The sequence below is a fragment of the Bacillus sp. GW823-FHT06B01 genome (genome assembly GCF_058952315.1).
On record NZ_JBXAHR010000002.1, the window covers coordinates 148,399 to 204,012 of the forward strand.

General features: G+C 38.3%; 62 protein-coding genes and 4 pseudogenes. 48 read left to right on the top strand and 18 right to left on the bottom strand.

Going from position 1 to position 55,614, the window contains the following annotated elements:
• Positions 1 to 502 (bottom strand): annotated as a pseudogene (locus tag AC1Q8N_RS07720) (spore germination protein); the annotation flags it as partial.
• Positions 503 to 654: 152 nt separating this feature from the next.
• Between AC1Q8N_RS07720 and AC1Q8N_RS07725 the strand changes: the two are divergent.
• Positions 655 to 1,779 carry a homoserine O-acetyltransferase family protein gene (locus AC1Q8N_RS07725; RefSeq protein WP_098080053.1) on the top strand — a complete coding sequence of 375 codons (1,125 nt, stop codon included), beginning with the start codon at positions 655 to 657 and terminating at the stop codon, positions 1,777 to 1,779.
• Between the two features lie 49 nt (positions 1,780 to 1,828).
• On the opposite strand, the gene AC1Q8N_RS07730 is transcribed toward AC1Q8N_RS07725, so the two are convergent.
• Positions 1,829 to 2,011: a hypothetical protein gene (locus tag AC1Q8N_RS07730; protein WP_000171896.1), complete on the bottom strand. Its 183-nt coding sequence runs from the start codon at positions 2,009 to 2,011 to the stop codon at positions 1,829 to 1,831.
• Between the two features lie 199 nt (positions 2,012 to 2,210).
• Here AC1Q8N_RS07730 and AC1Q8N_RS07735 point away from each other — a divergent pair, with 199 nt between their 5' ends.
• The 6 genes and pseudogenes from AC1Q8N_RS07735 (at position 2,211) to AC1Q8N_RS07760 (ending at position 9,386) form a co-directional block, all read left to right on the top strand.
• Positions 2,211 to 2,516: a rhodanese-like domain-containing protein gene (locus AC1Q8N_RS07735; protein ID WP_000141210.1), complete on the top strand. Its 306-nt coding sequence runs from the start codon at positions 2,211 to 2,213 to the stop codon at positions 2,514 to 2,516.
• Positions 2,517 to 2,593: 77 nt separating this feature from the next.
• On the top strand, positions 2,594 to 2,818 hold the full coding sequence (locus AC1Q8N_RS07740) for a spore germination protein (RefSeq protein WP_000512462.1): 225 nt from the start codon (positions 2,594 to 2,596) through the stop codon (positions 2,816 to 2,818).
• A 20-nt stretch (positions 2,819 to 2,838) separates the two neighbouring features.
• Positions 2,839 to 3,162 carry a hypothetical protein gene (locus AC1Q8N_RS07745; protein WP_001110863.1) on the top strand — a complete coding sequence of 108 codons (324 nt, stop codon included), beginning with the start codon at positions 2,839 to 2,841 and terminating at the stop codon, positions 3,160 to 3,162.
• A gap of 121 nt (positions 3,163 to 3,283) precedes the next feature.
• Positions 3,284 to 7,110 (top strand): annotated as a pseudogene (locus AC1Q8N_RS07750) (BclA-related collagen-like exosporium protein).
• 232 nt (positions 7,111 to 7,342) lie between these two features.
• Complete coding sequence (gene moaA, locus AC1Q8N_RS07755) at positions 7,343 to 8,356, top strand: GTP 3',8-cyclase MoaA (RefSeq protein ID WP_087984854.1); 1,014 nt, start codon at positions 7,343 to 7,345, stop codon at positions 8,354 to 8,356.
• A 16-nt stretch (positions 8,357 to 8,372) separates the two neighbouring features.
• The gene (locus AC1Q8N_RS07760; protein WP_048540776.1) at positions 8,373 to 9,386 is read left to right on the top strand and encodes a molybdopterin-synthase adenylyltransferase MoeB; all 1,014 of its coding nucleotides are present in this window, start codon (positions 8,373 to 8,375) and stop codon (positions 9,384 to 9,386) included.
• Between the two features lie 37 nt (positions 9,387 to 9,423).
• Here the strand turns inward: AC1Q8N_RS07760 and moaC are convergent, their stop codons facing one another.
• Positions 9,424 to 9,909: a cyclic pyranopterin monophosphate synthase MoaC gene (gene moaC, locus AC1Q8N_RS07765; RefSeq protein WP_048540774.1), complete on the bottom strand. Its 486-nt coding sequence runs from the start codon at positions 9,907 to 9,909 to the stop codon at positions 9,424 to 9,426.
• 83 nt (positions 9,910 to 9,992) lie between these two features.
• Here moaC and moeA point away from each other — a divergent pair, with 83 nt between their 5' ends.
• The 7 genes from moeA (at position 9,993) to AC1Q8N_RS07800 (ending at position 14,669) form a co-directional block, all read left to right on the top strand.
• Positions 9,993 to 11,282: a molybdopterin molybdotransferase MoeA gene (gene moeA / locus AC1Q8N_RS07770; protein ID WP_098080047.1), complete on the top strand. Its 1,290-nt coding sequence runs from the start codon at positions 9,993 to 9,995 to the stop codon at positions 11,280 to 11,282.
• On the top strand, positions 11,252 to 11,767 hold the full coding sequence (mobB, locus tag AC1Q8N_RS07775) for a molybdopterin-guanine dinucleotide biosynthesis protein B (protein ID WP_098077520.1): 516 nt from the start codon (positions 11,252 to 11,254) through the stop codon (positions 11,765 to 11,767). The genes moeA and mobB overlap by 31 nt, the downstream gene beginning before the upstream one ends.
• Positions 11,764 to 12,228 (top strand): molybdopterin synthase catalytic subunit MoaE, encoded by a 465-nt coding sequence (gene moaE / locus AC1Q8N_RS07780; protein ID WP_000185929.1) that lies wholly within the window; start codon positions 11,764 to 11,766, stop codon positions 12,226 to 12,228. The genes mobB and moaE overlap by 4 nt, the downstream gene beginning before the upstream one ends.
• A 2-nt stretch (positions 12,229 to 12,230) precedes the next feature.
• A complete protein-coding gene (gene moaD, locus AC1Q8N_RS07785; protein WP_493521156.1) occupies positions 12,231 to 12,464 on the top strand; it encodes a molybdopterin converting factor subunit 1 in 234 nt (77 codons plus the stop codon).
• A 92-nt stretch (positions 12,465 to 12,556) separates the two neighbouring features.
• Positions 12,557 to 12,976 (top strand): DUF3888 domain-containing protein, encoded by a 420-nt coding sequence (locus AC1Q8N_RS07790; RefSeq protein WP_098080045.1) that lies wholly within the window; start codon positions 12,557 to 12,559, stop codon positions 12,974 to 12,976.
• Positions 12,977 to 13,012: 36 nt separating this feature from the next.
• Positions 13,013 to 13,870 carry a glucose uptake protein GlcU gene (gene glcU / locus AC1Q8N_RS07795; RefSeq protein WP_048540762.1) on the top strand — a complete coding sequence of 286 codons (858 nt, stop codon included), beginning with the start codon at positions 13,013 to 13,015 and terminating at the stop codon, positions 13,868 to 13,870.
• A 13-nt stretch (positions 13,871 to 13,883) separates the two neighbouring features.
• Positions 13,884 to 14,669, top strand: coding sequence for a glucose 1-dehydrogenase (locus AC1Q8N_RS07800; protein WP_000286669.1), 786 nt, complete (start codon positions 13,884 to 13,886; stop codon positions 14,667 to 14,669).
• Positions 14,670 to 14,741: 72 nt separating this feature from the next.
• Here the strand turns inward: AC1Q8N_RS07800 and AC1Q8N_RS07805 are convergent, their stop codons facing one another.
• On the bottom strand, positions 14,742 to 15,236 hold the full coding sequence (locus AC1Q8N_RS07805) for a CarD family transcriptional regulator (protein ID WP_000451450.1): 495 nt from the start codon (positions 15,234 to 15,236) through the stop codon (positions 14,742 to 14,744).
• A gap of 253 nt (positions 15,237 to 15,489) precedes the next feature.
• On the opposite strand from AC1Q8N_RS07805, the gene AC1Q8N_RS07810 reads away from it, so the two are divergent.
• Both AC1Q8N_RS07810 and AC1Q8N_RS07815 read left to right on the top strand, forming a co-directional pair.
• Positions 15,490 to 15,726 carry a DUF2553 family protein gene (locus tag AC1Q8N_RS07810; protein ID WP_000533808.1) on the top strand — a complete coding sequence of 79 codons (237 nt, stop codon included), beginning with the start codon at positions 15,490 to 15,492 and terminating at the stop codon, positions 15,724 to 15,726.
• A 1-nt stretch (position 15,727) separates the two neighbouring features.
• Positions 15,728 to 15,910 (top strand): sporulation protein Cse60, encoded by a 183-nt coding sequence (locus AC1Q8N_RS07815; RefSeq protein ID WP_000621751.1) that lies wholly within the window; start codon positions 15,728 to 15,730, stop codon positions 15,908 to 15,910.
• Between the two features lie 34 nt (positions 15,911 to 15,944).
• Here the strand turns inward: AC1Q8N_RS07815 and AC1Q8N_RS07820 are convergent, their stop codons facing one another.
• Entirely contained in the window at positions 15,945 to 16,172 is a 228-nt protein-coding gene (locus AC1Q8N_RS07820) for a DUF3973 domain-containing protein (RefSeq protein WP_141520065.1), read from the bottom strand.
• A gap of 424 nt (positions 16,173 to 16,596) precedes the next feature.
• On the opposite strand from AC1Q8N_RS07820, the gene AC1Q8N_RS07825 reads away from it, so the two are divergent.
• Together AC1Q8N_RS07825 and AC1Q8N_RS07830 are read left to right on the top strand one after the other, a co-directional pair.
• On the top strand, positions 16,597 to 17,028 hold the full coding sequence (locus AC1Q8N_RS07825; protein ID WP_098080041.1) for an SRPBCC family protein: 432 nt from the start codon (positions 16,597 to 16,599) through the stop codon (positions 17,026 to 17,028).
• Complete coding sequence (locus AC1Q8N_RS07830) at positions 17,029 to 17,352, top strand: ArsR/SmtB family transcription factor (protein WP_000098837.1); 324 nt, start codon at positions 17,029 to 17,031, stop codon at positions 17,350 to 17,352.
• A gap of 32 nt (positions 17,353 to 17,384) precedes the next feature.
• Here the strand turns inward: AC1Q8N_RS07830 and AC1Q8N_RS07835 are convergent, their stop codons facing one another.
• Both AC1Q8N_RS07835 and AC1Q8N_RS07840 read right to left on the bottom strand, forming a co-directional pair.
• Entirely contained in the window at positions 17,385 to 18,824 is a 1,440-nt protein-coding gene (locus AC1Q8N_RS07835; protein ID WP_075311134.1) for an MDR family MFS transporter, read from the bottom strand.
• A gap of 202 nt (positions 18,825 to 19,026) precedes the next feature.
• Positions 19,027 to 20,298 carry a BaiN/RdsA family NAD(P)/FAD-dependent oxidoreductase gene (locus AC1Q8N_RS07840; RefSeq protein ID WP_098080039.1) on the bottom strand — a complete coding sequence of 424 codons (1,272 nt, stop codon included), beginning with the start codon at positions 20,296 to 20,298 and terminating at the stop codon, positions 19,027 to 19,029.
• 254 nt (positions 20,299 to 20,552) lie between these two features.
• Between AC1Q8N_RS07840 and AC1Q8N_RS07845 the strand changes: the two genes are divergently transcribed.
• Together AC1Q8N_RS07845 and AC1Q8N_RS07850 are read left to right on the top strand one after the other, a co-directional pair.
• On the top strand, positions 20,553 to 22,205 hold the full coding sequence (locus tag AC1Q8N_RS07845) for a putative polysaccharide biosynthesis protein (RefSeq protein WP_001284033.1): 1,653 nt from the start codon (positions 20,553 to 20,555) through the stop codon (positions 22,203 to 22,205).
• A gap of 41 nt (positions 22,206 to 22,246) precedes the next feature.
• Positions 22,247 to 22,975, top strand: coding sequence for a pseudouridine synthase (locus AC1Q8N_RS07850; RefSeq protein WP_048540752.1), 729 nt, complete (start codon positions 22,247 to 22,249; stop codon positions 22,973 to 22,975).
• 80 nt (positions 22,976 to 23,055) lie between these two features.
• Here AC1Q8N_RS07850 and AC1Q8N_RS07855 read toward each other — a convergent pair whose 3' ends face one another.
• Complete coding sequence (locus tag AC1Q8N_RS07855; RefSeq protein ID WP_000805512.1) at positions 23,056 to 23,277, bottom strand: DeoR family transcriptional regulator; 222 nt, start codon at positions 23,275 to 23,277, stop codon at positions 23,056 to 23,058.
• A 357-nt stretch (positions 23,278 to 23,634) separates the two neighbouring features.
• On the opposite strand from AC1Q8N_RS07855, the gene pepV reads away from it, so the two are divergent.
• The 4 genes from pepV (at position 23,635) to AC1Q8N_RS07875 (ending at position 29,431) form a co-directional block, all read left to right on the top strand.
• Positions 23,635 to 25,041, top strand: a complete 1,407-nt coding sequence (pepV, locus tag AC1Q8N_RS07860) for a dipeptidase PepV (RefSeq protein ID WP_493521157.1) — start codon at positions 23,635 to 23,637, stop codon at positions 25,039 to 25,041.
• 389 nt (positions 25,042 to 25,430) lie between these two features.
• Complete coding sequence (thpR, locus tag AC1Q8N_RS07865; protein ID WP_048540749.1) at positions 25,431 to 25,976, top strand: RNA 2',3'-cyclic phosphodiesterase; 546 nt, start codon at positions 25,431 to 25,433, stop codon at positions 25,974 to 25,976.
• Between the two features lie 288 nt (positions 25,977 to 26,264).
• Entirely contained in the window at positions 26,265 to 28,406 is a 2,142-nt protein-coding gene (pulA, locus tag AC1Q8N_RS07870) for a type I pullulanase (RefSeq protein ID WP_098847307.1), read from the top strand.
• 227 nt (positions 28,407 to 28,633) lie between these two features.
• A complete protein-coding gene (locus AC1Q8N_RS07875) occupies positions 28,634 to 29,431 on the top strand; it encodes a phosphotransferase family protein (protein ID WP_002096266.1) in 798 nt (265 codons plus the stop codon).
• 3 nt (positions 29,432 to 29,434) lie between these two features.
• Here the strand turns inward: AC1Q8N_RS07875 and AC1Q8N_RS07880 are convergent, their stop codons facing one another.
• Positions 29,435 to 29,713, bottom strand: coding sequence for a YtzH-like family protein (locus tag AC1Q8N_RS07880; protein WP_001122236.1), 279 nt, complete (start codon positions 29,711 to 29,713; stop codon positions 29,435 to 29,437).
• Between the two features lie 228 nt (positions 29,714 to 29,941).
• On the opposite strand from AC1Q8N_RS07880, the gene trmB reads away from it, so the two are divergent.
• Both trmB and AC1Q8N_RS07890 read left to right on the top strand, forming a co-directional pair.
• Positions 29,942 to 30,595, top strand: coding sequence for a tRNA (guanosine(46)-N7)-methyltransferase TrmB (gene trmB / locus AC1Q8N_RS07885; RefSeq protein ID WP_001239384.1), 654 nt, complete (start codon positions 29,942 to 29,944; stop codon positions 30,593 to 30,595).
• A 71-nt stretch (positions 30,596 to 30,666) separates the two neighbouring features.
• Complete coding sequence (locus tag AC1Q8N_RS07890) at positions 30,667 to 31,521, top strand: YtnP family quorum-quenching lactonase (RefSeq protein WP_048540746.1); 855 nt, start codon at positions 30,667 to 30,669, stop codon at positions 31,519 to 31,521.
• 40 nt (positions 31,522 to 31,561) lie between these two features.
• Here AC1Q8N_RS07890 and AC1Q8N_RS07895 read toward each other — a convergent pair whose 3' ends face one another.
• Both AC1Q8N_RS07895 and AC1Q8N_RS07900 read right to left on the bottom strand, forming a co-directional pair.
• Positions 31,562 to 32,071: a GNAT family N-acetyltransferase gene (locus AC1Q8N_RS07895; protein ID WP_098077504.1), complete on the bottom strand. Its 510-nt coding sequence runs from the start codon at positions 32,069 to 32,071 to the stop codon at positions 31,562 to 31,564.
• Between the two features lie 72 nt (positions 32,072 to 32,143).
• The gene (locus tag AC1Q8N_RS07900; protein ID WP_048540743.1) at positions 32,144 to 32,455 is read right to left on the bottom strand and encodes a PepSY domain-containing protein; all 312 of its coding nucleotides are present in this window, start codon (positions 32,453 to 32,455) and stop codon (positions 32,144 to 32,146) included.
• A 148-nt stretch (positions 32,456 to 32,603) separates the two neighbouring features.
• On the opposite strand from AC1Q8N_RS07900, the gene AC1Q8N_RS07905 reads away from it, so the two are divergent.
• The 11 genes and pseudogenes from AC1Q8N_RS07905 (at position 32,604) to murC (ending at position 44,676) form a co-directional block, all read left to right on the top strand.
• Positions 32,604 to 33,677, top strand: coding sequence for a M42 family metallopeptidase (locus AC1Q8N_RS07905; protein ID WP_001031515.1), 1,074 nt, complete (start codon positions 32,604 to 32,606; stop codon positions 33,675 to 33,677).
• Between the two features lie 132 nt (positions 33,678 to 33,809).
• Entirely contained in the window at positions 33,810 to 34,319 is a 510-nt protein-coding gene (locus AC1Q8N_RS07910) for a DUF84 family protein (protein WP_098077501.1), read from the top strand.
• Positions 34,320 to 34,402: 83 nt separating this feature from the next.
• Positions 34,403 to 34,717: a thioredoxin family protein gene (locus AC1Q8N_RS07915; protein WP_000838193.1), complete on the top strand. Its 315-nt coding sequence runs from the start codon at positions 34,403 to 34,405 to the stop codon at positions 34,715 to 34,717.
• A gap of 78 nt (positions 34,718 to 34,795) precedes the next feature.
• Complete coding sequence (locus AC1Q8N_RS07920) at positions 34,796 to 35,608, top strand: DUF1444 domain-containing protein (protein WP_493521158.1); 813 nt, start codon at positions 34,796 to 34,798, stop codon at positions 35,606 to 35,608.
• Positions 35,605 to 36,219: a YtpR family tRNA-binding protein gene (gene ytpR, locus AC1Q8N_RS07925; RefSeq protein ID WP_048540736.1), complete on the top strand. Its 615-nt coding sequence runs from the start codon at positions 35,605 to 35,607 to the stop codon at positions 36,217 to 36,219. The genes AC1Q8N_RS07920 and ytpR overlap by 4 nt, the downstream gene beginning before the upstream one ends.
• 194 nt (positions 36,220 to 36,413) lie before the next feature.
• Positions 36,414 to 36,758, top strand: a complete 345-nt coding sequence (locus AC1Q8N_RS07930) for a thiamine transporter (RefSeq protein WP_098048123.1) — start codon at positions 36,414 to 36,416, stop codon at positions 36,756 to 36,758.
• Between the two features lie 38 nt (positions 36,759 to 36,796).
• On the top strand, positions 36,797 to 37,741 hold the full coding sequence (locus AC1Q8N_RS07935; RefSeq protein WP_493521159.1) for an N-acetylmuramoyl-L-alanine amidase: 945 nt from the start codon (positions 36,797 to 36,799) through the stop codon (positions 37,739 to 37,741).
• A gap of 155 nt (positions 37,742 to 37,896) precedes the next feature.
• Positions 37,897 to 39,745, top strand: a pseudogene (locus tag AC1Q8N_RS07940) (DNA translocase FtsK); the annotation flags it as partial.
• Between the two features lie 315 nt (positions 39,746 to 40,060).
• Complete coding sequence (locus tag AC1Q8N_RS07945; protein WP_493521199.1) at positions 40,061 to 41,932, top strand: DNA translocase FtsK; 1,872 nt, start codon at positions 40,061 to 40,063, stop codon at positions 41,930 to 41,932.
• Positions 41,933 to 41,993: 61 nt separating this feature from the next.
• Complete coding sequence (locus tag AC1Q8N_RS07950; RefSeq protein ID WP_000658380.1) at positions 41,994 to 43,112, top strand: nicotinate phosphoribosyltransferase; 1,119 nt, start codon at positions 41,994 to 41,996, stop codon at positions 43,110 to 43,112.
• 253 nt (positions 43,113 to 43,365) lie between these two features.
• Positions 43,366 to 44,676, top strand: coding sequence for a UDP-N-acetylmuramate--L-alanine ligase (gene murC, locus AC1Q8N_RS07955; protein WP_098068777.1), 1,311 nt, complete (start codon positions 43,366 to 43,368; stop codon positions 44,674 to 44,676).
• A gap of 54 nt (positions 44,677 to 44,730) precedes the next feature.
• Here the strand turns inward: murC and AC1Q8N_RS07960 are convergent, their stop codons facing one another.
• Together AC1Q8N_RS07960 and AC1Q8N_RS07965 are read right to left on the bottom strand one after the other, a co-directional pair.
• Positions 44,731 to 45,393 carry a hypothetical protein gene (locus tag AC1Q8N_RS07960; RefSeq protein WP_098048120.1) on the bottom strand — a complete coding sequence of 221 codons (663 nt, stop codon included), beginning with the start codon at positions 45,391 to 45,393 and terminating at the stop codon, positions 44,731 to 44,733.
• Positions 45,390 to 45,734 carry a PadR family transcriptional regulator gene (locus AC1Q8N_RS07965; RefSeq protein ID WP_048544504.1) on the bottom strand — a complete coding sequence of 115 codons (345 nt, stop codon included), beginning with the start codon at positions 45,732 to 45,734 and terminating at the stop codon, positions 45,390 to 45,392. The genes AC1Q8N_RS07960 and AC1Q8N_RS07965 overlap by 4 nt, the downstream gene beginning before the upstream one ends.
• Before the next feature lie 143 nt (positions 45,735 to 45,877).
• Here AC1Q8N_RS07965 and AC1Q8N_RS07970 point away from each other — a divergent pair, with 143 nt between their 5' ends.
• The 5 genes from AC1Q8N_RS07970 (at position 45,878) to AC1Q8N_RS07990 (ending at position 48,025) form a co-directional block, all read left to right on the top strand.
• Entirely contained in the window at positions 45,878 to 46,426 is a 549-nt protein-coding gene (locus tag AC1Q8N_RS07970; RefSeq protein ID WP_048544503.1) for a GNAT family N-acetyltransferase, read from the top strand.
• The gene (locus AC1Q8N_RS07975) at positions 46,423 to 46,914 is read left to right on the top strand and encodes a GNAT family N-acetyltransferase (protein WP_493521160.1); all 492 of its coding nucleotides are present in this window, start codon (positions 46,423 to 46,425) and stop codon (positions 46,912 to 46,914) included. Before AC1Q8N_RS07970 ends, AC1Q8N_RS07975 begins: the two co-directional genes overlap by 4 nt.
• Before the next feature lie 77 nt (positions 46,915 to 46,991).
• A complete protein-coding gene (locus tag AC1Q8N_RS07980) occupies positions 46,992 to 47,396 on the top strand; it encodes a PH domain-containing protein (RefSeq protein ID WP_493521161.1) in 405 nt (134 codons plus the stop codon).
• The gene (locus AC1Q8N_RS07985) at positions 47,393 to 47,575 is read left to right on the top strand and encodes a hypothetical protein (protein ID WP_048544498.1); all 183 of its coding nucleotides are present in this window, start codon (positions 47,393 to 47,395) and stop codon (positions 47,573 to 47,575) included. Before AC1Q8N_RS07980 ends, AC1Q8N_RS07985 begins: the two co-directional genes overlap by 4 nt.
• Before the next feature lie 15 nt (positions 47,576 to 47,590).
• Positions 47,591 to 48,025, top strand: coding sequence for a hypothetical protein (locus AC1Q8N_RS07990; protein WP_098642619.1), 435 nt, complete (start codon positions 47,591 to 47,593; stop codon positions 48,023 to 48,025).
• 35 nt (positions 48,026 to 48,060) lie between these two features.
• Here the strand turns inward: AC1Q8N_RS07990 and AC1Q8N_RS07995 are convergent, their stop codons facing one another.
• Positions 48,061 to 49,176, bottom strand: a complete 1,116-nt coding sequence (locus AC1Q8N_RS07995; RefSeq protein WP_048544494.1) for an aminopeptidase — start codon at positions 49,174 to 49,176, stop codon at positions 48,061 to 48,063.
• Positions 49,177 to 49,363: 187 nt separating this feature from the next.
• On the opposite strand from AC1Q8N_RS07995, the gene AC1Q8N_RS08000 reads away from it, so the two are divergent.
• The 5 genes and pseudogenes from AC1Q8N_RS08000 to ccpA all read left to right on the top strand — a co-directional run bounded on the left by AC1Q8N_RS08000 (position 49,364) and on the right by ccpA (position 52,882).
• Entirely contained in the window at positions 49,364 to 49,876 is a 513-nt protein-coding gene (locus AC1Q8N_RS08000) for a DUF948 domain-containing protein (protein ID WP_098642620.1), read from the top strand.
• Positions 49,876 to 50,202: a bacillithiol system redox-active protein YtxJ gene (ytxJ, locus tag AC1Q8N_RS08005; protein ID WP_001057490.1), complete on the top strand. Its 327-nt coding sequence runs from the start codon at positions 49,876 to 49,878 to the stop codon at positions 50,200 to 50,202. The genes AC1Q8N_RS08000 and ytxJ overlap by 1 nt, the downstream gene beginning before the upstream one ends.
• A gap of 117 nt (positions 50,203 to 50,319) precedes the next feature.
• Complete coding sequence (locus tag AC1Q8N_RS08010) at positions 50,320 to 51,336, top strand: CamS family sex pheromone protein (RefSeq protein ID WP_098642621.1); 1,017 nt, start codon at positions 50,320 to 50,322, stop codon at positions 51,334 to 51,336.
• 54 nt (positions 51,337 to 51,390) lie between these two features.
• Positions 51,391 to 51,490 (top strand): annotated as a pseudogene (locus tag AC1Q8N_RS08015) (hypothetical protein); the annotation flags it as partial.
• 393 nt (positions 51,491 to 51,883) lie between these two features.
• The gene (gene ccpA / locus AC1Q8N_RS08020) at positions 51,884 to 52,882 is read left to right on the top strand and encodes a catabolite control protein A (protein ID WP_001103309.1); all 999 of its coding nucleotides are present in this window, start codon (positions 51,884 to 51,886) and stop codon (positions 52,880 to 52,882) included.
• Between the two features lie 34 nt (positions 52,883 to 52,916).
• Here the strand turns inward: ccpA and AC1Q8N_RS08025 are convergent, their stop codons facing one another.
• Together AC1Q8N_RS08025 and AC1Q8N_RS08030 are read right to left on the bottom strand one after the other, a co-directional pair.
• Positions 52,917 to 53,279 (bottom strand): DUF4288 domain-containing protein, encoded by a 363-nt coding sequence (locus tag AC1Q8N_RS08025; protein ID WP_142330298.1) that lies wholly within the window; start codon positions 53,277 to 53,279, stop codon positions 52,917 to 52,919.
• A 1-nt stretch (position 53,280) separates the two neighbouring features.
• A complete protein-coding gene (locus AC1Q8N_RS08030) occupies positions 53,281 to 53,517 on the bottom strand; it encodes a DUF3949 domain-containing protein (RefSeq protein ID WP_046956179.1) in 237 nt (78 codons plus the stop codon).
• Between the two features lie 199 nt (positions 53,518 to 53,716).
• Here AC1Q8N_RS08030 and AC1Q8N_RS08035 point away from each other — a divergent pair, with 199 nt between their 5' ends.
• On the top strand, positions 53,717 to 53,989 hold the full coding sequence (locus tag AC1Q8N_RS08035; protein ID WP_098642623.1) for a DUF3917 domain-containing protein: 273 nt from the start codon (positions 53,717 to 53,719) through the stop codon (positions 53,987 to 53,989).
• A 48-nt stretch (positions 53,990 to 54,037) separates the two neighbouring features.
• On the opposite strand, the gene mscL is transcribed toward AC1Q8N_RS08035, so the two are convergent.
• A complete protein-coding gene (gene mscL / locus AC1Q8N_RS08040) occupies positions 54,038 to 54,439 on the bottom strand; it encodes a large conductance mechanosensitive channel protein MscL (protein ID WP_000267007.1) in 402 nt (133 codons plus the stop codon).
• Between the two features lie 128 nt (positions 54,440 to 54,567).
• Positions 54,568 to 55,494: a Gfo/Idh/MocA family protein gene (locus AC1Q8N_RS08045; protein ID WP_098847244.1), complete on the bottom strand. Its 927-nt coding sequence runs from the start codon at positions 55,492 to 55,494 to the stop codon at positions 54,568 to 54,570.
• Positions 55,495 to 55,614 lie beyond the last annotated feature (120 nt).

Genomic DNA, 55,614 nt, shown 5'->3' on the forward strand with positions numbered 1-55,614 from the left:
GTTGATTCTGATTCGAGTCGTCTTGTTTAGAATTTTGTTGTTGATTCTGATCCGAGCCGTTTTGCTTAGAGTGTTGTTGCTGATTCTGATCGGAGTCGTTTTGTTTAGAGTGTTGCTGATTCTGATCGGAGTCGTTTTGTTTAGAGTGTTGTTGATTCTGATTCGAGTCGTCTTGTTTAGAATTTTGTTGTTGATTCTGATCCGAGCCGTTTTGCTTAGAGTGTTGTTGTTGATTCTGATCCGGGTCGTTTTGCTTAGAGTGTTGTTGTTGATTCTGATCTGAGTCGTCTTGTTTAGAATTTTGTTGTTGCTGCGGATCCTGAGAAGGCTCTTTGTGTTCCTCTTTTTTTTGTTCGCTATTGCTATCTTTATTATGTTTCATACTTCTAGTCTGTTCTTTGTTATCATCCTCTTGATTGTTAGGCTGTTGCTCCGAGTTATCTGTTTCGTTTTTCTCTGTCGTATTTGATTTTTTTTTCTTACGTAGCCAATTCCAGATCATATGTATGCCCTCTTTGATTGTGTAATATAGTGCTATTTTGTGGCTAATTTTGTATATTATTCATTTATTTATGAAAAGAAGGAGGAGAATGGTTTGCATAGAAAAAATCCTTTAGTAAGCAGTTCATACTATGACGGGAAGAGGGCGAGTCTGTGCAATTTGTAAAAAAAGAAAAATTTGTTTTAAGAGAGTTTACGTTTGAAAATGGTAGGGGAATTCCTGTTCAAATGGGGTATGAGACGTATGGTACTTTAAATAGAGAAAGGTCAAATGCAATTTTGGTATGCCATTATTTTAGTGCAACGAGTCACGCGGCAGGAAAATATACAGCGCATGATGGGGAGTCTGGTTGGTGGGATGGTTTAATTGGGCCGGGAAAAGCAATTGATACAAATAAATATTTTGTTATATGCACTGATAATCTTTGTAATGTGCAGGTGAAGAACCCTTATGTGTTTACAACGGGACCGAAATCGATTCATCCGAAAACTGGAGATGAATATGCGATGGATTTTCCGGTTTTTACATTTCTTGATGTAGCTCGTATGCAATATGAGTTAATAAAAGATATGGGAATCTCAAGGTTACATGCTGTAATGGGACCGTCAGCTGGTGGGATGATTGCGCAGCAATGGGCTGTTCATTATCCTCATATGGTAGAGCGGATGATTGGTGTTATTACGAACCCGCAAAATCCAATTATTACGTCGGTAAATGTAGCACAAAATGCAATTGAGGCTATTCAACTGGATCCAAGTTGGAAGGGCGGAAAATATGGAGAAGAGCAGCCAATGAAGGGACTTCATTTAGCAAATAGAATGATGTTTATGAACGCATTTGATGAGCATTTTTATGAAACGACATTCCCTCGTAATAGTGTAGAGAAAGAACCTTATGAAACATTTGCTGCATTAACATCATTTGAGAAAGAAATAAATAAAGTGACATATAGAAGTATAGAGTTAGTAGATGCAAATTCGTGGATATACACTGCGAAAGCAGTTTTATTACATGATATTGCGCATGGATTTTTGTCTTTAGAAGAGGCGCTTTCTAACATAGAAGCAAATGTACTTATGATTCCGTGCAAACAAGATTTGCTTCAGCCGTCACGTTATAATTATAAAATGGTAGACATTTTGCAAAAACAAGGGAAGTATGCGGAAGTGTATGAGATAGAAAGTATAAATGGGCATATGGCAGGAGCATTTGATATTCATTTATTTGAAAAGAAAGTTTATGAATTTTTAAATCGGAGAGTATCTAGTTTGGTGTAGAAAATAAATGGTGTGAAAAAGGTGCGATATATGTAGTAGGCACCTTTTTTTACATGATTTGTAGACGGAAAATATATGTGGCAATTGCTATACCGAAGAATGCGATACTAAGCAATAGAAATAAGAATGACATTTCTTGTGGTGATTTTATCTTTTTATTATTCTTCATACTAAGTGCAATAATTGCGGCGATTAAGAAAATGATGCCCGTAATGAAAAGAAAAAGTGTCATTTTCATTGGCTCCTTTCATAAAACAAGTATATTGAGGATACAATGCACGAGTTATATTTGTAAAGAATAAGTTTTGCGAGAAAATTGAGAAATAAAATTTCCATTCTTTGCGTTCTTTCTTTCGCATGCTAAAATTGACTAGATATGCTTGTTTAAGGAAGAGACTAAAGGTTTTATTGTATATAAGGAGGAACGACATATGACAGAAGTTAAAACAATTACTACAGAAGAAGTGCAAGAGCGTTTAGAAAATGGAGAAACGCTATTTTTAGTAGACGTAAGGGAAGATGAAGAAGTAGCGGCAGGGAAAATTCCAGAAGCTGTACATATTAAAATGGGTGATATCCCAAATAAAGTAGATTTCTTTGATAAAGAGAATGAATATATCTTTATTTGTCGCTCGGGAATGCGCAGTGAAAATGTATGTCATTATTTAAATGAGCAAGGATTTAAAACAATGAACATGGTTGGCGGTATGCTTCAATATGAAGGTGAAACGAAATAAGTAGCTAAAAAAACTTGAAACGTGTTTGTTTCAAGTTTTTTTCTTTTGCATACAGTGTACAAAAGGGGGATAGGTAAATGGGGATTAACTTGCGGAAAGTAAAAATTATTAATAATACAGGGGCTGTTAATGTCGGTGACTGTTATGATATCTCACCTTTAGCTGTAGCAAAAATATATGCAGGTGCTGGAGGATCGAGTGCGGCTGTTTTTTTAAATGGGAAAAGGCAGCCAGAAGCGGTGATTCGAACATCAGTATTTCTTCCGCCATTAGCAACGAGTACACGTACATTAGGTTCGTAGAGGAAAGGTAGAGTGTAATTATGCCTGCTCATATAAAAGAGTTTGTTATTGTGAATAACACTGGGAATATATTTACTGGTGATAATTTGAGTGATACGTCATTTACTGCTACGAAATCCTATAGTGGCTCAATGGGGTGCACTTGGATCGACGTTGTTACAGTAATAGGGACGGAGACGAAGCTTTGTTTACAGCCGGGTGATTCGGTGACGACAACATATACAAGAGGTACTCCTGCCGGTACTGTAACAGGAACAAATATGGGGCAAAGTGTAAATGCATCGAGTATAGCACAAGCTGTCCCTAATACAGATAATATGGATTCAATTGCTGGACTCCCTTAAGGATTTAAGGGAGTTTTTATTATTTCAAATAAAAATAGTCTTTGAGTTTGTTTTTGTAAATACATATTAAGAAGAAGAGGTTTGTTTAATGTAAAAAAGATGGTGTGCAGGTGGTGAAAGTGTGAGAGAGCGCGATAAAAAACATTCATTAAACTCTAATTTCAGAATTTCACCAAATCTTATTGGTCCTACCTTTCCACCCGTTCCAACGGGATTTACTGGCATTGGGATTACTGGCCCAACCGGTCCACAAGGTCCGACTGGCCCTCAAGGACCAAGAGGATTACAAGGTCCAATGGGGGAGATGGGCCCTACAGGACCTCAAGGTGTGCAAGGGATACAAGGACCAGTTGGACCAATAGGTGCAACAGGACCAGAAGGACAGCAGGGGCCGCAAGGATTGAGGGGAGCACAAGGAGCAACTGGAGCGACAGGACCAGAAGGAGTGCAAGGGTTACAAGGTCCGATTGGTCCAACCGGAGCGACTGGGGCACAAGGTATACAAGGGATACAGGGGTTACAAGGTCCGATTGGAGCGACTGGACCTGAGGGACCTCAAGGAATTCAAGGTGTGCAAGGGGTACCAGGTGCAACAGGTCCACAAGGAATACAAGGGGCACAAGGGATACAAGGATCACAAGGACCAAGTGGAAATACAGGAGCAACGGGAGCGACTGGTCAGGGGATAACAGGTCCGATGGGAGTAACCGGTCCAACAGGGATCACTGGCCCATCAGGAGGACCTCCTGGTCCGACCGGGCCGACTGGTGCGACAGGTCCGGGTGGTGGACCGAGTGGAAGTACAGGAGCAACCGGAGTAACGGGAAATACTGGGGCTACAGGAAGTACAGGGGTAACAGGAGCAACGGGAAGTACAGGTCCGACTGGAAGCACGGGAGCACAGGGCTTGCAAGGAATACAAGGGGTTCAAGGGCCAATTGGACCAACAGGTCCAGAAGGTCCGCAGGGTATTCAAGGTATTCCTGGTCCGACGGGAGTAACTGGTGAACAAGGAATCCAAGGAGTTCAGGGTATTCAAGGGGCAACGGGAGCAACAGGGGATCAAGGTCCACAAGGTATACAGGGAGCTATAGGGCCTCAAGGTGTAACAGGGGCGACAGGAGATCAAGGTCCACAAGGTATACAAGGAGTACCGGGTCCAACAGGAGAAACGGGACCACAAGGAGTTCAAGGGATCCAAGGTCCGATGGGTGATATAGGACCAACAGGTCCAGAAGGCCCAGAGGGACTTCAGGGCCCGCAAGGAATACAAGGTGTGCCAGGGCCAGTTGGAGCAACGGGTCCAGAGGGTCCCCAGGGGATACAAGGTATTCAAGGACCGGTAGGAACAACAGGCCCACAAGGTCCACAAGGAATTCAGGGAATACAAGGTGTGCAAGGGATAACGGGAGCAACTGGAGTACAAGGAGCAACTGGAATTCAAGGGATACAAGGGGAAATAGGAGCAACGGGTCCAGAGGGGCCTCAAGGAGTGCAAGGTGCTCAAGGGGCGATAGGTCCAACAGGTCCAATGGGAGCACAGGGAGTACAAGGAGTTCAAGGAATTCAAGGTCCGACGGGAGCGCAAGGAGTGCAGGGGCCGCAGGGAATTCAAGGAATCCAAGGTCCGACGGGGGCAACAGGAGAAACGGGAGCAACTGGGGCGACAGGAGAAGGCACTACAGGCCCAACAGGGGTAACCGGTCCAACAGGGGTAACAGGCCCATCTGGAGGACCAGCAGGACCGACCGGCCCAACGGGGCCATCAGGTCCGGCGGGAGTAACAGGTCCATCTGGTGGACCACCTGGCCCGACAGGAGCAACAGGTGCGACAGGAGTAATAGGAGATACTGGGGCGACAGGCTCAACTGGAGTGACAGGAGCGACAGGAGAAACGGGAGCAACCGGAGTGACGGGTTTACAAGGTCCGCAAGGAATCCAAGGAGTGCAAGGAGAGATAGGTCCGACGGGTCCCCAAGGTGTTCAAGGTCCGCAAGGAATTCAAGGAGTAACGGGGGCCACTGGAGATCAAGGTCCGCAAGGGATTCAAGGCCCACAAGGCGACATAGGTCCAACCGGCCCACAAGGAATTCAAGGCCCACAAGGTTCTCAAGGAATCCAAGGAGCGACAGGGGGAACAGGAGCACAAGGCCCACAGGGAATCCAAGGTCCGCAAGGTGACATAGGTCCGACTGGGCCACAAGGAGCAACTGGAATCCAAGGGATACAAGGAGAGATAGGTCCAACCGGTCCAGAAGGCCCAGAGGGACTTCAGGGCCCGCAAGGAATACAAGGTGTTCAAGGGCCAGTTGGAGCAACGGGTCCAGAGGGTCCTCAGGGGATACAAGGCATTCAAGGACCGGTAGGAGCAACAGGCCCACAAGGTCCACAAGGAATTCAGGGAATACAAGGTGTGCAAGGGATAACGGGAGCAACTGGAGCACAAGGAGCAACTGGAATTCAAGGGATACAAGGGGAAATAGGAGCAACAGGTCCAGAGGGCCCCCAAGGAATGCAAGGTGTACAAGGAGAGATAGGTCCAACTGGTCCGATGGGGCCACAAGGAGTGCAAGGAGTACAAGGAATTCAAGGAGCGACGGGCGCACAAGGAGTGCAAGGTCCACAAGGAATTCAAGGAATCCAAGGTCCGACGGGGGCAACAGGAGATACGGGAGCAACAGGTGCGACAGGGGAAGGGACTACAGGCCCAACAGGAGTAACCGGTCCAACAGGGGTAACAGGCCCATCTGGAGGACCAGCAGGACCGACCGGCCCAACGGGGCCATCAGGTCCGGCGGGAGTAACAGGTCCATCTGGTGGACCACCTGGCCCGACAGGAGCAACAGGTGCGACAGGAGTAACAGGAGATACCGGGGCGACAGGCTCAACTGGATTGACAGGAGGGACAGGAGAAACGGGAGCAACCGGAGTGACGGGTTTACAGGGTCCGCAAGGAATCCAAGGTGTTCAAGGAGAGATAGGTCCAACTGGTCCACAGGGTATTCAAGGTCCACAAGGAATCCAAGGAGTAACGGGGGCAACAGGAGCACAAGGTCCACAAGGAATTCAAGGCCCACAAGGCGACATAGGTCCAACCGGCCCACAAGGAATTCAAGGTCCACAAGGTCCTCAAGGAATCCAAGGAGCGACGGGGGTAACAGGAGCACAAGGCCCACAGGGAATCCAAGGTCCGCAAGGTGACATAGGTCCGACCGGCCCACAAGGCCCAACTGGAATCCAAGGAATTCAAGGCAAGGCCCGCAAGGAATTCAAGGTCCAACGGGAGCTACAGGAGCAACCGGAGCGACAGGTCCCCAAGGAATTCAAGGCCCACAAGGAATTCAAGGCCCGCAAGGAATTCAAGGTCCAACGGGAGCTACAGGAGCAACCGGAGCGACAGGTCCCCAAGGAATTCAAGGCCCGCAAGGAATTCAAGGCCCGCAAGGAATCCAAGGTCCAACGGGGGCAACAGGAGCAACCGGTTCACAAGGTCCAACCGGAGCCGGAGCCACTGGGGCGACCGGGGCGACTGGAGTTAGTACAACTGCAACGTATGCATTTGCGAATAATACATCAGGAACCGCTATTTCCGTTTTATTAGGTGGTACAAATGTACCATTACCGAACAATCAAAATATTGGACCAGGAATTACCGTTAGCGGAGGAAATACCGTATTTACGGTTGCGAATGCGGGGAATTACTATATAGCTTATACAATAAATTTAACAGCCTCTTTACTTGTAAGTTCGCGTATAACTGTAAATGGCAGTCCGCTTGCAGGAACAATAAATTCACCAGCAATAGCTACAGGTTCATTTAATGCGACAATCATTGCTAATTTGCCTGCTGGAGCCGCTATTAGTCTGCAGTTATTTGGATTACTTGCAATAGCTACATTATCTACGACAACACCAGGAGCTACGCTAACTATTATTAGGTTAAGTTAATAGGGAGAAAACCTTGGGGCTTTTATGCTTCAAGGTTTTTTATCTCGCATTAATTGCCCGTAAAAGCCCGATTGGTGAGGGCTGATTAAAGTTTCACTTTATCTAGTTATTTGTAGGTAGTCTAATTGGTTAGGAAAGTTTCACTTTATTCACTTGAGCAAAAACATCGCAGTTCGAAAATATATTATAATAGAATGAAAAGAGAGAAATTTGGCAGAAAGGGAGAGTGGCGATGCAGGAGATGGTTACAGATTTTTTTGGGCGCCCACTTCAAGATTTGCGCATATCTGTCATTGATCGTTGCAATTTTAGATGTACATATTGTATGCCAGCGGAAGTTTTTGGGCCAGATTATGCTTTTTTGAAAGATGAGTTTTTACTGACGTTTGATGAAATTGAACGTTTGGCAAAACTATTTGTTAGCATCGGTGTACGAAAAATTAGACTTACTGGTGGCGAGCCACTACTGCGTAAAGATTTAACAAAACTTATTGCTCGTCTCGTGAAAATTGAAGGGTTAGTAGATATAGGGTTAACGACAAATGCAATTCATTTAACGAAACAAGCAAAAGCATTAAAAGAAGCTGGATTACATAGAGTAAATGTTAGTTTGGATGCAATAGATGACGATGTATTTAAGGACATTAATGGCCGGAATATCAATACAAAACCTGTTATAAAGGGAATTATGGCTGCAAAAGAGGCCGGGCTTGATGTAAAGGTAAATATGGTTGTGAAAAAAGGGATGAATGAACATCAAGTACTTCCGATGGCTGCTTATTTTAAAGAGCAAGGAATCACACTTAGGTTTATTGAGTTTATGGATGTTGGTAGTACAAATGGATGGAACTTTGATCAAGTCGTTACAAAGCAAGAATTAATTGAAATGATTCATAGTGTGTATCCACTTGAGCCAGCTGAAGCGCATTATTTCGGTGAAGTTGCGAAGCGATATCGTTACGTTGGAACAAATATCGAAGTCGGTTTTATTACTTCTGTTTCAGAATCATTTTGTTCTTCTTGTACGAGAGCAAGAATTTCGGCAGATGGAAAGTTTTATACTTGCTTATTTGCGACAGAAGGATTGGATGTAAGGGAACTTCTTAGAGGAAATCTTTCGGATGATGAGTTAGTAAGCGTTATACAAGATGTATGGATGAATAGAAAAGACAGGTATTCGGATGAACGGACAGAAGAAAGTGCAAAGAATCGTCCGAAAATTGAAATGTCTTATATAGGAGGATAAGAAAGGGGGCTATCGTATGCAGGAGCGATATTCAAGACAAATATTATTTTCTGGTGTTGGAGAAGAAGGTCAGAGAAAAATTAGAGAGAAGCATGTGCTTATTATCGGCGCTGGTGCTCTCGGGGCAGCGAATGCAGAAGCAATTGTTAGGGCAGGTGTTGGCAAAATAACAATTGCGGATCGTGATTATGTAGAATGGAGTAATTTACAAAGGCAACAATTATATACAGAAGAAGATGCAAAGCAATATAAACCAAAGGCGGTAGCAGCAGCAGAGCATTTACAAGCGATTAATTCTGAGGTGAAAATAAATCCGGTTGTGACTGATGTAACGGTGCAAGAAATGGAAGAGCTAGTGAATGATGTAGATTTAATATTAGATGCGACAGATAATTTTGAAACGCGTCTTCTTATTAATGATATTTCACAAAAGTATAATATTCCGTGGATATATGGTGGTTGTGTCGGAAGCTACGGAGTAACGTATACAATTTTACCAGGAAAAACACCGTGTTTCCGCTGTTTAATGGAACATCCAGCGAGCGGGGCAACATGTGATACGGCTGGTATTATACAGCCGGCAGTACAATTAGTAGTTGCGCATCAAATAACGGAAGCGCTGAAAATATTAGTAGAAGACTATGGGGCACTTCGCGAAACGATGTTATCGTTTGATCTTTGGAATAATCAACAGATGGCATTTAAAGTGAATAGGCAGAAAAAAGACACATGTTTATCTTGCGGAAGATTACGTACATATCCGAGTTTAACATTTGAAGCACAAACGAAAACAGAAGTGTTATGTGGCCGAAATACAGTACAAATCCGTCCAGGTGTGCGGAATGAATTTAATTTAGAAGAAATTAAAAAGCGCTTACAAAGAAGTGTGGATGTAAAAGCTACTCCGTATTTATTATCATTTCCGGTGGAGGAATTTCGGTTTGTTTTATTTACAGATGGCAGGGCGTTTATTCATGGGACGAATGATATAAATATAGCAAAACGCTTATATGCAAGATATATAGGTTGAACCTAAAGGGAGCCCTTTAGGTTCAACGGAGAGAAGATTAAGACTTTCTCGTATAATCTCCACTTTTTCCACCTGTTTTTTCAAATAAGTAAGTTTCGCCAATAATCATACCTTTATCAACAGCTTTGCACATATCGTACACAGTAAGAGCTGTAGCGGAAGCGGCTGTTAAAGCTTCCATTTCAACACCGGTGCTACCTTCTGTTTTAACTTTTACTTCAATAAGTAATCGATATTGTTCTTCGAATTGTTTCCAATCGAAAGAAACGTCAACACCTTTTAATAATAAAGGATGGCACATTGGGATAATATCAGAAGTGCGTTTCGCAGCCATAATACCTGCGATTTGTGCAACTGCTAATACGTCACCTTTCCCAATTTCATTGTGAGAGATTTTATCGTAAATTTCTTTTGTAACGACAATGCTAGAGCACGCAATTGCTGTTCGGACGGTTGCTTTTTTGTCACTTATATCAACCATCTTCGCGCGTCCTTGGTCATTAAAGTGTGTGAATGAAGACATGGAATTCCTCCTTGAAGTAATTTCTATTTAATATATAAAGTTTAATCGAGATAAAAAAAATTGCAAATATGAGGTGAGAAACGATGATAGAAAAACGAATTCCAATTCAAGTTGCTGAGGCAGTAGAGAGAGTAATGGAATATGCGAAAAATGGTGAAGTAGAAGAGGTTTCTATTACGGAAAGTTACGGGAGAATTCTTGGGGAGGATGTTATCTCTGATCATGACGTTCCTCATTTCGATCGTTCTCCTTACGATGGTTTCGCGATTCGAGCAGAAGATACGAAAGAAGCAAATCAAGAGAATGCGATTGAGTTTGAAGTAATAGGAGAAATCGGGGCAGGATCTGTTTTTATAGAAGAAGTAGGACCTTTTCAGGCGGTTCGTATTATGACAGGAGCAGCTATTCCAGAGGGGTGTAATGCAGTCGTAATGCTAGAGCTGACGGAAGGTTTTGAGAAGAATGGAAAAACATATATGAAGGTAAAGCGTCCTTTTAATAGTGGTGACAATGTGTCGTTTAAAGGGGAAGATATAAAACGAAATCAAGTTCTCGTTAAGAAAGGTGTTGCAATCAATCCAGGTATTGCCGCCTTATTAGCAACGTTTGGATATAGTACTGTGAAAGTTGTAAAACAGCCTATTGTTGGTATCCTGACGACAGGAAGCGAATTGTTAGAAGTACACGAGTCGTTACAACCGGGGAAAATTAGAAATAGTAACTCGTATATGATTGCAGCTCAAATTATGAAAGCCGGAGGGAAAGTGCGTTATTATGGCCAACTTGCTGACGAGTTAGATGCATGTTTTGCAGCTGTTCGATCGGCGATGGATGAGGTTGATATTTTAATTACGACAGGCGGTGTGTCGGTAGGAGATTATGACTACTTGCCAGCTATTTATGAAAGATTACAGGCGAATGTACTCTTTAATAAAATAGCGATGAGACCAGGAAGTGTAACGACAGTAGCTGAAGTTGATGGAAAGTTACTTTTCGGTTTATCAGGAAATCCGTCAGCTTGCTACGTAGGCTTTGAGCTATTTGTGCATCCGGTTATAAAAACATATTTGTATGCGAAAGAACCCCACGTATATAGAGCGGATGCTATTTTACAAAAAGATTTTCCGAAGCCAAATCCGTTTACTCGTTTTGTAAGAGCAAACGTGACAATCGTAGACGGGGCATTACAAGCGATGCCGGTCGGTTTAGATAAATCGAGTGCGGTCTCTTCACTCGCCGATGCGAATGCTTTTATTGTGTTGCCTGGAGGAACGAGAGGATTTGAAGCAGGGATGAAAGTATCTGTATTATTGTTAGAGCACGACGAGGGATGTGATTGGCCATGGGCAAAGCCCCTTCAATCTTACAAATAGTAGGATATCAAAATAGCGGAAAAACAACGTTTATTGAGAAAATTGTATATGCATTAGCTGAACGAAACATGAAAGTTTCTACAATTAAACATCACGGGCACGGAGGTTTTCCAGAAGTAGCGCAAAAAGATAGTGAAAGGCACCGAAAAGCTGGTGCTGTTGTCAGTAGTGTAGAAGGCGATGGATTACTTTCACTGTCGTCATTAAGAGAGGAATGGTCTTTGCAAGAAATTATTCGCTTATATGAGTTTTTTGAAGTGGATACAATTTTAATAGAGGGCTATAAAAAAGAGAGATATCCGAAAGTAGTATTACTTCGTTCTGCGGAAGACGTTGAACTTTTACATAAAGTAGAAAATATAGTAGCGGTTATTACGTGGCATGATGCACCTGCAAACTTACGAGAAGAATATAAAGTATTTCATATAACAGAAGAAGAGTGGTATATAGACTGGTTTATACAAACGGTAAGGAGTACGAAATGACAAATACGTATTATGAAGTAATTGATACAGAAATCTCGATTGAAGAGGTAGCGAAGAAGGTTATTCGCCGCGAATGTGGTGCTGTTACAACATTTATTGGAACGGTTAGGGAGTTTACGAAAGGGCGTCGTACATTATACTTAGAATATGTCGCTTATAAAACGATGGCAGAAAAGATGCTAGAGAAAATTGGCTCAGAAGTGAAAGAGAAGTGGCCAGGTACACACGTTGCGATTACACATCGCATCGGTACACTGCAAATTTCTGATATCGCGGTTGTTGTTGCTGTTTCAACACCGCATCGTAAAGCGGCCTATGAGGCGAATGAATACATTATGGAACGCATAAAACAAATTGTTCCGATTTGGAAAAAGGAGTTTTGGGAAGATGGAGACTCATGGATTGGTGATCAATTAGAAAAAACACCATATCCGGCGGGAGAGCCTGGGAAGGAGCTATAAGTATGATTCGAGTATTATTATTTGCGCACTTGCAAGAAGAAGCAGGAACAAGTGAATTACAAATAGAGAAAGAAAATATTACGGTTGCAGAGTTAAAAGATGTTGTTGCTAAAGAATATAATGTACCAGTGGCAGCATCAACTATGGTTGCGATTAATGAAGAATACGCAAATGAAGAGGATACGATCCGAGATGGTGATGTTGTTGCACTAATCCCACCAGTGAGCGGTGGTTAATATTGGATTCATTAAAACGACTTTCCTACATAGGGAAGTCGTTTTTTTATGGAAGTTTTGCGAACACTAACTTATAGAACAAGGAGGGTGTTATGAAAAAAATATGTGTAGTTATTACAATGCTATGTGCAATCTTTTTCTCTTCTCCAAGTGATTCTTTTGCGAAAGAATCGAGGGAGCAGCTGTTAGAGAGTGCATTATCAAATAGGTACTATTCAATTATTAGACAAGTGACAGAAGATCAGTATGAATGTGCTTCCGTTATAAATATAAAACGTCTCGGTAAGAACGGTGAGTTCGTTCCTAGATTTGAAATTACGCTACAATTTCTTACGTTCCAAGGTGCACATAATCCGCCGAATGATAAAGTTACACTTATTTTGGAAGATTATTTAGATCACGTAAAAATAAAGAAGGTGGAGCGAGAAAAGAATGTTTCTGGTGCTATTGCAGAAAAAGTTTGTGAACGGGAAAAAGAAAAAATAAAAGCTCACTCTAATGATTCAGAGTGATAACTTATGACATTTAGTAAAGAAAGGTAATGAGCGATGGACATACTTTTAGCGATTTTACCGGCTATATTTTGGGGAAGTATTGTGCTATTTAACGTGAAACTGGGCGGGGGACCGTATAGTCAAACGCTCGGTACAACGTTTGGGGCACTTATTTTCTCAATTGTTGTTTATATTTTTATGAAGCCAGTATTAACTCCTACTGTTATTGGAGTTGGAATTGTGTCAGGTTTATTTTGGGCACTTGGTCAGGCGAATCAATTAAAAAGTATTGATTTAATGGGCGTTTCGAGAACGATGCCCATTTCAACAGGACTGCAATTAGTTGCGACGACTTTATTTGGAGTCATCGTATTTCATGAGTGGTCCACGACTATATCGGTCGTCCTTGGCGTTTTGGCTCTTGTTTGTATTATTATCGGTGTTATTTTAACATCACTTCAAAGTGAAGAAGAAAAGAGTGCAGAGCAGGCGGGGAATTTTAAAAGGGGCATTATCATTTTATTGATTTCAACAGTCGGTTATTTAGTTTACGTAGTAGTGATTAGGCTATTTAACGTAGATGGTTGGTCAGCTTTATTGCCACAAGCAGTTGGTATGGTGTTAGGGGGCGTTTTGCTTACGTTTAAACATCATCCATTTAATAAATATGCACTACGAAATATTATCCCAGGATTAATTTGGGCAGCTGGAAATATGTTTTTATTCATTTCGCAGCCGCGTGTTGGAGTGGCAACAAGTTTTTCGCTATCGCAAATGGGAATTATTATTTCAACGCTTGGCGGGATTCTTATATTAGGTGAAAGAAAAACGAAACGCCAATTAACGGGGATTGTTGTAGGTATCGTTTTTATTATCGCAGCCGGAATAATGTTAGGTGTTGCAAAAAGTTAAAGGGGGTATTGAAATGTATAGTGATTTAGCAGGAAAAGTTGTCGTTATTACAGGATCAGCAACTGGTCTTGGAAGAGCGATGGGAGTACGGTTTGCTAAGGAGAAAGCAAAAGTAGTAATTAACTATCGCTCACGAGAGTCAGAAGCGCATGATGTATTAGAAGAAATTAAAAAAGTAGGCGGAGAAGCGATTGCTGTAAAAGGTGATGTGACAGTTGAATCTGATGTCGTGAACCTCATTCAATCTGCTGTGAAAGAGTTTGGTACGCTTGACGTTATGATTAATAATGCAGGGATAGAAAACGCGGTCCCGTCGCATGAAATGCCGTTAGAGGATTGGAATAAAGTAATCAATACAAATTTAACAGGTGCTTTTTTAGGAAGCCGTGAAGCGATTAAATATTTTGTAGAACATGATATTAAAGGTTCTGTTATTAATATGTCGAGTGTTCATGAGAAAATTCCGTGGCCACTATTCGTGCACTATGCGGCGAGTAAGGGTGGTATTAAACTGATGACAGAAACGTTAGCGCTAGAATATGCACCAAAAGGTATTCGAGTAAATAATATTGGGCCAGGTGCAATAAATACGCCAATTAATGCAGAAAAGTTTGCTGATCCTAAAAAACGTGCTGACGTAGAAAGTATGATACCGATGGGCTACATTGGAAAGCCGGAAGAAATTGCAGCAGTCGCAACGTGGCTCGCTTCATCAGAAGCGAGTTACGTAACTGGAATTACGTTATTTGCAGATGGTGGAATGACTTTATACCCGTCGTTTCAAGCAGGTCGCGGGTAATATAAAAGGACAAAGAGGTTTATCTCTTTGTCCTTTTTTCTGCAAAAAAAATAGCGGTCGGCTATTTTAAATTTAATGATTAATTGTATCTTGAAGAAATTCTGTTGCTTGATGTTCAGAAACATTTTGCACAAGTGCAACTTCGCTAATCATCATTTTGCGTGCATTATCTAGCATTTGTTTTTCGCTCGCATTTAATGCTCTCTCTTTATTACGGCGAAGTAAATCGCGAACAACTTCTGCGCTATCTTGCAGATTGCCGTTTTTCATTTTTTCCATATTCATTGTATATCTCTGTTTCCAGGAAAGTGATGTGTCTGATTCCCCGTTTTGAAATTCAAGAAGTATAACATCTAACGTACCTTTATCTACGATATAACGAATACCTGATTTTTGTAATTGATCCATAGGAAGCATTATTTGCATGTCTTTACTAATGATACGTATCACACAATATTGACGTGTTGTTCCTAATATTTCTTTCTCTTCAATGGCTTCGATGACTCCTGCGCCGTTCATTGGATAAACGATTTTATCGCCAATTTGAAACAAATCATCCACCTCCATATGTGGTAACCACTTTTAATGATAGCACAAGTAAACAAAAATGTCAAATTTTATATAATACCATAATGTTAATATTATAGTCAATAAGTAAAAGCTCTTTTTTATATATATTTTTTGCTCTTACTTATTGATGATTTTTTTGAAAAATAGTACAGGCGAAGAAAGAAGGCATATCCACTTATTTTTAAGCATAAAATGTAAAATCGCTAATACAATATACCTAAATCCGTTCTTTGCAAGGGAGGGAGAGAAGGTGGGGCGCACAATAAGAATTGATATTACAAATAAAGTTGTAGCTAAATTTAGACCGGATTATTTGGAATTATATACGAGTAAATTTATGATAGGTAAGTTTTATGTCTATACTGAAGGTAAACAATATGTGTTAGAAGACGGATATATATATGAAGACGGAAAATTTTATCGCATCATAGATACGCACCGTGGCAATAATCAAGCGGCGGAGGGCTGCGATCTAGGATGGTGTTAACATGATTCGTGTAAAAGTGTTTGATGAAAGTCACGAAAAAGACTTAGAAGACGCTGTAAATGTTTTTTTGAAAAAGATTGATGATAGTAATTTTGTAGATATTAAGTACCAAGTCGGTGTTTCTATTAATGATGACGAAAACCAAATTTATTGTTTTTCAGCAATGATCGTTTATAAAGCATAAAAAAGAGCTGGGTGAGCCAGCTCTTTTTTATGCTTTATGTTGGGACAACATGTGTCGGTAATACGTTCATAATAGATTGAGTTTTGCCTAATTTCTTTTTCGCTAAAAGAGGCTCCCCTGTTTCATGGTTTTGGGCATCTGTACACATACCAAGGTGATAACGATCACCTAAAAATGGATCGATATAAAAACCGTTTTTGAATACTTTATCATTCGGATGTTTTTCATGGTGAATGTCAGAGCAATTAATGCAATAGAACATAGCTTTCATCCCCTTTTTATTTTTGTTTGAAAAAAGTGAGTTGGTAGTCATTTCGCTCCTAAGGAAATGTTGAGGAGAAGAGAAATAACTACCTACTCAAATGGTGGGCATATTCCTTCTGATTTTTCATATCTCGCGTAGTGTCCCTGAGGGAAGGAGGAGAGACGAAATACGCATGATATACGTAAGGCACTTCTTTCAAGATGAATGATGGAGTTTCATGTTGAGAGAAGTTTTTATTTTTTGTTGCCTTTGTGAGTATATTATGAGGGAATGCTCAGAGGGTGTTTGTCCTGTTGAAAAAATGTTGAGAATTTCTCAACAATAAAAAATAACTAGCGTTGACATGAAACTAAAAGGTGTTATATTATCAAAGTGTAACCAAAAGGTGTTATATTTAATTGCCGAATAAAGGAGAATGAAAATGGAACAACAAAATACATTAACTGATATTAAACAAACGATCGTTTTTAACGCGTCTATTCAAAAAGTATGGAATGTAGTATCAACTGCAGAAGGGATTGCGTCATGGTTTATGCCGAATGATTTTGTATTAGAGGTAGGACATGAATTTCGTGTGCAATCACCATTTGGCCCATCACCATGTAAAGTGTTAGAAATTGATGAACCAAACCATCTATCTTTCTCATGGGATACAGATGGCTGGGTCGTTTCATTTAATCTGAAAGACCTAGGAGATAATAAAACAGAATTTACGTTAATTCACGGCGGCTGGAAACATCCTGATGAAATTCTTCCGAAAGCGAGTGCGAAGAGCTCTATTATTCGCGATAGAATGAGTGGCGGCTGGGTAGCGATTGTAAATGAAAAACTGAAAAAGGTTGTTGAAGGCTAAGTGTCTTCATCAGCAGCGAAATATGATGTATTTCAAGCAATTGCTGATCCAACCCGCCGAGAAGTAATACGGTTATTAAGTGATAAAGAGTTACCGATTTCCAAAATAACGGATCATTTTCCGATGAGTCGTACTGCGGTTGTAAAGCACCTTCATATTCTTTCGGAAGCGAATTTAGTAAGCGGAAGAAAAAGCGGAAGAGAGAAGATATATCGTTTGCATCCAGAACCATTAGAGGAATTACAACAGTGGCTCTCATATTATGAACGTTTTTGGGATAATAAATTATCTATGCTGAAACATATTGTGGAGAATGAAGAGTAAAAAGAGGATGACCAAAATGGTCATCCTCTTTATTATTGCTCACTTGTTTGAGTAGCTGGTTTTAATAAAATCCAAGCGATAATTAGTGTAAATACTGCTAATACGAAAGTACTCATATAAATGACGTGTACACTTGATGCTAATGCGGATTGCGATTCGGTTACTACGTTTGCTGTAGTTCCTCCGTGTCCGCCGCCAGATACAAGATCAAGGTTTTGAATACCGCGTGCATGAATCATCGTATTAAAGATTGTGCCAAAGATTGCAGCACCTAACGTTTGACTAAATGTATTAATAAATGTGTTTAAACCAACGGCTGTTCCGCGTGTATGAGCTGGTACAGCTGCTTGAATTGTTACCATATAAATAGGTGTCACAAGCCCCATTCCTAATCCGAATAATCCGACTGCTACATAAATAAGGAACGATGGTGAATTTGTTGATAATGTAAATAATAAGAACGTAGCGACTGATAAAATGCTAGCTCCAAGTAAAATGATTTGTTTCGTTTTTAATTTGCCTACTAAGTTACCAGAGAAAATAGCGCCAAATGTCCACATAACAGGGATTGGCATTAAAATAAGTCCGGCTTCTGTCGCATTTTTTCCTAATACACCTTGGCTCCAAATTGGAAGGTACATTGTAATACTAATGATCATTGCGCCAGCAATGAGCGTTAATATGTTTATTGTAGATAATGTACGGTTAGAGAAAAGTGCTAGCGGAATTAATGGTTCCGGAGATTTTTTCTCAATGAATAAGAAAATAATGAATGAAACGACGGCAAAGATTAATAGGCCGATAATTGTTATGTCGCCCCAGTTTTGCTTACTGCTACCTGTTAATAATGCATATAGTAGAGCGATCGTACTTAATGAGAAGACTGTTGCACCAAGATAGTCGATATGGTGTTTAGCGGGCTTAATAGATTCTTTGTAGTAAATGGCGATCATTAAGCAAGCGATAATTCCAAATGGGACGTTTAAGAAGAAAATATAACGCCAAGATAGAGAATCAACTAAAAATCCACCGACTAACGGTCCGATAACACCTGATACACCCCAAACGGCACTCATCCAACCTTGTGCTTTCGCGCGGTCTCTCGCTTCGCTATATAAGTCTCCAATAATCGTCATTGTGATCGGCATAACAGCACCAGCACCTATACCTTGAAGAGCACGGAAGAAGATTAATTGTTCCATTGATGTAACGACTCCGCAAAGCGCAGAACCGATTAAGAAGATTGTAGCTCCGATGAGTAAAACTTTTTTACGGCCGAATAAATCAGCTAACTTTCCGTATATTGGAGTCGAAACAGCTGTTGCAAGCATATAAATTGCATATACCCAACTAACAAGTTCGACGCCTGACAAATCACTCGTTATACGAGGGATCGCTGTACTAACAATCGTTCCTTCTACCGCAGAAAGAAACGTCATTAGCATTAAAGACATCATGACTTTTTTTCTCATATTTTTTCCCCTTACCCTTTTTCAAATATTCAACAATATAAAATATAAAGGTACTAAGGTATATAAAGCAACAAAAAAGCAATGGGAAGTTAGGAGGAGCGTATATTTGTCGCTTATTTTCGGTAAGTCGATATATTTAAGAAAACGCCGATATAATTTCATATACCTATAAAAAAAGAAACAGGAAGCCCTGTTTCTTTTTTTAATATTGCATTTTTGCGTTTTCTCCAGCTGTTGTTCCGGCAATTCTACCAGTAACGAGAGCAGATGTAATATTATAGCCGCCAGTATAACCGTGAATATCAAGAACTTCTCCGCAGAAATATACGCCGTTCATGAATTTAGAAGACATTTCTTTCGGGTTAATTTCTTTAACGGATACACCGCCGCCAGTAACGAATGCTTTTTCAATTGACTGCGTACCATTTACATTCACAGTAAACTCTTTAAAGTCTTTCACAAGTGCACGAATCTTCTCGTGAGAAACTTGTCCAGCTTGTTCGCTGCCATCAATTTCATTCTTTTCTAATAAGAATAGGAAGTAACGTTCAGGAACATAACCTTTTAATACATTTTTAATTCCTTTTTTCGGATCTTCTTTCATTTGTTTCAGCATGCGCTGGAATAGTTGTTCACTATTTTCTTCTGGCAATGCATCGATACTCATTTGAATCGTATTCGTTTTAAACTTTTTCAGTGCTTTCACGACGAATTGGCTACAACGAAGAGCGGCAGGACCAGATAGGCCGAAATGAGTGAAGAGCATGTCCATTTTGTGAGAAATGATAGCTTTTCCTTTCGGGTTTAATACGCTTAAGTTAACATCGCGTAAAGCAAGACCTTGTAAGGAGCGATCACGAATAAATGGTTCGTTTGAAAGGATGGGTACTTCTGTTGGGAATAGCTCTGTAATTGTATGCCCAGCTTTTTCAGCCCAAGCGTATCCGTCTCCAGTAGAGCCAGTTTGAGGAACGGATTTTCCGCCAACAGCGATAACGACATGATTCGTTTCTAACACTTCGCCAGTTTGCAGTACGACTGCTTTCGTTTGACCGTTCTCATATTCAATTGTTTCAACCGGTGTATTCGTACGGATTTTTACACCTAAGTCTTTTAATCGTGTTAAAAGTGCGTCTACTACTGATTGTGCTTTATTTGATACAGGGAACATGCGACCATGATCTTCTTCTTTTAGTTGCACGCCAAGCTTTTCGAAGAATGTAATAATATCTTCATTATTGAAAATAGAAAAAGCGCTGTATAAGAAGCGACCGTTTCCTGGTATATGTTTAACGATCTCATCAAGTGGTAGACGGTTCGTTACGTTACAACGACCACCACCAGAAATCGCAAGTTTACGCCCTAGTTTATTTCCTTTATCAAGAAGTAAGACACTTGCGCCTTCTTCTGCAGCACCGATTGCAGCCATTAGCCCAGAAGGCCCGCCACCGATGACAATAACATCATAATGCATAATATATCGACCTCATTTTCTACATTTCCTGCCTAAAAGAATAGCATGTTTTCCCTTAAAAGAAAAATAGAGTGAAGTACTGCTTAAGGAGAGAATTGTGGTACAATACAAAAGTTAGAGTTCAGCACTATCCTGCTATTTGTGGGCCATAGGACTAAAACCTTAAGAGTTAGGGGAAGTCTAATAGTTCTCGAATGCTCGAATAGTTCAATTAATTATAGTTTCACTTTATGTAGATGTAGGAGGATTTTTGTATGTCCGATTCGAAATTTCTGCGCGGAACGCTTATTGTTACGTTAGGGACATTTTTAGTAAAGTTCTTAGGCATGATTTACGTTTTTCCGTTTCATGCATTAGTAGGTACAGAAGGCGGAACGCTCTATACATATGGATACATTCCATATACGATCTTTTTAAGTATTGCAACGGCAGGGGTGCCGCTTGCTGTTTCCAAATTTGTTTCCAAATATAATGCGCTTGGCGATTATAAAACGAGTCGGAGAATGTTCCGCTCGGGAATGGTTATGATGATAGTAACAGGAGTTCTTTCGTTCCTAGTTCTATACATGACAGCGCCACTGTTTGCAGAAGCAATGCTTGGTAAACAAAGTATACACAGTAATGTAGAAGAAGTTACGACGATTATTCGTCTTGTAAGTTTTGCACTTATTGTTGTACCGGCAGCGAGTTTAATTCGTGGTTATTTCCAAGGTCACCAATCGATGGGACCGACTACTGTTTCGCAAATTATTGAACAAATTATTCGTATCGTCTTTTTATTAGCGGGTAGTTTTATCGTTATTAAAGTACTTGGCGGTACAGTTGCAACAGCAGTTGGGGTAGCGACATTTGCTGCGTTCGTTTCAGCAGTTGGAGCGCTCGGTGTACTCATTTGGTACTGGCTAAAACGTAAAAAACATTTGGATCAATATTTAATTGAACAAACTGTACCAGAATCGACAGTGAGTACGGTTCAATTATTTAAAGAATTATTTGCATATGCGATTCCTTACGTTGTAATTGGGTTAACAATTCCTTTATATCAACAAATTGATACATTGACATTTAACTCAATTATGCAAGCGATTGGCCAAGGGGATATCGCAGAGCGAGCGCTTGGTATTTTCACAATGTGGACGCATAAATTAATTATGATTCCTGTATCGCTTGCAACAGCGTTTAGTTTAACGCTTGTACCAGCGATTACAAAATCATTTACTGAAAAACAATACCGTTATTTAAAGTTACAAATTACACAAACATTCCAGGCAAATATGTTCTTAACATTGCCAGCAGTTGTCGGTATTTCAACACTTGCGTATCCAATTTATACTGCGTTCTATGACTCAGATCCACTAGGTGGACAAGTATTAATGTGGTATGCACCGGTTGCGTTGTTATTCGCTTTATTTACAGTAACAGCAGCAATTCTGCAAGGAATCAATCAACAAAAACATGCGATTGTCGCGCTTATTATGGGTGTTATTTTGAAATTCGTATGTAACGTAATCTTTATTCGTTATTTCGGTACAGTTGGAGCGATTTTAGCAACTGCAGTCGGATTCTTAGCTTCCGTATGGTATACGAATCGACAAATCAAAAAACATGTACACTATTCATTTGGTGTTGTATATAAGAGAACTTTCCAAATTGCAGTATTAACACTTGTAATGGTCATTGCTGTAAAGTTATCACAATGGACTCTGTCCTTCATGATCTCACCTGATGGCCGAATGGGTGCTCTTATTACAGTTGTGGTTTGTGCAGGTATTGGTGGTCTTGTGTATGGATTGTTAGCAATTCGCACAGGAGTACTTGAACGAGTATTTGGCGGAGAAGCGTTAGAGAAAATCCAACGTAAACTTGGCAATAGATTCAAAATAAAGTTGAAATCAAAAGGGGCGTAATTACGTCCCCTTTTCTATGATAAACAAAGAAGGTGAAAAACGTGAGATTAGATAAATTATTAGCAAATATGGGATATGGAAGTAGAAAAGAAGTAAAGAAATTATTGAAAGACGGCGTTGTAAAAATTGATGGAACGCCAGTGAAAGATGCGAAGGTTCATGTAAATGTAGAAGAGCAAGAAGTTATGATTCACGGAGAAGTTGTGGAATATAAAGAGTTTGTTTATTTAATGTTGCATAAACCACAAGGCGTTATTTCAGCGACAGAAGATGATAATCATGAAACGGTAATAGATTTATTAGAGTTAGAAGATGCAATCTTTGATCCGTTCCCAGTTGGACGACTTGATATTGATACGGAAGGTTTCTTATTGATAACAAATGACGGGAAGTTATCACATCAATTGTTATCTCCGAAAAAGCATGTGCCGAAAAAATATTATGCACACATTGCAGGAGTAGTAACAGAAGAGGATGTAAAAGAGTTTGCTAAAGGTGTTATTTTAGATGATGGCTATGAAACAAAGCCAGGTGCACTTACAATATTAAAAAGCGATGAGATTTCTGAAATCGAGCTTGTAATTACAGAGGGAAAGTTCCATCAAGTGAAGCGTATGTTTGAAGCGGTAGGGAAAAAAGTAGTCTACCTAAAGAGAACAGAGATGGGACCATTAGTATTAGATGAAGAGCTAGAACTTGGACAATACCGAGAGCTATCAGATGAAGAAGTAGAAATGTTAAAAACATATCAAGTAGATACTGAGAAATAGTGCTGTTTTTGGCGCAGAAAAGACCCCTTTCTAATGAGTTAGAAAGGGGTATGTATTTATTTACATACAATTATTTTTCGTTATGAGGTCATTCTCACTTTCTTTCCTGTTGTTGTCCACTTACCGCGGCAAGGGCTATACACGAGTTCATTAAACTGCAACACATTTAGATCACGTTGTATCGTTCGCGGTGTGATCCCGAACTCATCTACAAGGTCTTTCGTCGTTACCGTTCCGTTTTCATTGATGTACATATAAATTGATTTAATGCGTGTTAGCATACGAGTAGTTGTAGGTTTCAAGAGAAAACCACTCCTCTACTAGTTTTTTTGACCCCATTCAGGAAAGAAGGTCGTTACTACCATTGTACTCTACATGATAAAATTCATGCTTTAATCTACTTAAATTTTACAGAAATTTAACAAATATTCATATAGAAAAATATTGGTAGTTGACATTGTATATATGGTCAGTCAACTAACACATAAAATTCTACGTAAAACGCCAAATTCCTGCAAATTTTTTTAGAAAAATAAAAGAAAAACTAATAAGAAATATCTGAAATATTACAATTGTTAGGTATTTGAGTTTCGTATATGGCATAAGAGATTTCGGTTTGTTATGATGAAAGAAACAATATAGTGAAGGATGGATGCGTGATGTCAGCGATTAATTGGACAGAAGAAGTTGCAAAACGAAAAGATGATTTAATTCGTGATACACAACAATTTTTACAAATTAAAAGTGTATGGGAAGAAGAATCAGCGAAAGAGGGCGCACCATTCGGTGAAGGTGTAGAAAAAGCTTTATCTTTCATGTTACATAAAGGAGAAACGGAAGGTTTTGCTTCTAAAAATTTAGAAGGGTATGCAGGTCATCTTGAAATGGGACAAGGAGAAGAGTTAGTAGGTATTCTTTGTCACGTTGATGTTGTACCAGAAGGAGATGGCTGGACGACTCCCGCATATAGTGCAGATATTCGCGATGGAAAGATTTTTGCACGTGGTGCAATTGACGATAAAGGCCCAACGATGGCAGCTTATTATGCGATGAAAATTGTGAAAGAATTAGGTTTGTCTCTTTCAAAACGCGTTCGCATGATTTTAGGAACAGATGAGGAAAGCAATTGGAAATGTGTAGATCACTACTTTAAAAACGAAGAAATGCCAACAATCGGTTTTGCGCCAGACGCAGATTTTCCAATTATTAATGCAGAAAAAGGAATTTCTGATATACAAGTTGTGCAAAGTGGTAGTGAAGAAAAGAAAGGTACATATGAACTTGTTTCATTTGAATCAGGTCGCCGTTTAAATATGGTTCCTGATTTTGCAGAAGCGATTATTACAGGAGAAGATGTAAATGCACTTACAGTAGCATATGAAGAGTATTTACAAACTGCTAAAAAAATAGGCGAAGCAATTGTAGAAGGTAATACGGTGACGTTGCAAATTAAAGGGATTTCAGCTCACGGATCTACTCCAGAGAAGGGTGAGAATGCAGGTTTATTACTGGCAAACTTCTTAACTACAGTTGCTCTTGATGGAAAAGGGTCTTCATTTGCATCGTTTGTAACAGAAACATTTACAGGAGATATTTTAGGAGAGAAAGCAGGTATTTCTTATAAAGACGATATTAGCGGACCGTTAACTGTGAATGTTGGTCGCCTTTCTTATACGAAAGAGAATGGTGGTAATTTAGGATTAAATGTACGTTACCCAGTTACGACTAACTTTGACGAAATGATTGCAAAGTTAAAAGAATACGTTGGTAATCATGGATTTAAAGTGGCGGATTATTCAAACTCTCGCCCGCATCATGTTGATAAAGACCACGTGTTAATTCGTACGTTGCAGCGCGTATATGAAGAACAAACAGGAGAAAAAGCAGAACTATTAGCAATCGGCGGTGGTACTTACGCTCGTTCATTGAAAGCTGGCGTTGCGTTTGGTCCGTTGTTCCCTGGAAAAGAAGAACTTGCGCATCAAAAAGACGAATACATTGAAATTGAAGACTTATTAAAAGCAACAGCAATTTACGCGCAAGCAATTCATGAATTAGCGAAGTAATGGATATATAAATAAGAAGAGGCCGTCCCGATACATATTTTGGGACGGTTTTCTGTTACGTATAGGTTGCTTTTCTTATCGTATTTAGTTGTTAAGTCGATATTCCTTGTCGAGATTTCGATATAATTTCATTTATCCCGCATTAACGGGCAGTAAGACCCTACCTTAAAATTTAGCGAAAGCGAAGAAGTTAGGTGGGGATCAAATGCCCGTAAAAGCCCGATTGGTGAGGGCTGATAATCAGTAGGGGATGGACAAAACCCCCACTGATTAAAGTTTCACTTTATTAACGCGACCCTAACTTGGTTAGACTTGTAGGGAAGTTTGATTCTTATTAATTGAATGAGATAAGAAAGAAAAGCAACAATAGAAAGAAGGAGAAGATGTACATGGAGCCGCATTATTTTGTCGCGATTACGTTACCGAATCATATAAAAGAAGTGCTGTCTAACTATAAAGAGGAAATGCAGGAGGAATTACCATTTCGTTCATGGGTACATAAAGAAGACTACCATATTACCCTTTCATTTTTAGGTAGTGCAACAGAGGAACAATTAGAAGGAATAAAGAATGGATTACAAACAATTACAGAAATGAAAGAACTATCGTTCACATTACAAGGATTTTCTACGTTCGGTATGGAAGATAGGCCGCGTATTTTTTGGTCGAAGGTAAGCGAGAATTACGATTTGCTTCAATTACAAAAGCAAGTGCACGCTATGTGTGAAGGGAATGGATTTTCTTTAGAAGCGCGCCCGTATCATCCGCATATTACTGTTGCTCGTAAATGGGTAGGAGAAGAGAAGTTCGATTTAGAACATATAAAGGAAGTGCCTGAAATATCATTTCAAGCGGATACGATTACTTTATACGAATCTCACGTGAAGGAGACACCGAAGTATAAAGCGATTGCTGAAATAAAATTACAAAAATAGAATGTATGAAAACGTTTTTTATACAGGTGAATATACTATAGAGAATAATGAGTTACTGTATAGGGCTTCGATGATAAGAAAAGTCTTATCATTTGCAGCTCGTTTCATCCCTCTATTTGCGGGCAGTAAGACTCCTACCCCAAAATTAGGATCAAGCAAAGAAGTTAGGTGGGATATCAACTGCCCATAAAGGCCCAATTGGTGAAGGCTAATAATCAGTGGGGGAAAGCTTTCCCGCTGATTAAAGTCTCACTTTATTTTAACTTTAAGAATGATGGTGATTTTTTTATGTTGAAAGTAAAACGTCCATTTGATGCCTATTTAGATGAAATGAATAAAATTACAATTTTGCTCCCACATGCGTATGGAACAAGCCGGACATTTCGTTTGCAAGAAGGAAGTAACGTGAAAGATTTACCGATTGCTCATACAATTGCGCTTCCGGATGCAACGAAGTATGAGTGCTTTATAGAAGAGCCGCTAGATGTGGGGAAGTATTATACAGTACGAGATGAACGGAATGAAGAAACAGATTTACAAATAGGTGCTGTCATAAGAACAGCGATTTTCGATGAAAAGTATTATTACGAGGGTACAGATTTAGGGGCTGTTTATCAAAAAGAAGCAACGACATTTAAAGTATGGGCTCCAACTGCGAGGCTTGCGAAAGTAAGGATTTATAAAAGTGATAAAGAATATACCGATCATGAAATGTATAGAGGAGAAAGTGGGGTTTGGACTCATACATTACAAGGTAATTTAGCTGGAGAAAAGTATACATTTCTTGTTTGTATTAATTTAATATGGAATGAAGCAGTGGATCCTTACGCAAAGTCAGTGACTGTAAATGGGAAGTACGGCGTTGTTATCGATTTGGAAAAGACAAATGTAACAAGACGAGAGCAATTACCACCATTACACGCAATGACAGATGCCATACTGTATGAACTGCATATTCGTGATGCGACTATTCATCAGGGCAGTGGAGTGAGTAAAAAAGGAACATATAAAGGGCTAATGGAAGAAGGGACAACAGGGCGAAATGGGACGTTAACAGGCTTGTCTCATATAAAAGATTTGGGTGTTACACATGTTGAATTATTGCCTTTATATTGTTTCGGTGGTGTAGATGAGGCGAATCCTTCTTCTGCATATAATTGGGGTTACAATCCATTATATTATAATGCGCCTACGGGATTTTATGCTACAAACCCTTCTGATCCGTATAACAGGGTAGTAGAGTGTAAGCAACTAATTGAAACATTTCATGAGCACGGCATTAGGGTGATTATAGATGTTGTATACAATCATGTGTATGAAAGAGAGCTATCATCATTTGAAAAGCTTGTCCCAGGATATTATTTTCGTCATGGTGAAGATGGTATGCCTTCTAATGGGACGGGAGTCGGGAATGATATAGCATCTGAACGGAAAATGATGAGGAAATTTATTGTAGAGTCTATTTTATATTGGCTTACTGAATACAATGTTGATGGATTCCGATTCGACTTAATGGGAATTTTAGATGTTGATACAATGAATATAATAGAAAAAGAAGTACGAAACATAAAGCGAGATGCATTGTTATTAGGAGAAGGGTGGGAGCTACAAACACCACTTCCTCTAGAGGAAAAAGCAACGTTAAATAACGCAAAGAAAATGCCGCATATTGCGCAATTTAATGATCAATTTCGTGATGGGATAAAAGGGAGTACCTTTCATATAAATAAGCGTGGTTTTGCATTTGGTGGGCATGTAGACTGTAATCATTTGCAGTATATAGCATCGGGAAGTCTTTTGAGTATGAAAGAAACAGGTCTGTTTCTAGAGCCTGTGCAAAGCATTAACTATGTAGAATGTCATGACAATATGACGATGTGGGATAAACTAATGCGGAGTAATGAAGAACCAGAAGAGATTTTGAAAAAACGTCACCTTCTAGCGAGCGCAATGGTGATTCTTTCGCAAGGCATTCCTTTCTTACATGCTGGGCAAGAGTTTTATCGTACGAAGCAAGGAAATGAAAATAGTTATAATGCAAATGATGAAATTAATCAATTAGATTGGGATCAAAAAGAGGAAGAGATAGAGACCGTTAACTATATAAAAGGTTTAATTGCGATTCGCAAAGAGCACAGAGCATTCCGATTACAAAACGCAGACCTTATAAAAAAGCACATGACTTTTTTGCAAACATCTCCAGAAGTACTTGCATATCACCTAGAGCATGCAGAATCATTTGGACCGTGGAAAGAGATTATAGTTTTATTTAATAGCGGTTTAGAAGCTAAAACGGTGCAACTTCCGAAAGAAGAAACGTGGCATGTGTTAGTAAACGAAAAGCAAGCGAAAATAGAGCCAATTTCTTCATTTAGAGGAAAGGAACTTAGGCTCGCTCCGATTAGCACGTATATATTGACGATAATGTGACAAATCGCTACTTGACGATGAGAATGTAATAAATGTAGAATTGACAAAGGTGACGATTTTGATAAGTTGTCATTCTATGACAGGTTTTGTAAAATAAAATAGAGAGTTTTTGGCTTATGCCAAGTTTTCTTTTCATTTACAGTAAAATATATGAATCCACAACATATGTAGAAATGTTGCGGTTTTTCTTTTCATAACTATAAAAGATAAGGATTTGTTAACGGGTAATGAATATGGAATGGTTGGAACAATTATTAGGAAAAGAGTGGAGTCTTGTACCGGCTGGTGGAGTAACGGGCGATGCGTATATTGCGCAAAACGGACAACAGAAGTTATTTTTAAAGCGGAATACATCGCCCTTTTTAGCGGTATTGTCAGCAGAAGGAATTGTTCCAAAATTACTTTGGACAAGAAGGGTAACGAACGGTGATGTAATTTCTGCTCAAAAATGGCTTCCGGGACAGAAGCTAGAGCCAGAGGATATGAAACTAGAACGTGTTGCGAAACTTTTGAAGAAAATACACTCTTCTAAAGCGCTTGTACAGATGATTCAAAGACTTGGGAAGCAGCCGCTCCACGCACAAGAGTTATTACAACAACTGCAACTGGTTTTAAGAGGAGATATAAGGGATGATGAAACAATTCAGCAAGGCCTTCAATATTTAATGGATTCATTAAAAGATATTGAATACAATGAATTCGTTGTATGCCATTGTGATGTGAACCATAACAACTGGCTATTGTCGGATGAAGATGAGTTGTTTTTAATTGATTGGGATGGAGCTGTAATTGCTGACCCAGCTCTAGACCTCGGTATGTTATTATATTGGTACATTCCGCGCCATGAATGGAGCGAGTGGCTCGAATATTATGATATTGAAATGGATGAATCGCTGCTTAGGCGTATGAGATGGTATGTAATAGCACAAACGATTTTGTCTATGCAATGGCACACAACAAAAAAACAGCAAGCAGAAGCTGAATATTGGCATCAATATTTACAGCAACTACTTGCTTCAGAGTAATACTTAAGAAAAATTGTCCATTCCAGCAATCCACTGAGTAAGTTGTTCTTGATTATTGGAAATGTGGTTGTCCAAATTAGAGGAAGATTTACCCGATTGACTATAAGAATATACATCGTTTAGCATTGCTTTAGCGTCACTACTTATACTATCGTTTGCGAGTAACGATTGAATGAGACGCTCTAATTGCTCGCATTCAGAAACTGTCCCGCAACAATCACTTTGGTGATTGACTAAAATATCTTTCAGCACTTCTAACTGATGTTGTTGATTAATTGGCATGAACGGATCATCCTTTCGATTGTTTTTCTCTTCAAATGTACGAGAAAAAGCTGTTTCGTCATGGAATGTTTAATGCTGTATGTAGTTTTTATCAAAATGGTACATCTTATACTTGAAAGAAACGGACCGAGTGCTCGTACGTACTTGGTTTTTTGTTTGGGAGATTGATTAAAACAGAGAGAAGGAATTATTCCTTTAAAATAGCTATGTAAAGAGAGGGAGACATCTATGCGTTTAAGACATAAACCATATGCAATGGATCGAATTAATGAGTATTCACATATCGTAATTGGAAACCCAGAGGAGCGCGCTGGTAACTGGAAAGAAGTATTTGGAAATGAGCAACCAATTCATATTGAAGTAGGTACAGGTCGTGGCCGCTTTATGTACGATATGGCAAAAGCAAACCCACATATTAATTATATTGGAATTGAAAAATTCACAAGTGTTGTTGTAGATGCACTTGATAAATTAATTGAAGAAGAAGTGCCGAACTTAAAGTTAATTAATAAAGATGCTGAAGATTTAACAGTTTTCTTTGCAAAAGGTGAGATTGACCGCGTTTATTTAAACTTCTCAGATCCATGGCCGAAGAATCGTCATACGAAGCGTCGTTTAACGTATAAAACATTTTTACGCAATTATGAAGAAGTGTTAGTAGAAGGCGGAGAAATTCATTTCAAAACAGATAACCAAGGTTTATTTGAATACTCTCTAATGAGTATGGCTGAGTATGGTATGTTATTAACTTACCTGAGCCTAGATCTTCATAATAGTGATTATGAAGGAAACATTATGACGGAATACGAAGAGAAATTCTCAAGTAAAGGTCATCGTATTTACCGAGTTGAAGCAAAATATCGCACAGAGCCTATGCAGTAATGCATAGGTTTTTTTTGTAACTAAAATAATCTGAATTTTATGTTAATATTGAAAGGAAAGGGGGATGAAAAATGGAACAGTTACAAATTGGAGATATAAAAGTGACGTGGCTAAAAGGCGGGAACACACATTTAGACGGGGGAGCAATGTTTGGTGTTGTACCGAAAGTGCTTTGGTCACGTAAATATAAACATAATGATACAAATCATATTTATTTACGAACAGATCCGTTACTTTTGCAAACGAAAGACGGTAATATGCTCATTGATTCCGGAATAGGAAACGGTAAATTGAATGAGAAGATGAAGCGAAATCAAGGTGTAACAGAAGAGTCATCGGTTTATAAATCATTAGAAAAACTAGATTTAAAACCTGAAGATATTCAGTACGTCTTAATGACACACCTGCATTTTGATCATGCATCTGGTTTAACGAAATGGGAAGGTGATCACCTTGTACCATCGTTTCCGAATGCGAAAGTTTACGTAAGCGAAACAGAATGGAATGAAATGAGGAACCCAAATCTCAGGTCGCGTAATACATATTGGAAGGAAAATTGGGAGCCGATTGTAGATCAAGTTGTTACATTCCAGCAAGAAATAGAAATTACGGATGAAATAAAAATGGCGCATACAGGTGGTCATAGTGATGGACATGCAGTCATTGCTTTAGAAAGCAAAGGTGAAACGATGATTCATTTAGCAGACCTATTGCCGACGCACGCACATCAAAATGTACTATGGGTGATGGCCTACGATGATTATCCAATGACATCAATTGAAAATAAGAAAAAGTGGATGGAATACGGCGCTGAAAACGATGCTTGGTTTACGTTTTATCATGACGCGTATTACCGTGCAGTAAAGTGGAATAAGGAAGGACATATTGTAGAAAAGATAGAGCGGAAAACGAGTGTAGAAGCATAAAAATAGGAGGTTGTTCCAGAATATTTGCTGGAGCAGCCTCCTATTTAGATATGCTATATAAATAATGAAGCATATCTCCAGTATAATATTTAGTCATGAATTCTTTTTCTTTAATCATACCAAGCTTCTTAGCAACTTTTTGTGAAGCAATATTGTCATGTTTAATAATTGAATAGACTTTTGACAGTCCTAATTTATTAAAAGCATATTCTTTAATGCTTTTAGTAATTTCACTTGCGTAACCTTTATGCCAAAATTCTTTTTTTAGCAAATAGCCAATTTCTATGACCTGTTCAACATCAGTATACTGCATACTTAAACCGGCATTTCCTATAAATTCATCAGTTTCTTTTAGATATATCCCCCATAAGCCAAAGCCAAAATCTTTATATCGTTTTATATTTCTATCTAACCAGGATTGGACATCAGCATCAGAAAAATTGTGATCATAAGCATACATTACATCTGGATCTTGCAACATCATTTTTAAATCATCAAAATCATCTTGTCGCATTTCCTTTAGGCATAAGTATTCGGTTTCTAATATCATCTAACATCGATACTCCTTTTATTTCTTTCACAATTAAAAAATAAGAGGTTCACCTAATGGGAACCCTCCTTTTTATGCTGCTATAACCTCTAAAACAGTACCTGTTTTAGCATCAACTAAAAATTCAAATCGTTCTTGTATATCATCTAACATTGTTGTAAGACCGCCACGATAAACTTCGTATGCGACATCATATTTTTCAAATGCCTCTGGAACCATATGTACCCAAGAGCCAGTAATTTCACCTTTATGACTTAATGCTTGTTTCACCATTTTCAATGCTTTTTCTGAAGAAATATGGGATTGTTCTTGTACTTTGTTTGCAACAAGATAACCAGCTGCGAACCCAACGCCAAGACCTGCTACTAAACCTTTCCAGCTCATATATTCACCTCAATTCTATAAAATAAAAATAGTGTACCAATAATAATTATAAAGCAAATACAGTTAAAAAAGAAGAAACTAGAAACATTTCGAAAATTTCGTTACAATAAAAGAGGTATTCTACTAAGGTTTGAAAGAAGGGGACTTCGTGAATAAAGAGACATTACAATTATTTCGTACGTTAACAGAATTACAAGGTGCATCAGGTTTCGAACATGATGTACGCCGTTTTATGAAGCAAGAGTTAAGCAAATATGCGGATGAAATTGTGCAAGACGGTTTAGGTAGCGTATTTGGTCTGAAAAAAGGGGACGAAACTGGCCCACGTGTTCTTGTAGCAGGTCATATGGATGAAGTAGGTTTCATGGTTACGCAAATTACGAAAAATGGGATGCTTCGTTTTCAAACGTTAGGCGGCTGGTGGAGTCAAGTGTTATTAGCGCAACGTGTACAAGTTATGACGAAGAATGGTCCTGTTATTGGGGTTGTTGGTTCTATTCCTCCTCATTTATTAAGTGACGCGCAACGTGCAAAACCGATGGATATAAAAAATATGTTAATTGATATAGGTGCAGATAGCTACGAAGATGCGATTGAGATTGGTGTAAAACCAGGGCAACAAATCGTGCCAATCTGTCCGTTTACGCCGATGGCAAATGAAAAGAAAATTATGGCGAAAGCTTGGGACAACCGTTACGGATGTGGCCTTGCAATCGAATTACTAAAAGAATTAAAAGACGAAACATTACCAAACACATTATACTCTGGTGCGACTGTACAAGAAGAAGTTGGTCTTCGCGGTGCACAAACTGCTGCAAATATGATTCAACCAGACATTTTCTATGCGCTTGATGCAAGTCCAGCAAACGATGCATCTGGTGACAAAACACAGTTCGGTCAATTAGGAAAAGGTGCTCTTCTTCGTATTTATGATCGTACGATGGTAACGCATAGAGGAATGCGCGAATTCATTTTAGATACAGCAGAAACACACAACATTCCGTACCAATACTTTATTTCACAAGGTGGTACAGATGCGGGCCGTGTACATACAAGTAACTCAGGTATCCCATCAGCAGTAATTGGTGTTTGCGCACGTTATATTCATACACATGCTTCTATTTTACATGTTGATGATTATGCGGCAGCAAAAGAACTCATTACGAAGCTTGTAAGAGCAACGGATAAAACGACGTTAGAGACAATTAAGAATAACGCGTAGAGAAGAAGGGCTGAAGAGCCTTTCTTTTTTTAGGTGGGAGAGATACCCTATCGATGAGTGGTGGCCGTGCTCCCATGTATAAAGAGTAATTTGATTAAGGTAAGATGATGAATGTATATAGAGGTGAACGAAATGAAAGTAGTAGTTGGATCGAAGAATAAAACGAAAGTTGGTGCTGTGGAGAAGGTTTGGAAGGATGCTATAATTACATCTCTTTCTGTTCCTTCAGGGGTAGCAAATCAGCCGTTTACAGATGAAGAGACGATGCAAGGAGCGGTTAATAGAGCGAAGCGAGCGCTACAAGAAGGAGAAGCTCAAATTGGTATTGGATTAGAAGGTGGCGTAATGAAAACGGAGCACGGTTTATTTATGTGTAACTGGGGCGCGCTAGCAACAAGTGACGGTAAAACATTCGTTGCAGGCGGGGCGCGTATTAAGTTACCAGACGATTTTTTAGCACCTCTTGAAGATGGCAAGGAGTTAAGTGAAGTGATGGAAGAGTTTGTACAGAGAAAAGATATTCGTAGTCACGAAGGTGCTATCGGTATTTTTACAGATGATTATGTCGACCGCACGGAATTATTTGTACACGTTGTTAAGTTACTTGTTGGGCAATATAAGTATGACGAAAAGCAAGCATAAACCTTGCACCATGCGCGATGTATGGTAGTATAAAAGAAAGATTATAACATGAAAAAATGCACTCGTTAGAGGAGGAAATATAGATGAAATCATTAGAAAGCATGGAGCAATTCCAACAATTGAAAAATGAAGAGAATGTAGTCTTTATGTTCTCAGCAGAATGGTGCCCAGACTGCCGTTTTGTAGACCCGTTTATGCCAGAAGTAGAAGAGAAATATAGTGATTTCTCATTTTACTATGTAGATCGTGATGAGTTTATTGATCTATGCGTAAAATTAGACGTATTTGGCATTCCAAGCTTTGTAGCGTACAATAAGGGTGAAGAAACAGGTCGCTATGTAAACAAAGATCGTAAAACACAAGAGCAAATCGAAGAGTTCATTGAAGGTTTAAAATAAGGCAATTTGCCAATTGAATTGTAAAACAACCTCTACCTTCGCGGGGGAGGTTATTTTTTTGGAAGGGAGGAAAAAGAGATGAAGATGACAAGTAAAAAGATGAAAGACGAGTTAATGAAGAAATTATCTCGCCCAGAATGGGACTTTCAGTATGATAGCGAGAAAGAAGTTCTACGTATAGAACAGAAAGACTCGAAAAAAGGTATTAACGTATCGCTTCCAGGAGTTGTGGCAAAATGGGAAGTGAATAAAGAAAAAGCAATTGAAGAGGTTGCTTATTACGTACAAGAAGCGTTAATTGCGATGCATAAAGAAGAAAATAGCGCAGCGAAAATTTTACCTGTTATTCGCTCTACTTCTTTCCCGAAACAAGCAGAAGAAGGAAATCCGTTTATTATGACGGATCATACGGCGGAAACACGTATTTACTACGCGTTAGATTCGAATAAAACGTATCGACTCATTGATGAGCGTCTATTACAAAAATTAGAACTTACAGAGCAACAAGTGCGTGAGATGGCATTATTCAACGCTCGCTCATTAGGATATGAATTTAAACAAGAAACAGTAGCAGGGAATACATTCTACTTTTTAAACACAAATGATGGGTATGATGCGACGCGTATTTTAAACGAATCGTTACTACAATCGATGCGTGAAAAGATTTCTGGTGACATGGTTGTTGCTGTTCCTCACCAAGATGTATTAATTATTGCTGATATCGTCAACGAAATCGGTTATGATATTATTGCACAAATGACAATGAAATTTTTTGCCGAAGGGCATGTTCCGATTACATCACTTTCATTCGTATATGAAGATGGAGACTTCGAGCCAATCTTTATTTTAGCGAAGAATCGGAAGAAGATAGATGGAAAAGAGAAAGGATGAACGAAGTGAACGTTTTTTACAACCTTGAAGGAATTGGTGACACTCTAATTGTTGCCTTACAAGATATTACTTTAGAGAACCGTACTTTTGATCGCAAAGGAGATGTTGCACGCGTATACGATCGTGAAAGCAATGTAACAGCAGGATTCAACATCTTTAATGCGTCTTCTTACTTAGAAGTAAAAGAAACAGGTAACCTAACATTAACGAAAGAATTTGTAGAAAAAATCAACGGGATTTTAGCGAAGAACGGCTTTGAAGAAAAAGTAGAAGCAGATCTTTCTCCAAAATTTGTTGTAGGCTATGTAGCTGAAAAAGAGAAGCATCCAAATGCTGATAAGCTAAACATTTGTAAAGTAGAAATCGGTACAGAAACATTACAAATCGTATGTGGCGCACCGAACGTTGATGCAGGACAAAAAGTTGTCGTTGCAAAAATCGGTGCTGTAATGCCAAGCGGTATGTTAATTAAACCAGCTGAACTTCGCGGTGTTCCTTCTTCTGGAATGATTTGCTCAGCGCGTGAATTAGAGCTTCCAGATGCTCCACAAGAAAAAGGTATTCTTGTATTAGAAGATAGCTTTGAAGTTGGACAAGAGTTCAAATTTTAATTGATGTAAGAAAAGAGAGGTTGTCCTTTTGGACAGCCTCTCTTTTCTGTTGAATCATTCATATATTGCGAGTTGTGACAGATATATTCAAAAAATCGTTCATATGATAAGGATGTCACCTTTTTTCTCAAAAACTATATTGTATTTTATAAACAAACTAGTTAAAATTTAGAAAAATAGAAGGGGATAGACGTATGAAACAACAACTAAAAATTGCAGAACTTCTGAAACGAATTGAAACTTCAAAACAGCAAGATATCGAACTAGGTTCCTATGAAATATATTTGTTTAGCGAAAATGAATTAGAAAAAGGGCAAATCGGTTATCGATATGATAAACATAAAAATTCATTAATAAGTGAAGAACATGGAAAATGGAAAGAAGAATGGATTGTTATCGGATACGAAACAGATATGGGGGATCCGATTTTCGTAAATGTGGCTGATGGTGCGTATTTAGTTTATACGGCAGAGCGTGGTACAGAAACATGGCAACCCGTTCATATTGGAAATATGGATGAGATTATAAAACAATTATAAAAAACTTTGAGACCGGTGCAAAGTGATGGGAGAAACACATGAAGTATATAAAAATAATGAGCATGATTGTATTCATTGGAATATATATGGGAGGTTGTTCGCAAGAAGAGCCGAAAAAAGAAGTAACATCTTCTATGCAGGAAAAAAAACAAGATAACAAGGAAGACGCACCGGTAGAAAAGCAGCAAGAAGAACAAGAAAAGAAAGAAGTTCAAACGAATGAGCAAGTGGAGCATAAGCAGGAGGAAGTGCCGGCCGAGGAAAAGAAACAGGAATCTATGCCAGTACAGCCAACTGAGCAACCGCGGCAAAATAATGAACAAAAAGTACAGAGTAATGAAAAACAAGGAAAGTTTCTTGTTGTTATTGATCCGGGGCATCAACAAAAAGCAAATTTAAATTTGGAGCCGATCGGGCCAGGAGCAACGACGCAAAAATATAAAGTGACAGATGGTACAACTGGTGTTGTGACGAAAAAAAGAGAGGCTGTTCTTGTATTAGAAATGGCTTCCGTATTAAAAGAAAAGTTAGAAGCAAAGGGAATACAAGTATTAATGACGAGAACGTCACAAGATGTGGATATAAGTAATAAAGAACGCGCGACATTCGCGAATGATCATAAGGCGAATTTATTTTTACGTCTTCATGCAGATGGCTCTGAAAATCCGAATCAAAGTGGATTTGCTGTATTAACGCCGGCAGAAGGAAGTCCGTACACGAAAGAGATTTATGCTGAAAGTCTTCAAATCTCTCAAACGATTGTAAATAAAATGAGAGAGAATCATCAAGTGAAAGTAAATGGAATTAAATTCAGGGATGACCTTTCTGGATTTAATTGGGCAAAGGTTCCTGGCGTACTATTAGAACTTGGATTTATGTCAAATTCTGAAGAAGATAAAAAATTATCTGACCCACAGTATGTAAATTCTTTATTGCAAAGTGTAACGGATAGTGTAGATGAGTATCGGAAGAGTAAAGCTTAAACGCAGTCTTACATGGAAGGCTGCGTTTTTCCGTATGAAAACACTCGTAAATTAGAATGTTATGGATAAATATGACATGCTTAATTTTACCTGCACTTTTTGCCGAATGCTGATACAATAAAGGATGTTACTATTTAGTAGAAAGAGTGGTAAGCATGTTAGATTGGATGAAAAAGCTGTTTAACAAAGAGGAAGAACAAACAGCGATAAATAAAGAAGTACCAAAGCAAATCGAAAGTCAGCCGAAGATCCCTCGTGTAAACCACTACACTGAAGCAAGAGAAGCACAAATGGCAAGTCGGAATGCAGGTAAATGCCGTTTTCCATTAGTACCGGATAATGGGTTCGATGAAGAGGATGTTATAGCAACAGGGCATTTTGAAGAACAACCTGTTCAAGTTGTAACATATGAAAATCAGCCTACTCAAAGAGGGGTCAAAGTGGAAAGAAGTAGACGACAGTATGTGGAAAAGGTAGTTTCTACATATGAAGAGCCGGAAATGCAATATGAACCGGAGAGAGAGCCTGTCGTAAAGAAAGCATCTGTACCTTCGCAAGAAAGTAACCGTAGACCATTTCGTCCAACAGAAATGATCTCGCCAATTTACGGATATAATCGTCCTTCTGTAGAGAAAAAGGTAGAAAAGCAGGAGGAAAAAAAGGAAAGAGAAGATCTTGAAATATCTGTAGAGGGCAAATCAGTCGTTGATGCATGGTTAGAGAAAAAAGGATATACATTATCTGATTTCTCAGAAGGACAAGCAACGAATTCTTCCAGTCATGAAGGTGTTGATCAGCGAGATCAACAAAGTAAAAAGGAAGAAAAGTCAGTTGTCGATCAATGGCTAGAGAAAAACGGTTATGAAATTGAACGCCAAGAGCCTATAGTAGAAGAAAAAGAAGTGGTTCAAGAAATTAGTGCACAGCAGGCAGTTCCAGCGGGTGAAGTACCTCATCAAACAATTGCTGAGCGTATGGAAGATGCTAAGCAAGAAAGTGATGTAGTGGTCAAAAACATTCTACAAACAGAATTAGTAGATTCTAAAGTAGAGCACGAGGATACAATATTATCAGAAGAAACTAAACGTAATACAGAAATAGAACAACCTACTATTGAAGTAGAAAAGCAAGCTCCAGAAGAATCAGTGATTGTCAAAGCAGAAGAAAAACTTGAAGAAACAATCATCGTGGAAATACCAGAAGAAGTGGAAGTAATTGCAGAAACAGAAGAGTCAGAAGAAGTGGAAGTAATTGCGGAAGCAGAAGAGCTAGAAGAAGTGGAAGTAATTGCGGAAGCAGAAGAGCTAGAAGAAGTAGAAGTAATTGCGGAAGCAGAAGAGCTAGAAGAAGTAGAAGTAATTGCGGAAGCAGAAGAGCTAGAAGAAGTGGAAGTAATTGCAGAAGCAGAAGAGCTAGAAGAAGTAGAAGTAATTACGGAAACGGAAGAGCTAGAAGAAGTAGAAGTAATTACGGAAACGGAAGAGCTAGAAGAAGTGGAAGTAATTGTAGAAGCAGAAGAGCTAGAAGAAGTGGAAGTAATTGCAGAAGCGCCAGAAGAAGCAGAACCTGTAGCGCTTGAGGAAACACAGCAAGAAATGGTTTTAAATGAAGCGATTGAACAAACGAATGAATTCATACATGTTGCTGAGGCTGATGAACAAACGAAAAAAGATGTTCAAAGCTTTGCAAATGTTTTAATTGCAGAAGAACAACGAGTTGTAGAAGAAGCACGGATTGCGGAAGAGCAGTCAGTTGTAGAAAGAAGAAGCGCCGATTGCGGAAGAGCAGTCAGTTGTAGAAGAAGCGCCGATTGCGGAAGAGCAGTCAGTTGTAGAAGAAGCGCCGATTGCGGAAGAGCAGTCAGTTGTAGAAGAGGCGCCGATTGCAGAAGAGCAACGAGTTGTAGAGGAAGCACCGATTGCAGAAGGACAACAAGTTGTAGAAGAAGCACTGATTGCGGAAGAGCAGCCAGTTGTAGAAGAAGCACTGATTGCAGAAGAAAAACAGGTTGTAGAAGAAGCACTGATTGCGGAAGAGCAGCCAGTTGTAGAAGAAGCACTGATTGCAGAAGAAAAACAAGTTGTAGAAGAAGCACTGATTGCGGAAGAGCAACGAGTTGTAGAAGAAGCGCCGATTGCGGAAGAACAACGAGTTGTAGAAGAAGCGCCGATTGCGGAAGAACAACGAGTTGTAGAAGAAGCACGGATTGCAGAAGAACGACAAGTTGTAGAGGAAACACCGGTCTTAGAAGAGCAACCAATTGTACAAAAAGAAGAACCAAAACGTCAGAAAAAGCGCCATGTCCCATTTAATGTTGTTATGTTGAAACAAGACAGAACGCGATTAATGGAAAGACATGCGGCTAGAGTAAATGCAATGCAACCTTCTATGAGTGAACGAGTAGAGAATAAGCCTGTCCAACAAGTGGAAGAAAAGCCAATGCAGCAAGTAGTAGTGGAACCACAAGTGGAAGAAAGACCAATGCAACAAGTGGCAGTAGAACCACAAGTGGAAGAGAAACCAATGCAGCAAGTGGCAGTAGAACCACAAGTGGAAGAGAAACCAATGCAGCAAGTAGTAGTAGAACCACAAGTGGAAGAGAAACCAATGCAGCAAGTAGTGGTGGAATCACAAGTGGAAGAACGTCCAGTGCAACAAGTGGTGGTAGAGCAAGTACAAAAGCCAACTTCAAGTACGGAAGTACAAGAGAAAGCATATGTTGTAAATCAAAGAGAGAACGATATGCGAAATGTATTGCAAACACCACCGACATATGCAATTCCGCCATTAACATTGTTGTCAATTCCGCAGCAGGCAGCGTTAGATAATACGGAATGGTTGGATGAACAGAAAGAATTATTAGATACAACATTTAATAATTTCCACGTTGGTGCACATGTTATTAACGTATCGCAAGGTCCAGCGGTAACTCGTTTTGAAGTACAGCCAGATCCAGGTGTGAAAGTAAATAAAATTACAAACTTAAGTGATGATATTAAACTGAGTTTAGCAGCGAAAGATATTCGTATTGAAGCACCGATTCCAGGGAAGAGTGCGATTGGAATCGAAGTTCCAAATAAAGAAAGTAAGCCAGTATTCCTTCGTGAAATTTTAAGAAGTCCTGTGTTTACAAAGAGCGAATCACCGCTTACAGTTGCGCTAGGACTTGATATTTCAGGCGATCCAATTGTAACGGATATTCGAAAAATGCCACATGGACTTATTGCGGGTGCAACGGGTTCTGGTAAAAGTGTGTGCATTAACGCAATTTTAACGAGCATTTTATATAAAGCGAAACCGCATGAAGTGAAGTTAATGTTAATCGATCCGAAGATGGTTGAGCTTGCACCATACAATTCTGTTCCGCATCTTGTAGCACCTGTTATTACGGATGTAAAAGCAGCGACAGCTGCATTAAAGTGGGCGGTTGAAGAAATGGAGCGTCGTTATGAATTGTTTGCGCACGCTGGTGCTCGTGATTTAACTCGTTATAATACGATTGTAAGTGGGCGAGAAATTCCAGGAGAGACATTACCTTATATCGTTATTGTCATTGACGAGTTAGCCGATTTAATGATGGTAGCACCTGGTGATGTTGAGGAAGCGATTTGTCGTATTGCGCAAAAAGCACGTGCTTGTGGTATTCATTTATTAGTAGCAACGCAGCGTCCGTCTGTAGATGTTATTACAGGTTTAATTAAGTCAAACATTCCAACGCGTATTGCGTTTACTGTATCATCTCAAGTTGATTCGCGTACGATTATTGATATTGGGGGCGCGGAGAAATTACTTGGCCGTGGTGATATGCTATTTTTAGGAAACGGTACGTCTAAACCAGTTCGTGTACAAGGTGTATATGTATCGGATGATGAGATTGAGAAAACAGTTGATCATGTGAGAAAGCAAATGAAGCCGAATTACTTATTTAAGCAAGAGGATTTATTAGCGAAAACAGAACAAGCTGAATCGGAAGACGAATTGTTCTTTGATGCATGTCAATTTGTTGTAGAACAAGGGGGAGCGTCCACATCTTCTGTACAGCGAAAATTCCGCATCGGTTATAATCGCGCGGCACGTCTCATTGAAGAGATGGAATCGCAAGGGATTATTTCTGAAGGAAGAGGAACGAAACCGAGAGATGTCCTTATTTCTGAGGATGAATTCGCTGCTATGCAGGAAACAAATGTATAGTAAACGGTTTTGCTGTATACTAATAGAAAATGTTGGATAGTAAAGTAGGGAGTAAAGCGACATGAAAGAAATTGAATTAAAATTAAAAGGTGAAATAAATAGACTAACAAATAGAACATTTAAATTTGACGAACGTGTTGGAGAAGGTTGGTTCTCTGCCGTTTACTTTTTAAAGACTAGAGAAATCATTGAAGAATTTCGCCCGAAAAGTGTTGTGACGATGCAATTTTTCCAAAAGGAAAATGCAGTTCTTTGCGGAACAGATGAAGTGATTGCGTTGCTACAAACATTCGCCAAAAATCCTGAGGAACTTGAAATTAACTCTTTAAAAGATGGCGATAATATTAGTCCGTTTGAAACAGTGTTAACAATTCATGGTCCTTATGAAAATTTCGGATTTTTAGAAGGTGTCATTGATGGGATTTTAGCCCGTCGTACATCAGTTGCGACAAACGTATATAACGTTGTCCAAGCTGCGCGTAGTGTAGATAAAGAAAAACCAGTTATTTTCATGGGAGATCGTGACGATCATTATACGCAACAAGCTGGTGACGGTTATGCAGCATACATCGGAGGTATGAGCGCACAAGCGACGCATGCGATGAATGAATGGTGGGGTAGAAGTGGTATGGGGACAATGCCTCACGCATTAATTCAAATGTTTAATGGTGATGTTGTGGAAGCGGCAAAAGCATATCATAAGAAATTCCCAGAAGATGAATTAGTTGTATTAATTGATTACAATAATGATGTCATTACAGATGCACTTCGCGTAGCGCGTGAATTTGGATCAACATTAAAAGGTGTACGTGTAGATACGTCGCGCACGATGATTGATCAATACTTCATTCGCCACCCAGAAGTACTTGGAACATTCGATCCACGTGGTGTAAACCCATCGCTTGTATTCGCACTTCGTAAAGCACTTGATGAAGAAGGATTCCAGCATGTAGACATCGTTGTAACTGGTGGATTTGATGAGAAGCGTATTCGTGAATTTGAAGCTCAAAACGTACCTGTTGATATATACGGAGTAGGAAGTAGCTTATTAAAAATGAATATTGGCTTTACTGGTGATAACGTAGAATTAAATGGAAAACCAGAAGCGAAAGCTGGTCGTAAATATCGTCCAAACCCACGTCTAGAGCGTGTTCAATTAGAAAAAAGAGAAGATATGTAAAAGAGAGAAAAACTGATAGGTGATTGACCCTATCAGTTTTTCTGTTATCATAGTATAGCGGCTTCTTTTTTGCTATAATGGATTTGTTATGGACATAAAAAAGAAGTACGTACGAGTTTATCCTGATAAGTGAAGGGAAAGAATAACTTCACTACATCAAAAATGTATGATGATTACCAAAATAAGAAAAGATTCATATACTGTCTTATAGATAGGCCGTTGTATTAGTTCGAAATGTTGGAGGTTCTTTAAGATGACAGTTTACCATTTTGTAGGAATTAAAGGAACAGGAATGAGTTCATTAGCTCAAATTCTTCATGACATGAAGCATACTGTTCAAGGGTCTGATTATGAAAAGCGTTTCTTTACACAAACAGCGTTGGAAAAGCGTAATATCTCGATCCTTCCTTTTGATAAAAATAATGTAAAAGAAGGACAAGTGATTATTGCAGGAAATGCATTTCCTGATACGCATGAAGAAATCGTAGTAGCAAAAGAATTAAACATCCCAGTACATCGTTACCATCACTTCTTAGGTGATCTTATGAACCAATACACAAGTGTTGCTGTAACTGGTGCACATGGAAAAACATCAACAACTGGTTTGTTAGCCCATGTAATGCAAGGTGCACACCCTACATCTTACCTCATTGGAGATGGAACGGGGCATGGGGTAGAAAATAGTAAGTATTTTGTATTTGAAGCTTGTGAGTATCGTCGTCATTTCTTGTCTTACAATCCAGACTATGCAATTATGACAAACATTGATTTTGATCATCCAGATTATTTCTCAGATATCAATGATGTATTCAATGCATTCCAAGAGATGGCATTGCAAGTGAAAAAAGGTATTATTGCATGTGGAGATGATGAAGAACTTCAAAAAATTCAAGCGAAAGTACCTGTTATTTTCTATGGATTTGGAGAAGATAATGATTTCCAAGCACGTAACATTCAAAAGAGAACAGATGGTACTATTTTCGATGTATTCGTTCGTAATACGTACTATGACACGTTCAAAATTACAGGATACGGCAACCACAGCGTATTAAATGCATTAGCAGTAATCGCGCTTTGCCATTATGAAAACGTTGATGTAGAAGCAGTTAAGCATCAGTTAACAACTTTTGAAGGCGTAAAACGTCGCTTTAATGAAAAGCCAATGGGAGAGCAAGTTATTATCGATGACTACGCACACCATCCGACAGAAATTAATGCAACGATTGAAGCAGCTCGTCAAAAACATCCAGAGCGTGAAGTTGTCGCTGTATTCCAGCCGCATACATTCTCACGTACAGAAAAGTTCTTAGATGAGTTCGCTGAAAGCTTAAGCAAAGCTGACCAAGTATACTTATGTGATATTTTTGGATCAGCGCGCGAAAACAAAGGTGAATTAACAATCGAAGATCTGCAAAAGCGTATTGACGGTGCAGAACTAATTACAGATACAACAACGGATGTATTAAAGAAACATAAAAACGGCGTTCTCATTTTCATGGGCGCAGGAGACATCCAAAAATTCGAAGCAGCTTACGTAAAAGAAGTTCAAATTGCAGAGAAGTAAGAAAAAAGACGCATAGCGGTGGCTGTGCGTCTTTTTTGTTGTGTTCGATATATTTTAAAAAGCGTTGATATGTTGGTATTGTTTATTTTTTTGGTATAGTTGTTTTAATAAAACGATATAAATTGAACTGAAAAGTACATATCCGATTAAATAATAGAATGAAAACATATCGAATTGTTTTGTTATCATAATTCGAATAGCGAAAAAGCTGAATGGGAGAGCAATTAGCAGTCTTGAACTGATGAAAATAATTGTTTTAAAGTATTTTAATAAATCTATATTCCAATGGTTTTCTCTAAAGATAAACCAAATGTTGCTTGCAATAAAGGCTAGTAAAAATGGTAAATTAGCAGAAAAATTTATAAAACCGAGTACAATAGGCACTGATAAAGCGCCGAGTGGACCGATAGATAGGCCGGAATAATATTTAATAAATGTATTTGTAGATTGCTGTGCATCTTGAATAACATCTGTATATTCTCCTGCAATTTCCTTTGCTAATTCTTTTGGAGGAAGAAATTCTTCAATCACTTGTGAAGGAATGCTCGCTAATGGTATCCCTCCACTTTCTTTACATAATGCATTTTCATATAAATCCGATTTGATTTCTAGCACATGTTGTTCTCTTGCTGATATAGGTAAGTTCATTAAACCTTTGTTGAAATCCTGTAAGAAAGAAGTAATGAGTTCATTTGAAAAGAATTGTTCTTTGTTCATTTTTTATCCTCTCCTTTAGCTAGTAACATTAGAGCATGATACACTGCATCATAATCATGTAAGCGACTATGTAAAATTTCTCTCCCTTCATCTGTAATGCGATAGTATTTTCTTTTTGGACCATCACCGGACTCTTCCCAATAGGAAATAGCCCAATTGTTTTTCGTGATTCGATTTAATATAGGGTAAATCGAACCGTTCGGGATATGAAACACAGGGATATCTTGTAATGCACTTGTAATTTCGTATCCGTACATAGGTTGTTTACTTATTAAAGACAAAATAGCGAGATCAAAAACACCTTTACGTAATTGAATTATAAAATTATCATTTTTTTCCATACTTTAACTATATATGATTCATATCTAGATATCAATCATATATAGTTGTTGTTCTTATATCAAACCGAAAAAAAGTGTGAATATTTAACATTTTGCATCTATAAGTGTTAGAATAATAAGAAAACTAAAAGGGGCTAAAAAACATGTTCACACTTCGAGTAGATGACGAAATCGAATTACAGTTATTAGAGAAGCATCATAAAGAGGAACTATATCAATTAATAGACCAAAACCGTAATCATTTACGAAGATGGCTTCCTTGGGTAGATGGGACGAAATCTGCTGGTGCGTATGATGAGATTTGTCCGATGTGGTTAAAGAAGTTTGCAGAGGGAGACGGTTTTGAAAGTGGTATACGTTATAAAGGAAAGCTCGTTGGGATGGTAGGTATTCATCCAGTAAGTTGGGGGAAGAAAGCGGCAAGTCTCGGATATTATCTGGCAGAGGATGCTGGTGGGAAAGGTATTATGACGCGTAGCGTGAAAGCTGTACTTCACTATGCATTTGAGGATTTAAAATTAAATAAAATGGAAATTAGATGCGGTGTTGAAAATGTGAAAAGCCGCGCTATTCCAGAGCGTTTAGGTTTTAAGTTAGATGGTATTTTAAGAGATGATGAATGGCTATATGATCATTTTCACGATATCGCTGTATATAGTTTACTAGCTTCAGAGTGGAAGGAGATTCGATGAACGAGAAGATACGTATTATTCTGTATGAAAGTACGTTTCAAGATGAAGTAATAGATCTTATCGTGCATATTCAGCAAAAAGAGTACAATGTCCCCATTACGAAAGAAGAGCAGCCAGACCTACTTGAAATAGAAACATTTTATCAAAGGAATTATGGAAACTTTTGGGTTGCAACTTATGATGGGAAAGTAGTTGGAACAGTAGCTTTATTAGATATTGGGAACGATCAAGTAGCGCTAAGAAAAATGTTCGTAAAAAAAGAATTTCGCGGAAAAGAATGGGGCGCATCACATAAGTTGCTCCAAACAGCAATTTCGTGGGCTGAGAATAAAAAGCTGAAAGATATTTACTTAGGAACGACAGTGAAATTTTTAGCAGCGCATCGTTTTTATGAAAAGAATAATTTCAAAAGTGTGAGTATAGACGAGTTGCCAAAAAGTTTTCCGGTGTTGCAGGTGGATAAGAAATTTTATAGATATATTGTTTAGGAAGGTCATGTAAAAATGGCCTTTTTTTATGAACTAAAATGGAAAAAGTGGTATAATTTAGGTTAGGGGGTGCGTGTATGAACATTCCGATTCAAAGAAGTAAGTCGGTAGTAATTTTCGTTTGTCTCACGTTAGTTTTTATGTTCGTATATCCACTTGTCATGCTTTTCGCAAATAAAGAGCAGTGGATGTCAGCGTTAATTGGAATGGGTTTATGCTTCCTTGTAAATGTGCCACTCGTTTGGGAAGTATTTATTAAAAAGCATAAAGTAGAAAATGGTGTATTGAAGTACGGCATTTTAAATGATGATGTTGTATTAAAAGATATTAGAGTTGTTCGTCAAGTTGGAAAGTATCTTGAAATTACGACGAACGCATACAAAGTACATATGGTTGCGATGCCGCAACATATGAATGAATTCTTGGTGCTTATCGAGAAAGAAAATCCACATGTGAAAATAGAAATGGTAGGTAAGAAATGAAATATGTAAAACCTTTGTTTTGTTTGGAAATTTTGCTGGTGCTTGCTATTTGTACTAGAGTATATATGAAATGGGATCTGCCCTTATATGAACCGATATTAATAGGTACTATCGCAGTGGCGCTGTTATATTATTTTCATTTTCAGCAAACAAAAAACGAAAAAAGTAGCTCTATGTAGTTAGGAGGATTAGAAATGAAAAAAGTCCTTACGTTATTTTTACTTCTGCTAACCGCATCCGTTCTTTTAATAGGGTGTAGTGCGAAGAAGGAAAAGGCTGATATGAACTTTGAAAAGGCACAAAAGGTTGAGATTGAATCGCTTACAGATTCAAATGATAAAAAAGTAATTACCGATAAGAAAGAAATTGAAAAGCTGTTTGAAGTCATGAAAATGGATAAGTGGGAAATGCAGTCGGCTTCTTTAGATACTCCGCAAGGGAAAACATTTAAAATGTATCAAGAAGATACACCAAAATTATCGGAGTCGAGTAAAGATAAAAAGGAATTACATGAAATAGGTACGATGATAGTATATAAAGATGTCCCTTATGTTGAAGTTGAAATGAAAAATAAGAAGATGAGTTTTAAAGTGCCAGAAGATGTGGCGAAAGACTTATTAAAGTATTAAAAAAACGCTCGGAAAAATCCCGAGCGTTTTTATTATTATTTTAAGTTCTCTGGGTTTAAAGCTTCTAATTCAGGTACAACGAAGCGTCCGTCTTTACGTATTAGTACGTCGTCGAAGTAAATTTCGCCGCCGCCGTATTCAGGGCGTTGGATACATACTAAATCCCAGTGAATGTTCGAGTTGTTGCCGTTCCATGCATCGTCGTAAGCTTGTCCAGGAGTGAAGTGGAAGCTACCATCGATTTTTTCATCGAATAGGATATCTCCCATTGGATGTAAGATGTATGGGTTTACGCCGATTGCGAACTCACCAACGAAACGCGCGCCTTCGTCTGTATCGAAGATTTTGTTAATGCGCTCTGTATCGTTTGCAGTTGCTTCAACGATTTGACCGTTCTCAAATTTAAGTTGTACATTTTCAAATGTATAACCGTTGTAAGGAGATGGTGTGTTGTAAGAAACTGTACCGTTAACAGAATCGCGAACTGGTGCAGAGTATACTTCACCGTCTGGAATGTTTAAATGACCAGAGCATTTAATAGCTGGAATGTCTTTAATAGAGAATGTTAAGTCAGTTCCAGGACCAGTTAGGCGAACTTTATCTGTTTTATTCATTAATGTAACAAGGCTATCCATCGCCTTATCCATTTTACCGTAGTCTAAGTTACAAACTTCGAAGTAGAAGTCTTCGAAAGCTTCTGTGCTCATTTTAGCAAGCTGCGCCATAGAAGCATTTGGGTAGCGAAGAACAACCCAGCGCGTTTTCGGAACGCGGATGTCTCTATGAACTTTCTTACCAACTGTTTGACCGTGAATTTGCATTCTTTCACTTGGCACGTCAGCTTGTTCGTTAATGTTATCGCCAGAGCGAAGACCGATATAAGCGTCCATATCTTTCATTACGCTTGCTTCATATGCAGCGATTTGTTCAAAATGTTCTTCAGTAGCACCCATTAATAAAGAGCGATCTACTTGATGATCTTTTAAAGAAACGAATGGGAAACCACCAGCTGCATATGCTTCTTTTACAAGTGCAGTTACAAGTTCTTTTTGTAAGCCAAAGTTTTCAATTAATACTTTTTCGCCTTTTTGTAAGCGAATAGAGTAGTTAATTAAATTGTATGCTAACTTTTCAATGCGTGGATCTTTCATATGTAAAGCCTCCCTACTAATTATGTATCCTCTCCTATTGTAACCTACTTAGTGGAATTTGTTGAATCATTTATGTTAAAGTTAACGAATAAGTATGAAAATTCTAATGAAAAGATAGGGATTAGAACGAAACGGAAAATGATTGTATAATAGGAGAAAGTATGAAAAAGATAAAGGAAGTGATGAAATGCAAGTTCTTTTATATGTAAGTGCGGCTATTATCGCGGTTGCTTTCGCTGTATTAGTAGTATATGTATGCAGAACGTTGTTATCGGTTCAAAAGACGTTAGAAAATGTTGCAAGCACGTTAGAAGGTTTAGAAAAGCAAATGCAAGGGATTAGCGTAGAGACGGAGCAATTATTACATAAAACAAATGCGTTAGCTGATGACATTCAACAGAAGTCACAATCATTAAATAAAGTAGTATCGGGTGTAGATGGAATTGGAACGACAATCCATTCTTTAAATACGAAACTTCGTAATGTATCAGATTCTGTTACGGACGAAATTGAAAATAATGCCGATAAAGTAGCGCAAGTTGTACAGTGGAGTAGCGCAGCAATTGAAGTATACAATCATTATCGTGCGACAAGACAAGAGAAAAAGGTTGAAAAAGAAGAGCGTAAATTAGAAAGACTTGAGAAAAAATCTGAAAAGAAAGAGAAGCGCTCTAGACTTCGTATGAGAGGTGAATCGTGATGAATATGACAAAAGTTGAAACAATTGAAGAGCTTGAAGTATTAGTAGAAAAAAACGAACCTTATGTTCTTTTTAAACATAGTACGACATGCCCGATTAGTCACGGTGCATATACAGAATTTCAAGCGTATTGTAGTGAAGAAAGGGCAGTGCCAGCGTATTACTTATACGTACAAGATGCGAGAGATGTTTCGAATCGTGTTGCAGAACAGTACAGCATTAAACATGAATCTCCGCAAGTGTTATACATAAAAGATGGGATGGTAGTATGGAATACGTCTCATTGGAACATTAAAAAAGACGCTTTAGAAGAGAATATTAAGTAAAAAGAAGCAAGCTAAAGGTGCTTGCTTCTTTTTTTTGTTTTTGTTGAAATATATTTAATGGTACACTGTTAATAGTTCAAATTAAATAACTAGATTGTTGAAAGTAGGTTTTAAGTAATGAAGAAAATGGCATTATCCTTCGCGGTCGTAAGTTTATTACTGGGAGCTTGTAGTAATAATACGATTAGTAAGAAGGATGAAGTTATACAGAAGGATACGAAAGAAAAAAGCATGATCCCGAGAACTGCTGTTTCGAAAGATTATTATAGAACTGTAATTCCTTTAAAAGAACAAAAGGTTATAAATACAGCTAATATAAAAACAAATTCTAAATTAGATTTAGCAGAGTATGAAAATGGTTTAATGAATATTGCAAAAGAGCAATTTGATACAGAAAGTCATGTACTGCAATTAAATCAATATATTCCAGAGAAGTTAGTTGATGAATTAGTCGCAAAAGTAGAAGCGCCAGTTTTGACGAATATTATAGAACAAGACTATTTCGGAAAACAGAATTCAAACGAACTAAGTTTATCTGGTGTTATGATCGGTTTAGCCATGTCTTCAAGTGTATCGAATGAAGAAGCTATGTCTAAGGGTACTGAAGTTGCCAAGCAACTTATTGAAGCGATTAATAAAAATGACAAGTATAATAAGTCTCCAATTACGTTTGCTATCTTTAAGCAAGAAAGTACAAGTTCTTTAAAAAATGGAACGTATATTGCTAGTGCTACCGTTCAAAAGAATGATACGAACCTTGGAAATTGGAGTACGATCGATGAACAAGCGTATTCATATCCTTCTGATGAATTTAAACAAGCACATGGAGAAGATAATACAAAAATAACTGACTTTGCTGATGCGATGAAAGGTTTTTCTACTGGAGACTTTATCCCAGTAAATGCTAAGGTTTCTTATAAGAAAAATCAAATGGATACATTAAATATGAATATTGTTATTAAATATAACGGTAAAACAGAATTAATGGCTCTTACCCAGCTGGCTGCTCAAAGTATGTTAGAAAAATTACCTAAAGATGCGAAAGTACAATTGCAGATAAAGTCTGAGAGTAAAATCGAGGCAATTATTATAAAAGAGAAAAACAGCGAAAAACCGTTTGTTTCCTTCTTATAAAAAAAGACAGTGTTTAAACTGTCTTTTTTTATTGTAAGTGAAAATGTACGAGGGGAAAGAGCGACGCGTAATACGCTTCATGTTTCTGCTGTGCCGATTTTAAAGAAAGAAGCATAATTTACCTGTCGTTGTCGATATAACGCATTCTACAGGGTGATGTGACCTTCTATTGCCAGCCCAGATCCAGCGCGTATCAAATGAATATCATTGTCGGTTTCTGTCGGTAAGTCGATATATATAAATCGCCGATATAAATTTCATTTACTAACGTACGGCTTAATATACAGTTTGTACTCATGAGATATCTATTTTTTTACAAAAAATGCCCTTTTTTTCATAAAAAATACGAAAATACGAGAAAAGAAGCGAATTTTTTCGAAACTTTTGCGGGAAAATATTGTATGAGCCTGCGTTTTTATCGTATCATTAGTAAAAGGAAGAACTCGGGACGATTGGTGGCATCTGCAAATAGAGTTGATGTCTTTTTTTCATTCAAGTAACCGATACATAAAAATAGATAACAAAAATAGAAGGAGTGTGCGATGAGATGAACGTAACAATTTATGATGTAGCGCGTGAAGCAAACGTTTCAATGGCTACCGTATCACGCGTTGTGAACGGTAATCCAAATGTAAAGCCTACAACAAGAAAGAAAGTATTAGAAGCAATTGATCGTTTAGGGTACCGCCCAAATGCGGTAGCACGTGGACTAGCAAGTAAGAAGACAACTACAGTAGGTGTTATTATTCCTGATATCTCAAATACGTTTTATGCAGAACTTGCTCGTGGAATTGAAGATATCGCAACAATGTACAAATATAACATCATTTTAAGTAACTCTGACCAAAACAAAGAGAAAGAGTTCCATTTATTAAATACGATGCTTGGAAAACAAGTGGACGGAATTGTTTTCATGGGTGAAGATATTACAGACATTCACATTGAAGAATTCAAAAAGTCTCCAGTACCGATCGTATTAGCAGCGTCATTTGATGAGCAAAATGAAACGCCATCAGTAAATATTGATTATACGCAAGCAGCTTACGACGCAATGAAGCACTTTATTGAGCAAGGGCATACGCGTATCGGTTTCGTCTCTGGTCCTTTCATTAATAAAGCGGGAAGCGCGAAGAAGTTACAAGGTTATAAAAAAGCTTTAGAAGAAGCAGGTATTTCATATGATGAAAATCTTATAATCGATGGAGATTACACATATGATTCAGGTATCGAAGCATTCGAAAAGCTTTGGAGCAGTGATGAAAAGCCAACAGCAATCTTCGTATCTTCTGACGAAATGGCACTAGGTGTAATCCATGCAGCACAAGACGCTGGATTAAACGTACCAACTGATGTAGAAGTACTTGGTTTCGATAATACACGCCTTGCATTAATGGTTCGTCCGCAACTTTCAACAGTTGTACAACCAATGTATGATATCGGTGCAGTAGCAATGCGTCTATTAACAAAGTATATGAACAAAGAAAAAGTGGAAGATCACACTGTTATCTTACCTCACCGCATCCAATTTAGAGATTCAACGAAATAAGTATAAAAAAGCTCACAGCAATTGCTGTGAGCTTTTATTCGTATTCAGGGTAGTATGCTTTTACTACGGTATCTACCTTTTCATTTTTCTTAACGTGTAAAAATCTTGCGTACAATTCTTTTCCCGTTTCAAATGGTGTATCGTCTAATTCAAACACATGCAATACTTTTCGAAACGTACACGTCACTTGCTCACCGTACATATTATCGTACGATTCTTCAGAGTTTATAGCTATCTTTTCACCTAATTCGTGAGCTTCCTCTATACTGTTTGCCTTAACAAGAATAATACTTTCTTCAAAAAGTGTATTGTGACTTTCTTCATAATGCTCATCAATTTTCGTAGGATGAGGCTCACCAGAATGAACAGATTCAAACAATAATTTTACAGCGTACATATTATGCTGCATGTTTCACCTTATAAATAATACTTGCGACAAGCGAAGCAGGTATTGTAAATACGTTACTTTGATAATGATAATGTATTTGGGATTCTTCATAAGACATGTTGTCATATAGTTCATTTTGTGACACGTTCAGTTTTTTCTGTTTTGTCTTTAATATCTTAATATAGTTATACTGTATTGGGACGAGAATGATGAAATAGGCTAATACGATTAGTGAAATCCAAATCATATGAACACTCCCTTATAAAGAATATTTATATATGGTAATTCTATCAATTTATACGAAAAATATCCATTTGTTTCTAGTGGTCAATTTCCCTTCCAAAATGCCATTGTTCCTTGTTATATGTCACATAAGTGCAAATTTAACTATTATAGTGCAATGTCATGTATAATAGAAAGAAAAGGCTTGTGAGGGGGGAGAAGAGATGATCGTTCTTTGGATAATTACGCTTTGTATGACTGCTATTTTTGCATATATGACGCTAAAACAAAATGGCTTAAAGCGATTTGTTCCAGGAAGTATTCTTGCAGGAATTGCCCTTATCACGTATGTAATTTCTATTTTTATTGAAAGTGTATCAGTGGACATGAGCACAAATTTAATGTTCATGGGTATTACACTATTTGCAGGTAGTATTATGGTACTTATGGTTGCAGGTATTATTTTATTTATTCATATGAATTCGGAAACGTTATAGCATATAGAAAAGGCATGTCCCGAGGGGCATGCCTTTTTATCCGTTCAATTATGCTCTATCTTTAGAAGAATTTTGTTGTTTTAATAAGTCGCGAATTTCGCTAAGAAGAACTTCTTCTTTTGTTGGTTCTGGAATTTCTTCTGTCTTTTCTTCTTCTTCTCTTTTAGATGTTAGCTTGTTGAACACTTTAACGAACATAAAGATAGAAGCTGCAATAATTAAGAAATCAAAAATAGTTTGGATGAAGTTACCATACATAACAGCAGATTTACCATATCCAAAATGTAAATCTGTAAAGTTAACGCCACCTAATACCATACCAAGTAATGGTGTGATAATATCTTTTACTAAAGAACTAACGATTTTACCAAATGCAGCACCGATTACAACCCCGACAGCTAAATCGATTACATTCCCTTTGAATGCGAACTTTTTAAACTCGTTCCACATGTGTTAATCCCATCCTTTCCACGATTCAATATGAAATTTATAATTCCTATCAACATATTCTATAGAAATTTGTGAGAGAAATAAAGGGGAAATGGGAATGAAAGTAAATTCTGAAAAATGTATCCGTTTTAATTTTTGTTTACATTCTCCAATAGAGATTGCAGCAGTTGCTGCGTTTTTAATCCTTCTAATCCATCTACAACAGGCTTTGTATCTCCTTGTACACATTCAATAAAATGATGAACAGCATCTTCAAAACCACGTTGTTTTAACGTCGTATCCCATGATTGTGAACCAATCTGAGAAACTGCATTTTCCTGCTCAACTTCAAATGTGTTCATATTTTTTACGCGAATGATTTTACCTGTCGTTACAAGTTCAATTTGTTCTAAATTTGTACCGGCGTGGCGATGCATTGCGGTAGAAAGTAACAGTCCACTTGGCGTTGTATATGTGTGATGTCCGTAAAGAAGTTCATTCTTTTCATTTATTTGCATCATATTATGAACGACGTTAAGATCATCATTAGCTAACCAGCGAGCAGTATCTACAATATGTAAGTAATCATCTAACATAGTAAAGTCATACGTATATGGCCCCACTTTATTTGTGCGGTGTTTTTCAATTCGAACCCATGAAATATTATGAGCTTGCTCTTTTGCAGCAACATACATAGGAACGAATCGGCGATTAAATCCGACCATTAACTTTCTGTTATGCTTTTCGCTCAACTCGACTAGTTGCTCAGCTTGTTCCACTGTAGCTGCTAGCGGCTTATCAACATAAACGTCAATTCCTTTTTTCAGAAGTTCAGAAACGATTTCATAATGTGTAGCAGTTGAACTATGGACGAAGATTGCATCACATTCTGAAGCTAACGTTTCAATAGAATGAAAGTCTTGAATGCGGTATTGTTGGCAAACTTGTTTCCTTTTCTCCGCGTTAGGTGTAAACGCCCCTACAAAATTCCAATCTGTTTCTTTTGTAAGTGTTGGAAGATAGGCCTTTTGCGCAATACTTCCAAGTCCAATCATCCCAATTTTAGGTTTATTCATATGTATTCCCACCCTATTCATATTGATATAACGGGTTAAATGTAGCATAGAGCGGGGGAGGATGGCAAAAATTAGCTTTTACTTATATCCTTCTAGCAAAATCTTTTCTATCTCTTTAAA

Bases quoted from the DNA above. Each gene is read 5' to 3' on its own strand.
- AC1Q8N_RS07730 (WP_000171896.1), bottom strand. From the start codon at position 2,011: ATGACACTTTTTCTTTTCATTACGGGCATCATTTTCTTAATCGCCGCA.
- AC1Q8N_RS07735 (WP_000141210.1), top strand. From the start codon at position 2,211: ATGACAGAAGTTAAAACAATTACTACAGAAGAAGTGCAAGAGCGTTTA.
- AC1Q8N_RS07740 (WP_000512462.1), top strand. From the start codon at position 2,594: ATGGGGATTAACTTGCGGAAAGTAAAAATTATTAATAATACAGGGGCT.
- AC1Q8N_RS07745 (WP_001110863.1), top strand. From the start codon at position 2,839: ATGCCTGCTCATATAAAAGAGTTTGTTATTGTGAATAACACTGGGAAT.
- moaA (WP_087984854.1), top strand. From the start codon at position 7,343: ATGCAGGAGATGGTTACAGATTTTTTTGGGCGCCCACTTCAAGATTTG.
- AC1Q8N_RS07760 (WP_048540776.1), top strand. From the start codon at position 8,373: ATGCAGGAGCGATATTCAAGACAAATATTATTTTCTGGTGTTGGAGAA.
- moaC (WP_048540774.1), bottom strand. From the start codon at position 9,909: ATGTCTTCATTCACACACTTTAATGACCAAGGACGCGCGAAGATGGTT.
- moeA (WP_098080047.1), top strand. From the start codon at position 9,993: ATGATAGAAAAACGAATTCCAATTCAAGTTGCTGAGGCAGTAGAGAGA.
- mobB (WP_098077520.1), top strand. From the start codon at position 11,252: ATGGGCAAAGCCCCTTCAATCTTACAAATAGTAGGATATCAAAATAGC.
- moaE (WP_000185929.1), top strand. From the start codon at position 11,764: ATGACAAATACGTATTATGAAGTAATTGATACAGAAATCTCGATTGAA.
- moaD (WP_493521156.1), top strand. From the start codon at position 12,231: ATGATTCGAGTATTATTATTTGCGCACTTGCAAGAAGAAGCAGGAACA.
- AC1Q8N_RS07790 (WP_098080045.1), top strand. From the start codon at position 12,557: ATGAAAAAAATATGTGTAGTTATTACAATGCTATGTGCAATCTTTTTC.
- glcU (WP_048540762.1), top strand. From the start codon at position 13,013: ATGGACATACTTTTAGCGATTTTACCGGCTATATTTTGGGGAAGTATT.
- AC1Q8N_RS07800 (WP_000286669.1), top strand. From the start codon at position 13,884: ATGTATAGTGATTTAGCAGGAAAAGTTGTCGTTATTACAGGATCAGCA.
- AC1Q8N_RS07805 (WP_000451450.1), bottom strand. From the start codon at position 15,236: ATGGAGGTGGATGATTTGTTTCAAATTGGCGATAAAATCGTTTATCCA.
- AC1Q8N_RS07815 (WP_000621751.1), top strand. From the start codon at position 15,728: ATGATTCGTGTAAAAGTGTTTGATGAAAGTCACGAAAAAGACTTAGAA.
- AC1Q8N_RS07820 (WP_141520065.1), bottom strand. From the start codon at position 16,172: ATGTTCTATTGCATTAATTGCTCTGACATTCACCATGAAAAACATCCG.
- AC1Q8N_RS07825 (WP_098080041.1), top strand. From the start codon at position 16,597: ATGGAACAACAAAATACATTAACTGATATTAAACAAACGATCGTTTTT.
- AC1Q8N_RS07835 (WP_075311134.1), bottom strand. From the start codon at position 18,824: ATGAGAAAAAAAGTCATGATGTCTTTAATGCTAATGACGTTTCTTTCT.
- AC1Q8N_RS07840 (WP_098080039.1), bottom strand. From the start codon at position 20,298: ATGCATTATGATGTTATTGTCATCGGTGGCGGGCCTTCTGGGCTAATG.
- AC1Q8N_RS07845 (WP_001284033.1), top strand. From the start codon at position 20,553: ATGTCCGATTCGAAATTTCTGCGCGGAACGCTTATTGTTACGTTAGGG.
- pepV (WP_493521157.1), top strand. From the start codon at position 23,635: ATGTCAGCGATTAATTGGACAGAAGAAGTTGCAAAACGAAAAGATGAT.
- thpR (WP_048540749.1), top strand. From the start codon at position 25,431: ATGGAGCCGCATTATTTTGTCGCGATTACGTTACCGAATCATATAAAA.
- pulA (WP_098847307.1), top strand. From the start codon at position 26,265: ATGTTGAAAGTAAAACGTCCATTTGATGCCTATTTAGATGAAATGAAT.
- AC1Q8N_RS07875 (WP_002096266.1), top strand. From the start codon at position 28,634: ATGAATATGGAATGGTTGGAACAATTATTAGGAAAAGAGTGGAGTCTT.
- AC1Q8N_RS07880 (WP_001122236.1), bottom strand. From the start codon at position 29,713: ATGCCAATTAATCAACAACATCAGTTAGAAGTGCTGAAAGATATTTTA.
- trmB (WP_001239384.1), top strand. From the start codon at position 29,942: ATGCGTTTAAGACATAAACCATATGCAATGGATCGAATTAATGAGTAT.
- AC1Q8N_RS07890 (WP_048540746.1), top strand. From the start codon at position 30,667: ATGGAACAGTTACAAATTGGAGATATAAAAGTGACGTGGCTAAAAGGC.
- AC1Q8N_RS07895 (WP_098077504.1), bottom strand. From the start codon at position 32,071: ATGATATTAGAAACCGAATACTTATGCCTAAAGGAAATGCGACAAGAT.
- AC1Q8N_RS07900 (WP_048540743.1), bottom strand. From the start codon at position 32,455: ATGAGCTGGAAAGGTTTAGTAGCAGGTCTTGGCGTTGGGTTCGCAGCT.
- AC1Q8N_RS07910 (WP_098077501.1), top strand. From the start codon at position 33,810: ATGAAAGTAGTAGTTGGATCGAAGAATAAAACGAAAGTTGGTGCTGTG.
- AC1Q8N_RS07915 (WP_000838193.1), top strand. From the start codon at position 34,403: ATGAAATCATTAGAAAGCATGGAGCAATTCCAACAATTGAAAAATGAA.
- AC1Q8N_RS07920 (WP_493521158.1), top strand. From the start codon at position 34,796: ATGAAGATGACAAGTAAAAAGATGAAAGACGAGTTAATGAAGAAATTA.
- ytpR (WP_048540736.1), top strand. From the start codon at position 35,605: ATGAACGAAGTGAACGTTTTTTACAACCTTGAAGGAATTGGTGACACT.
- AC1Q8N_RS07930 (WP_098048123.1), top strand. From the start codon at position 36,414: ATGAAACAACAACTAAAAATTGCAGAACTTCTGAAACGAATTGAAACT.
- AC1Q8N_RS07935 (WP_493521159.1), top strand. From the start codon at position 36,797: ATGAAGTATATAAAAATAATGAGCATGATTGTATTCATTGGAATATAT.
- AC1Q8N_RS07945 (WP_493521199.1), top strand. From the start codon at position 40,061: ATGTTGAAACAAGACAGAACGCGATTAATGGAAAGACATGCGGCTAGA.
- AC1Q8N_RS07950 (WP_000658380.1), top strand. From the start codon at position 41,994: ATGAAAGAAATTGAATTAAAATTAAAAGGTGAAATAAATAGACTAACA.
- murC (WP_098068777.1), top strand. From the start codon at position 43,366: ATGACAGTTTACCATTTTGTAGGAATTAAAGGAACAGGAATGAGTTCA.
- AC1Q8N_RS07960 (WP_098048120.1), bottom strand. From the start codon at position 45,393: ATGAACAAAGAACAATTCTTTTCAAATGAACTCATTACTTCTTTCTTA.
- AC1Q8N_RS07965 (WP_048544504.1), bottom strand. From the start codon at position 45,734: ATGGAAAAAAATGATAATTTTATAATTCAATTACGTAAAGGTGTTTTT.
- AC1Q8N_RS07970 (WP_048544503.1), top strand. From the start codon at position 45,878: ATGTTCACACTTCGAGTAGATGACGAAATCGAATTACAGTTATTAGAG.
- AC1Q8N_RS07975 (WP_493521160.1), top strand. From the start codon at position 46,423: ATGAACGAGAAGATACGTATTATTCTGTATGAAAGTACGTTTCAAGAT.
- AC1Q8N_RS07980 (WP_493521161.1), top strand. From the start codon at position 46,992: ATGAACATTCCGATTCAAAGAAGTAAGTCGGTAGTAATTTTCGTTTGT.
- AC1Q8N_RS07985 (WP_048544498.1), top strand. From the start codon at position 47,393: ATGAAATATGTAAAACCTTTGTTTTGTTTGGAAATTTTGCTGGTGCTT.
- AC1Q8N_RS07990 (WP_098642619.1), top strand. From the start codon at position 47,591: ATGAAAAAAGTCCTTACGTTATTTTTACTTCTGCTAACCGCATCCGTT.
- AC1Q8N_RS07995 (WP_048544494.1), bottom strand. From the start codon at position 49,176: ATGAAAGATCCACGCATTGAAAAGTTAGCATACAATTTAATTAACTAC.
- AC1Q8N_RS08000 (WP_098642620.1), top strand. From the start codon at position 49,364: ATGCAAGTTCTTTTATATGTAAGTGCGGCTATTATCGCGGTTGCTTTC.
- ytxJ (WP_001057490.1), top strand. From the start codon at position 49,876: ATGAATATGACAAAAGTTGAAACAATTGAAGAGCTTGAAGTATTAGTA.
- AC1Q8N_RS08010 (WP_098642621.1), top strand. From the start codon at position 50,320: ATGAAGAAAATGGCATTATCCTTCGCGGTCGTAAGTTTATTACTGGGA.
- ccpA (WP_001103309.1), top strand. From the start codon at position 51,884: ATGAACGTAACAATTTATGATGTAGCGCGTGAAGCAAACGTTTCAATG.
- AC1Q8N_RS08025 (WP_142330298.1), bottom strand. From the start codon at position 53,279: ATGTACGCTGTAAAATTATTGTTTGAATCTGTTCATTCTGGTGAGCCT.
- AC1Q8N_RS08030 (WP_046956179.1), bottom strand. From the start codon at position 53,517: ATGATTTGGATTTCACTAATCGTATTAGCCTATTTCATCATTCTCGTC.
- AC1Q8N_RS08035 (WP_098642623.1), top strand. From the start codon at position 53,717: ATGATCGTTCTTTGGATAATTACGCTTTGTATGACTGCTATTTTTGCA.
- mscL (WP_000267007.1), bottom strand. From the start codon at position 54,439: ATGTGGAACGAGTTTAAAAAGTTCGCATTCAAAGGGAATGTAATCGAT.
- AC1Q8N_RS08045 (WP_098847244.1), bottom strand. From the start codon at position 55,494: ATGAATAAACCTAAAATTGGGATGATTGGACTTGGAAGTATTGCGCAA.